Below are 57671 nucleotides of genomic sequence, written 5' to 3'. Positions count from 1 at the left end.
TGCCAATCTTTTGCACGACCACTCCATCCGAATGAAAGAATAGAATAAATTCTTTTCTGAAAAGGCTTTACAGCTCTATCACGTATCATTGCAAAATCTGGTAATAAACCTGTCCACCAGAAAACAAGTGATACAGATAAATAAGTAGAGATTGCAAATACATCCCAAAGTAAAGGTGAGTTAAAGTTTACCCATAATGAACCAAATTGGTTTGGAATAGGTAATACCCAGTATGCTAACCATGGTCTACCCATGTGTATAATTGGAAACAAACCTGCTTGTACAACAGAGAAAATTGTCATTGCCTCTGCAGAACGGTTAATGGCCATACGCCATTTTTGACGGAATAATAATAATACTGCAGAAATTAGAGTTCCTGCGTGACCAATACCAACCCACCAAACAAAGTTTGTGATATCCCAAGCCCAACCTACGGTCTTGTTTAATCCCCATGTTCCGATACCAGTTGACACCGTGTAAATTATACAGCCAATTCCCCAAAGAAATGCTACAAGCGCGATAGAGAAAACAATCCACCAAGATTTATTGGCTTTGCCTTCAACTGGCGCCGCTACATCCACAGTCACATCGTGATAGGACTTATCGCCAGTAACAAGAGGTTGTCGTATAGGTGCTTCGTAATGCATAATACTTATCTAAGTTAATTTTGTAATTGGTTTAAGCTTCTTTGGTATTTCTTACCAAGGTTTGATACATCACATTAGGTTTTGTACCAACACTTTCTAATAAATGATACATACGATCATCTTCTTTCAACTCGTTAATCTCACTATCCTTGTCATTAATATCGCCAAAGACTAATGCGCCACTTTCACAAGCTGCAGAACAAGCTGTTTTAAATTCGCCATCCTTAATAGCTCTTCCATCACGTTTAGCATCTAAAATAGTTTTTTGTGTCATTTGAATACACATAGAACATTTTTCCATAACACCACGAGAACGTACAACTACATCAGGATTTAATACCATACGACCTAAGTCATTATTCATATGATAATCAAACTCATCATTTTTATTATACAAGAACCAGTTAAAGCGTCTTACTTTATAAGGACAGTTGTTAGCACAGTATCTCGTACCTACACAACGGTTATAAGCCATATGGTTTTGACCTTGACGACCGTGTGATGTAGCCGCNACAGGNCAAACAGTTTCACAAGGTGCGTGATTACAATGTTGACACATTACAGGCTGAAAAACTACCTGAGGACTTACTGCAGATGGATCTTCCATTTCAGTAAACATATCTGTAACACCGTCACCAAATAATCCAACACCACTATATCCTTCTTCTTCAGCTTTTTCCTCAGTCATGTCAGAAGAATANTAACGATCTATACGCAACCAGTGCATATCACGACTCTTACGAACCTCTTCTTTACCTACTACAGGAACGTTGTTTTCTGAATGACAAGCTATTACACAAGCCCCACAACCAGTACAAGAGTTAAGATCTATAGAAAGATTGAAGTGATGTCCTACTGAACGATCAAATTCATCCCAAAGATCAACTTCTGGAGAAGTTACATCATACTCAATATGATCTTTAGACACTTCTGGCATTTTATTCCAAACGTGCTTATCTTTTGTGTTAAATATCTCTAACGTGGTTTCTTTTAAAATATCACCACGACCCATTAAGGTATTTTGAAGCTGCACACAAGCAAACTCGTGCATACCGCTTTCTTTAGATATACTTATATTTTGTACGGTATTAAAATCCTTATATAAAGGATATGCATTAATACCTGTTTGCATTTCTTTCTGAATACTTTCCTTCTTACCATAACCTAAAGCTAATGCCGCAGAACCTATTGCTTGTCCAGGCTGGATAATTACAGGTACATTATTTAGCTCTACACCATCTGCCTTTATGGTTACATAACTTCCGTTAAGCGCTCCATTTGCAACGTGAGTATTTTTAAGCTCTAATCTATCTGCATCTGCTTTTGAAACTAACAAATANTTATCCCAAGATGCTCTAGTTATTGGATCTGGAAATTCTTGCAACCAAGGATTGTTTGCCTGTTGACCATCTCCTAATGCAGTTGAAGTATAAAGTGTTAACTCTAATCCACTTCCTGAATTAGTAGCAGACTGCGCTAAACGTCTTGCTGCTGTTGAAGCCGAAGTTGACTGAACTGATTCTGTTTCTTCTTGAGAAGCTANAGCTGAATCATCTGCCGATATTNCTGTCGAAGAAACAAAAACACCATCGTGTAATGCGTCGCTCCAAGATGTNGTACCTAGAACAGAACTCCAAGTATCTTTAATGTATTTATAGTATTTAGTAGTATTGCCAGACCACTGCATTAACGTCTCTTGAAATTGACGTGTATCATACAAAGGTTTAATAGTAGGTTGCATTAAACTAAAATGAGTTTTAGTCATTTGCACATCTCCCCAACTCTCTAAATAGTGAGGTGTAGCAGCAACATAGTTACAAAGTTTTGCTGTTTCATCTTCTTTTGAAGAGAACGACACTGCTACATCAACCTTTTNTAATCCTTCTATAAATTCTTTTGCATTTGGTAAGCTATATGCAGGATTTACACCAGCAATAAGCAAGCCGCCAACAGCACCAGAATTCATATCCACTACAAGCTGTTTTACAGCTTTTGCATTACCTTGACGTATCATTTTAGGATTCTTAACATCCATAACAATACTACCAAGNTTTTCATTTATTGCCATTGCAAGAGTATGCGCATCTTCATCTTGAAGACCCGTTAACACAACAGCATTACTACCTGAATTTCTTAATTGAGAGACAGCTTTAACAACTGCATCATCAAATTTCGCATCTAGACCACTAGTTGAACCCCCAACAATATAACCATACATGGCAGCAAGAATTGCTTTTTGTTGAGATGGCGTTGCAGGAATACGCTTATCTGCATTAGCACCAGACAATGACATATTAGCCTCTACCTGAATATGACGAGACATTTTCCCATTCTTAGGAACACGACCTTTAGCATAGCCTTTGTCATTTCCTCCACCTTGCCAATCACCTAAGAAATCTGCTCCAACAGAAACAATAGTTTCAGCTTTAGAGAANTCATAATTAGGNAATGCTCTAGAACCATATTTCCCTTCAAAAGCATTTAAAGCAGCTTCATCTGAAACNGTNTCNTANACAACATGCTTTACATTAGCGTATTTTGAAGAAAATTCTTTTATAATTCTATCTGTAGATGGACTCGCAAATGTTTGTGTTAACAACACAATTTGCTTTCCTCCTAAAGAATTTAATTTATCACCAACTTGCTTATCAAACGCTTCCCAAGAAACCGCTTCACCATTAGCCATTGGTCTTTTTAAACGATTATTATCATAAAGCGATAATACTGATGCGTTAACCCTAGCATTTACAGATCCAACAGCTCCATCTTCTAGGTTTCTGTCTATTTTAATAGGACGCCCTTCGCGAGTCTTAACCAAAACACTAGCAAAATCGAAACCATCTGCTATTGTAGAGGCATAGTAGTTTGCAACACCAGGAACAATACTCTCAGGTTGNACTACATAAGGAATAGAACGAATAACAGGACCCTCACAAGCTGCAAGAGAGGCTGCCGCCGTACTAAAACCAACATATTTTAAGAAATCACGACGTGATGTAGACGAATTCTCCATCGTTTCATCATTCCCTAAGAAATCATCCGTAGGAATCTCTGATGGAAACTCATTTTGACGAAGCGTCTCAACCACTGGATTGGAATCTTCCAACTCCTCAACACTTTTCCAGTATTTCTTGTTTGATGACATATGCATTATTGTTTTTTGGTGATTTGTTTAAAGTACAAATCAGGACTTTATATTATATTAATAGTGGCACTTACCACACTCTAAACCACCCATTTCTGCAGCAGTTACTTGCTCTACACCGTACTTCTTAGCNAGCTCTTCATGAATTTTTTCATAATAAGCATTACCTTCCATCTTAACATTTGTCTCTCTATGACAGTTAATACACCATCCCATAGTTAATGGNGAGTGCTGACTCATAATTTCCATTTCCTCAACAGGACCGTGACATTTCTGACACTCTATTCCAGCAACAGATACGTGCTGTGAGTGATTAAAGTAAGCAAAATCTGGTAAGTTATGGATACGCACCCATTTTACCGGTTTCGTTTCACCAGTATATTTTTGACCATCCCATCCTACAGCATCGTAAAGCTTNTGGATCTCATTGTCATAAAACTCTTTAGAATATTCATCTGTAACCGAAGTAAACTCACTAGAAGCATCAGCTACCTCAGAGATAGACTTATGACAGTTCATACAAACATTTAATGATGGAATACCAGAATGCTTAGAAACTCTAGCAGACGAGTGACAATACTTACACTCTATCTCATTAAGACCTGCGTGAATTCTATGCGAATAATGAATTGGCTGAATTGGCTCGTAACCCTGATCTACACCAACTTGCATAAAATAACCATACACAAAATACCCACTAGCTAACAGTAAGAATACCGCCGTAACTAATACTAGGAATTGATTTTCTATAAATGATTTCCAAATAGGAGTTCTTTTTTCCTTAACCGGCAAGGCAACACCTTGNTCCGNTGCAAATCTTCTTAATGTCTTATTAACTAAGAATAATACAGAGATCAACATTAACAACACAAATGCAAGAATACCCAGCACAAGATTATTCGAAACACCATTACCACCTTCAGAAGATCCACCTCCAGTTGAACCAGGATTAACTGGCGGCTCTGCTTTAGGCTCCTCAACATAAGCAAGGATATTATCGATATCGTTGTTAGAAAGTTGAGGGAAGTTGTTCATTACAGAACCACCCCATTCTTCAAAAATTGCAATAGCCTCTGCATCTCCAGAAGCTCTTAAGTCTGCATTGTTTTTTACCCACTCGTAAATCCAACCACGTTCGTGACGATCTGTCACACCGTTTAGTGCTGGACCTGTTGCGTTTTTATAACGCTTATGACAAGCTGCACACAAAGAGTTGAATAATTCTTTTCCTTTTGCCGGATCTCCAGCGCCTTCTGTAGCGCCAGCATCTTGCACCTGCTCTTCACCAGTTTGAACTGGATCGGCCTGCGCTTGCGCAAATGAATTTGTGGATAATGATACAAAAAACACCAAAGTGAGTAACAGCGTTTTAAGTAGTTGATGGCGGGTTGACACCTGTTTCATATCGTCGTTCAATTATCTTCGAGATTGGTATGATTTTAGCTTTAAGCTATTTAAAATATATAGTTAACGCCCTTTTAAAATCAGGCACAAAAGTAATACTTAAAGACCTTTTAGGAAATGTAACAGCTACGATAATTAATAATTTATAATAAATCTAAATAATAAATTACTCTNAAAATTCGTTCTACCTAGGTTACTTTTGCATCAAATACTTTTCAAAATGAGCAGATTAAATATACAGATTTTATACAAAACATTGTTTTTCATATTGGTTAGTAGCCAAATTAGCNTTGCACAACAAGGNAATATTAANNTTGAACAGGACGCNAAACTTCCTCAANTANTAGAAAAACGTATCGATATGAGTAAAAATAATGAGCTTGGAGANCGNTTCAAGATTCAACTTTACTATGGAAACAATCAAAAAGCNAGTAACACAATTACAAGTTTTAGATCTAAGTTTGGCGAGTGGCCATCAGAAGTTGTTTACGAAACCCCTAACTATAAAGTTTGGGTAGGGAATTTTAGAAATAAACTTGAAGCAGATAGAGCTTTACTTAAAATAAAAGAGCAATTTCCTAGTGCTTTTATCTTTAAACCAGAAAGAGGNTANACTCANATNCNATATCATATTTNAAAGCGGTCTGTATACATATATAGACCGCTTTTTTATNATCCTANTTCATACTNATTTTACTGAACACGCATTATACTTTAAGACTAAAAACTTATATNATAGANAACTGACAATCTGTNAGTTAATTAATAACTAAAGCNTANNANNCAGNCNTAGNNTTATATATATTTCTCTTTTATAAACAANTTAAAATATGAGAAATTTATACTTAAAACTTATGGTAATTGCTCTTATTATTGGAGTAACAAAACAGACCTATTCACAAGATTCAGAAGTTATTTACGAGGCTATAGATAATGGTAGTGGTGTTGCATTAGGAGTAGCAATATCGAGTGCAGATAATGGCATCGGAACATTTTCTGGAGATGGCGTACAGCTAGCAGGTACAGCGCGAATTATTAATCAAATAACTATATCGTGTTTTGTAACTACAGATACTGCATTTATACCTGGCGAGTTTACCGTAAGATTATATACAGATTGTCCTGTAACCGGCTCAAGTGGTTCTGAAGGCATGTGTGGCGCAGATGGCGCTGGTAGCTTAATAGAAGGCTCTGAAGTGACCATAAACCTAACATCTGCTCCAACTGCAGCAAACCCTATTGTTATAGACATGCCTAATGTTGACATTTCATCTGAAACTGATGATACAATATGGGTTATGTTTAACTCTCAACGCGACAACATAAATGGCGTATTAAATGGTATAGCTATGACAGGTTCTGATGCGTTAACAGAAATTAATGCATTTTCTTCCTGCAGTACAGCAAGTACAAGTTCTTGCGCGAGACGCATTATAGGCGCAGCTTCAAACAATTTTGTTGTATCTATAAGCGCAACTGAAATACTTAATACAGGAACAGAAAAATTAAGTAATGCTGTTACACTATTTCCTAACCCAATATATAATGAAGCTACAGTTTCTTTTGAAGATACTATTTCACCAAAAATGGTGAATGTATATGACGTAACTGGTAAACAAGTATTNCANAANTANACNTANAACCTTNAAAANAATTTNAANNTAGANNTNACANNTTTAANAANTGGTATTTATTTTATGANTTTNGAAGCTGANGAAGGNACNATNACNAAACGNATNNTAAAGCNCTAACCATAACCNATATCTTAAATGCAAAAACGCCTCAAATTACTTTGAGGCGTTTTTNTTATATNNNTANATNANNNTATATTATTTAAGCTTCTTCTTNACTGCTACTTCTTGATAAGCTTCTACAATATCACCTTCTTTAATATCATTGTAGTTTTTAACCTGAAGACCACAGTCATATCCTTTAGATACTTCCTTAACATCATCCTTGAAACGTTTTAGAGAATCTAATTCTCCAGTAAAGACAACAACACCATCTCTAATTAATCTAATACCAGAGTTTCTGTAAATCTTACCAGTAGTTACCATACAACCTGCAATAGTACCAACTTTAGATATCTTGAATGTTTCACGGATTTCTGCNGTACCTGTAATCTCTTCTTTCATTACTGGAGACAACATTCCTTCCATCGCATCTTTAAGATCATTTATAGCGTCATAAATAATTGANTACGTACGGATGTCTATTTCTTCCTGATCTGCTACTTGTCTTGCATTTCCTGCAGGACGAACATTAAATCCTATTATAATAGCATCTGAAGCACTTGCTAATAACACATCACTTTCTGTGATGGCTCCAACACCTTTATGCAAAATGTTAACTTGAATTTCTTCTGTAGAAAGCTTCTGGAAAGAATCAGTTAATGCTTCAACAGAACCATCAACATCACCTTTAAGAATTATATTAAGTTCTTTAAAGTCTCCTAAAGCAATACGACGACCTATTTCATCTAAGGTAATATGTCTTTGTGTTCTAACACTTTGCTCTCTTTGTAATTGTGTTCTCTTAGAAGCAATATCCTTAGCTTCACGCTCATCTTCCATCACAACAAACTTATCACCTGCCTGAGGTGCTCCATCTAAACCAAGTATGGAAACTGGCGTAGAAGGTCCTGCCTCTTTAACAATATGACCACGTTCATCTTGCATTGCTTTTACTTTACCAGAATTNGTTCCGGCTAGTACATAGTCTCCAATCTTAAGTGTTCCTGTTTGAACAAGTATGGTAGACACATATCCTCTACCTTTATCTAAGAATGCNTCAACAACAGTACCTTGTGCTAATCTCGTTGGATTTGCTTGAAGTTCTAATATCTCTGCTTCTAGTAATACTTTTTCTAATAGCTCTTTTACACCTGTACCTTTTTTAGCTGAAATATCATGAGATTGTATTTTTCCACCCCAATCTTCAACTAATAAATTCATACTTGCTAACTTCTCTTTAATCTTTTCTGGATTAGAAGTTGGTAAATCTACCTTGTTTATAGCAAATATAATTGGCACACCTGCCGCTTGTGCGTGTGAAATAGCTTCTTTTGTTTGAGGCATCACATCATCATCTGCAGCAATTACAATAATTGCAATATCTGTAACTTGCGCTCCACGTGCACGCATTGCCGTAAAGGCCTCGTGACCTGGCGTATCTAAGAAAGAAATTTTCTGACCNCTTTCTAACTCAACCGCATAGGCTCCAATGTGCTGTGTAATACCACCACTTTCACCTGCAATTACGTTCTCTTCACGAATGTAATCCAGCAACGATGTTTTACCGTGATCTACGTGCCCCATTACCGTTACAATTGGTGCTCTGTGAACTAAATCTTCTGGTGCATCTACAAATTCTTCTATAGATTCTTCTTCCTCTGCACTTACAAAATCAACTTCATAACCAAACTCGTCTGCAACAATACTTAATGTTTCAGCATCTAGNCTCTGGTTCATTGTAACCATCATTCCTAACGTCATACACGCAGAAATAACTTTTGTTACAGGAACATCCATCATTATCGCAACTTCNCTAACTGTAACAAANTCTGTTACCTTTAATGTTTTGTTTTCTATTTCTTGCTGTGCTAAATCTTCTTCAGATTTAGTACGGTGTTGGTCTCTTTTATCTCTTCTGTACTTAGCACCTTTACCTTTGTTTGACTTACCTTGAAGTTTTTCAAGAGTCTCACGTACTTGCTTTTGTACTTCTGCCTCTGTAGGTTCTTCTTTAACGATTTGACGTTTACCGCCACCTCTTCTGTTATTACCACCTTTATTGGCACCACCTCTAGAAGATGGNCTTGTATCTTTACTTATACGACGACGACGCTTTTTAGGCGAGTTATCTGAGGTTTTCTTATCGTCCTTCTTTTTAGCAGGTTTTTTAAATTGAGAAAGATCTATCTTCTCACCTGTAAAATTAGGACCATCTAACTTTTTATAGTTAGTAGTTACTCTATTATCGTCTTTAGANGCCTCTGGAGCATCTTTAGTTTCTTCTTTTGCNGNTTCCTGCTTAGGAGCTTCTTCCTTTTTTGGAGCTTCTTTAGCTACTACTTTAGGAGTTTCCTTTNTAGGTTCTTCTTTTTTCGGNTCAACTTTTTTNGGCGCTTCCTTTTTAGCCACTGGCTTTTTAGGAGNGTCTAAATCTATCTTACCTACTTGCTTAGTTCCAGAAAGTTTAGCGCCAGCTCTTACAACCTCAACTTCTTTCTTTGGTTCAGGCTTAGCTTCTTCTTTAGGCGTTTCTTTAACAGGTTCTTTAACAGGCTCTGGAGTTTCCTCTTTTGCCTCTGGCTTTTTGTTTAAGTCTATCTTACCTACTTGNTTAGGACCATCTAAACTTGCTTTACCACGAACAACTTCTGCCTTTCTCTCCTTTTCCTCTTGCTCTTTCTCTCTNTCTAACCTAAGGCGTTCTTTCTCCTTACGTTTTTCCTCGCCTACTTCTTTTGATTCGCGCTTTTTGCTCTTGTCTGTTTGGAACTCGTCAAAAAGGACATCGTAGACTTCTCCAGAAATCTTGGTTGTTGGGCGCGCGTCTATCTCGTGACCGTGTTCTTTTAAAAATTCCACAGCACGGTCTAGAGAAATATTAAATTCTCGCAACACCTTGTTTAATCGCATTGTTCTTGCTTCAGCCATAAATTGCCTCTAAGTTATCCCTTTTATTTGTTTTTTTGAAAAGTATGGATTAATTACTGATCAAATTCTTCTCTTAATATTTGGACGACTTCACGAATGGTTTCTTCTTCCAAATCTGTACGTCGTACCAAGTCATCTAAATCCTGCTCTAAAATTGCTTTTGCTGTATCTAAACCAATTTTCGAAAATTCGGCTATGATCCAAGCATCAATTTCATCTGAGAATTCTTTTAACTCTACATCTTCTTCTACACCTTCTCTAAACACATCTATTTCATAACCAGTTAATTGACTNGCNAATCTAATGTTGTGNCCTCCACGACCAATGGCTTTTGAAACCTCTTCTGGCTTCAACATAACCTCGGCACGCATGGTTTCTGAATTAAGCTTTACAGATGTAACTCTTGCAGGGCTTAGCGCTCTGTTTATAAGTAATTGGTCGTTACTTGTGTAGTTTATTACATCTATATTTTCATTTCCTAATTCACGAACTATGCCATGAATACGTGATCCTTTTACACCAACGCAAGCTCCAACAGGATCTATACGATCGTCATAAGAATCTACAGCTACTTTTGCTTTTTCTCCAGGAATACGCACAACTTTCTTAACTTGAATTAAGCCATCAAAAACTTCTGGTATTTCCTGTTCGAACAATTTCTCCAAAAATAAAGGAGATGTTCTAGAAAAAATAATTGCAGGTTTATTTCCTTTTAATTCTACGCTTTCTATTACACCGCGTACACTTTCTCCTTTTCTGAAAAAATCTGAAGGTATTTGGCGGTCTTTAGGCATGATAAGCTCATTGCCTTCATCATCTAATAAAATTACTACACGATGACGTATGTGATGTACTTCTGCCGAGTACATCTCTCCAATTAATTCTTTAAATTGGTTGTAAATATTTGTGTTATCGTGCTCGTGAATTTTAGCAATCAAGTTTTGACGTAATGCCAAAATAGCACGTCTTCCTAAATCGATAAGCTTAACTTCTTCAGACACATCTTCTCCTACTTCAAAATCAGGTTCTATCTTTCTAGCCTGAGTTAATGAAATTTCAGAGTTATCATCTTCCACCATACCGTCTTCAACCACTACACGGTTTCTCCATATCTCTAAATCGCCTTTATCTGGGTTAATGATAATATCAAAATTATCATCTTCACCAAACTTACGCTTTAAAGCACTTCTAAAGACTTCTTCAAGTATAGCCATGAGTGTTACTCTGTCTATAAGCTTGTCGTCCTTAAACTCAGAAAACGATTCTATTAATGCAATATTCTCCATTTGTTTGCTTAGAATTTAATCATAACTTTTGCTTCTACAATTTTTTCATAAGGAATTACCGCTTCTTTCTCTACAGTATGTTTTCCTTTTCCTACCGGCTTAGGCTCCCTAGCCTTCCACTTTAAGGCTATCTCATTATCATCCGCAGATACAAGTTCTGCTTCAATTTTTTCTGTTTCAGTTTTCACACTTAGGACTCTGCCAATATTTTTAACATATTGCCTAGGCAATGTTAACGGAGCGGTTGCTCCTATTGATCCTACCTCTAGTGAAAAATCTTCTTCTTCTCTATCTAAATTATGCTCAATTGCACGACTTACAGTAATACAATCTTCTACAGTTACGCCATTATCTCCATCTATTAAGATGCCAATACTATTATCATTAGTAATGTTGTAATCTATTAAAAACAGTGACGGATTGTCGTCTAAAACTGCCTGCAATAACTTATCTACCTTTTCCTTCAACATTTTTGGTTATAAAAAGAGGGGACTTTTCGTCCCCTCATTGATTTAGTTACCTTTTTCAATGGCGCAAATATAAGAATTCTTTTTGGTTTTCAAAACCCTTAATAATCACGTAATTATTTTGTAACTTTAATATCCAACTTAATCCAATTTTTTATGAAAAATATACTTGTCCCTACCGATTTTTCTGAACAAGCTGAAAACGCCTTAAAGGTTGCTGCACAATTTGCCAAAACTTACAATGCAGATATTTATTTGTTGCATATGCTAGAGCTACCTATGCAATTAATAGACCCTACAAGCAATAACAATTCTCAAAACTTACCAGAGTCTTTGTTTTTCATGAAATTAGCCCATAAGCGCTTTGAAGAGGTTTTGGCAAGTGATTATCTAGAAGGTGTTACAGTACATGAAACCGTTCACTTTCACGAAGCTTTTGATGGTATCATGGAAGTAAGTAAAGAACATGATTGCGACCTTATTATTATGGGATCTCACGGCGCAACAGGATTTAAAGAAATGTTTATTGGTAGTAATACTGAAAAGGTTGTAAGATATTCTGAGATTCCTGTACTAGTGATTAAGCAAGAGATTCCAAATTTTAGAGTTGATAATTTTATTTTTGCAACAGACTTTTCTGAAGAAACCAAAAGACCCTTTAATGAGGCTGTAAAGTTTGCAAATAAAATAGATGCCAACATTCACTTAGTGTATATAAACACCGCCAACAAATTTAAAACTACCGAAGAAGCAGAAAAGAAAATGAGCAACTTCTTAGAAGGCATGGAATCTAAGACGTTTAATTTACACATATACAATGATCGTACTATAGAGGAAGGAATCTTAAATTACGCCCAAAGTATAGATGCTGGTTTAATAGGCATATCTACACACGGCAGAAAAGGTCTTGCCCACTTTTTTAATGGAAGCTTAAGCGAAGATATTGTTAACCATGCCAAACGTCCTGTAATTACATTTAAGATTTAGTAAGTGATTGCAATGCTCCATTGCGTATGCAAAGCCAAAAATAATTCCAGAAAGATTTAGTTTTATCCCTAGTAACAGAAACATCTTGTTTTGTTACTCTACCATCTTTTTCGTTATTGTCTAAAAATAAATTTACAATACCGCTTAGTAATCTATTTTTACTAGAGCCATCTTTCCTGAGAACCTCTACCTTAAAGGTGCTATAATCTATACGCATATCACCAAGGGCGTCATTTTTGTCTCCAGAATAGTTAAAATACAACTCATTTAATGTTCCTATTGCTTTAACGTTGACTGCTGGCACAAAAAACATATTCATTGCATCTGCTGAGACTTGTTTTGCTTCACCTTTAATATTAAATGTGTCATTTAGATTATTAATATCGAACTGCCAATTAACGTTTAATTGAGATGTTCCCATAAAATTTGTAGAGATGTTTGCTGTAGTAAGTTTACCTCCATCATTTTTTGAAGTATTATTTATATCCTTAATTGTAGCGTTTAAATTCTCAAGCAACACTTTGCCTATTTTTTTAGTGCCTTCTGCTCGCTCTTCATAAACCAACTTACTCGATTGTATTTGTAAAGCACTAATATCAAGGCCAAAGTTTAAATTTCTGAGCATTTCACTATACATAGGTTTTATCCTTACATCATCTGTATGTGTTTTATCTCTATAAATATTACAGTCTGCATTTACAACAACGATGCTTGGAGTCTTTAAAGACAACTTATCATTTAATGTTTCTATTTTTAAATTGTTAAGATTTAATTCTGGCACATTAAGAGTAATTAGATCTTTTTCATAGGGAATCACATTTTGAAATTCTGCCCGCTCATATTTGGGTGTAATCGACAGGTTATTTACATTAAAATTATTATCCTCAATCTTAATTGATTGCACTTTTAAATCTTGATAAAAATTCATCTTTACATAAACACTATCTAAAGATCCTGAAAGGCTTTCGTAATGGAATGGCAAGCCATTTTTTAATATTTCCTGAGAAGTTTTAAAAGACTTAAGATTAATGTTAGATAGTTTAATCGAAATGTTTTTTTCGTCACCTTCATTAATGACGTCTAAATATCCATTTGATGTTTTTATATTACCTATTGAAACATCACCTTTAAAAGACTGATTCTTAGTTGAAGTGACAGTGTCTTTTTCTGCTCCTTTTATCACTTTTAACTTAGGCGCATCTATTTGAAGTGTGCTTACACTAATATCTTTACTCGTTATATAAGACCAATAGCCAAAACCTTTTATCTTTATAGAAGGAGATTCAAGCTCGAAACTTTTAGATTTAAAGTTCACATTATCTATAGAAACCTTACCTAATAATACATTAACATCTAAAGTTTCATAAGAAAAGTCGTTTTTAGCAGAGACCTCACTTAACGCTTTTTTTAGTTGTAGTTTTGCATAATAATTTGCTCCAATTACCAGGACTAATAAAACTCCTAAGGTTACCAGAATGGCTTTTATGTATTTTTTCAAAATATTTTTAGCTAAAGGTAATATTTTAAGTAACAAGACTACAAAAGCAATCCTATGAAAATTGTTTGCATAGCAGACACACACAACAGGCAAGATGATCTCATAATTCCAGATGGCGATATTATTATACACGCCGGAGATTTAACCGAAGGTGGCACTAAACGCGAAGTTTCACAGTTTATAAGCTGGTTTTCAAGTTTGCCACACACCCATAAAGTATTTATTGCAGGTAATCATGACTATTATCTTGAGGATATAGATCTAAAAAAGTTTACAGAAAGCCTACCTAAAGGTGTTCATTATTTGCACAACTCAGCTCTTACACTTGGGAATATTAATTTTTGGGGTACACCACAAGTCCCTAGCTTAACACGATGGGCATTTAAAGAGCCATTTTACTGGAATGACATCCCAAAAGAAACAGATATTCTTATTTCTCATGTACCACCATATGAAATTTTAGACTTACACGATCGTAACTTTCACTTAGGCGACAAGGTTTTAGCTAAACGTGTAGACAAGCTATCTTTAAAGTATCACATCTTTGGTCATGTGCACGATGCCTATGGTCTCACAAGAATTAAAAACACCATCTTTGTTAATGCTAGCTCTGTAGATAGCACTGGCAGATATTTTAATCCTCCTATAATTCTAGACGTTTCATCTAAAGATTTGCTGGAGTAACTGTAAGGCTTCTTAAAACCAAGCTACTACTAAATTCAATAAAAAATAACTTATGCGTTGGCTCATATTTATTGTCATCTATATATTAATAGATATTTATGCTTTTCAGGCATTAAAGACAATTACTCCAAATAAAATTTGGCACTACAGTTACCTTATACTTTCATTATTGGTTGTAGGTAACTTAATTTTTCAAAATATTGTACCACAGGAAGGTAGTGTGGTAAGTGGCAACAGAAGCTATGCCTTTGGTTTAATGCTTGCAATGCTAGCACCAAAACTTATTTTAGTCATCTTTATGTTTGGCGAAGATATTATTCGCTTTTTTGTAGCAACGTACTACCGATTCTTTTCTACCGAAACTTCATTTACGATACCCTCAAGAAGAAAATTTATAAGTCAGGTTGCCTTGGGAATTGCAGCAATACCATTTGCATCATTATTATACGGAATGATACAAGGTAAATACAATTTTAGGGTTTTAAAGTACGAACTAAGTTTTGACGATTTGCCTGAAGCTTTCAATGGGTACCAAATTACTCAAATAAGCGATATTCATTCTGGAAGCTTTGATAATTTTGAAAAGATAAAATACGCTGTAAACCTTATTAACGAACAACAAAGTGATGCTATTTTCTTTACTGGAGACATGGTTAATAATAAAGCTTCTGAAATGGATCCTTGGAAAGCACTTTTTGGGAGTCTTAAAGCCAAAGATGGTGTGTTCTCGATACTAGGAAACCACGACTATGGTGATTATGTTGATTGGGCTAATGGAAAAGAAAAAGCCGAAAACCTTTTAAATCTTAAAAACATTCAAAAGGAAATGGGTTATGATTTATTGTTAAACGAACACAGAAGCATACAACGCGGAAAAGACAGTATTAAAATTGTTGGTGTTGAAAATTGGGGCGCTGGCGGTTTTGTAAAACATGGTGATATCGAAAAAGCATCTGAAGGACTTTCTGAAAGAGATTTTAAAATTTTATTGAGTCACGACCCAAGCTATTGGCAACAAAACATTAAATCTAATCCCAAAAATTTTCAGTTAACTTTAAGTGGCCACACACACGGTATGCAATTTGGTATTGAAATTCCTGGCGTTATAAAATGGAGTCCTGTACAATATCGTTATAAGAATTGGGCAGGTATTTATGAAGAGCTAGGAAGACGTATTAATGTAAACAGAGGCTTTGGGTATTTAGGATATCCAGGTCGTGTTGGTATTTGGCCAGAAATTACTGTAATTACGCTTAAAGCCAAAGATGCTTAATATTTGTACGAATTTTGTACATTTACCTACTATAACCAATCATTTTGAATTGCTATGTCAAAATTTGGAGAACTTATTGACCTCGATATTCCTGTTCTATTAGATTTTTATACTGAATGGAACGAACAATCTACCGCAATGCATCCCGTACTTCGAGATGTTGCTGCTGCTTTAGGCGACAGTGCCAAAGTTATAAAGATAGATGTAGATAAAAACTCAGAACTTGCTGAAGCTTTACGTGTTAAAGGACTACCTACTCTTATGATATATAAGAATGGTGAGATGAAATGGAGACAAAGCGGAGAACAAGATGCCAACACTCTAATTGGTTTGGTAAAAGAGTACGTTTAGATTTTCTTAATCTTTAATTGGTTTAAAAGTATATCCTTTTTTAGAATAGTGCGCTAAAACCTTTGGTAAAGCGTATCTCAAGTTATTTTCTGCCTTTAAGCTATCGTGAAATACAATTACACTTCCATTTTTTGCGTGACTTAAAACGTTTTCAAGACATTTTTCTTTAGACAATGTAGCATTATAATCTACACTTAGCACATCCCACATTACAATCTTATATCCTAGTTTCCTAAGCGTTTTTGAAGCTCTTAGAGACAACCTACCATATGGTGGCCTAAATAACTTTTTTGTGGTTACAATAGCCTCCTTTTCCTTATCCAAAGCAGTGTGAATTTCATCTTCACATAAACTAACGTCATTTATGTATTTGAGATGTTCTGTTGATTTACAATTATAATGATGTTGAGTGTGATTACCTATTGCGTGACCTTTTGAAATTATCTCACTAAAAAGTTTAGGATGTTTTTTAATGTTTTCTCCAATACAGAAAAATGTAGCTTTTGCATTGTAAGAACTTAATTGTTGCAATACCCAAGGCGTAACTTTGGGTATAGGGCCATCATCAAAAGTGAGGTAGATACTTTTTTCTTTTCTGGAAAAATGCCAAATTCTTTTAGGGAAACACCATTGTACAAGTTTAGGAATGTATGGTAATGTCATATCCTATTAATTTTGCATTAAGGATTAAACGGCATGTTTAAACTCTTTTTAAAACATCTTCTTGTTTTAAAAAAGTGAGTAGTGAAAGCCTGACCCCAAACCAGAGTTTGGGGAATGCCCTAGTTTATAGAGTCTAAATTGTTTACAGAATCAATTTTAGGAGTTGTTTCTGTACCAAATTCTTTCTCAAATCCTTCAATATACTGCTGCTCTTCTGGAGTAAGTTCTTCTTCTGGATTCATTTCTTCATCTTCACCATAAAAGTGACGGAACAGCCTAAGGTAATTATTAAATTTCTCTGCTTCTGGTTTCACTAATTCTTCATCTTGATATATAATTAATATATCTACCAAGCTTCTGTAACGCTCAATATCTGTTATGATATCTTCTGCATACCTAAATTGTCTCGACTCTTTAAATCCTGAGTAATAGGTTAAATTCTCTTGATATTTAGTGGCAACTTGCCTCCAAATATCTCTAGCTTTTTTCGGCTTACCAATTTCATAATAACCACTTATGAATGGCTCTAATAATGTGTAAAAGCCATAATAGTCTACCGGCATTTGTTCCATACCCAAGTCTAACATTTCTTCTGCACGCTCAAAGTCTTTCTCCTTAATTAGCTCTTCTATAAGTTTAGCAAGGTTACTACGGTAAACTAAACCATTTTTACGTGTTTCTGGATCATGATAAATATCTGGATCATTACCATTACCCCAATCCCATTCCTTAACGATATTATACATTTTATCTGTATCTATTCGTCCCATATCGTAAGGGTTCCTTTTGTCTATTGGCGTTCGTATTGGCACAAGTTTATAACACATACCATCTAACTGAAGGTAATCTTTCATCCATAGATAATCATCATCTCCATAACTACCACCTGTAAAGTAAATTGGTCGTTTCCACTCATTATTAGCTATTACATCTAGCATAATAAGTCTGTTCTTATAAATTATATCACCTTTTAATGTAATGTCTATATAAGGTGCTATTTTCTCTCTGTCTTTTTCTTTTACAATACCATGTTCAATAGCATTTGATCCGCTTACTGGCAGTCTTAAGTTTTTAGTTGGAAATGTATTAACTATTTGGCCACTTCTTAATTCTGCCTTTGTGGTTTCATTGTCACTCTTTATGTACTTTATCCAATCTTTAATTAGCAATGTATCTCTTACTCTTGGATCTTTTTGATACCAAACGGCATCGTTTACACCATACACATAGTTCTTATGCTCTAAAGTTGTAGGTATGCGGTCGCTCTCATAGGCTTTACGACGCATTTGATCTATATACCAATCTGTAGCAAACAAAGCTGTATTTACCACACGTACATCTCTGCGATAGCCTTCTATTTCTTGAGCATACCAAAGTGCAAATGTATCGTTATCTCCGATGGTGAATAAAATGGCATTTTCATCACAAGAGTCAAGATACATTTTAGCCATACTTTGAGCTGTATATCTGTCTGACCTGTCGTGATCATCCCAGTTTTGAGAGGCTAATACTACAGGAACAGCTAATAAACATACTACTGTAACTGCAGGCGCTAACATTTTAGTAGTGATTTTGTCCTTTAGCATATCATATAATGCATATACTCCAAAACCAATCCACATTGCAAACACGTAAAATGATCCTACCAATGCATAATCTCTTTCACGCACTTCGAAAGGACGTTCATTTAAATACACTTTTAACGCTAGTCCTGTAAATAGGAAAAATACCAAGAGTACCCAGAAATTCTTTTTGTCTTTAGTAAACTGAAATACTAACCCTAGTAACCCTAAAAGGAATGGCAAGAAAAAATATGTGTTTCGGGCTTTGTTATTCTTAACGTCTGACGGAAGATTATCCTGTGAACCTAAACGTAACTCATCTATAAACTTAATACCGCTTAGCCAATTACCATGAAGGTCATCCATCTTACCTTGAACATCATCTTGACGACCAGTGAAATTCCACATGAAATAACGCCAATACATATATCCAAATTGATACTCGATCATATAACCAATATTGGCTGCAAAGCTTGGTTTTTCTATATCTAAATATTGCCCAAATTGGGTTAGGAATTGATCATAATCTTCTGCATCTATTTGTCCTAAAGCATATTTAGTCTTTACATCTGCAACTGCATTTAAAAGTTCTTGTTGATCTCTGTATTCAGGCTTTACGGTAAACTCAAGTTCTCCTATAAAGCCAAGATAATTAGCTTTATGCTCGGGACTCCACATTCTAGGCAGAAACCCTTTATGATTATCATCTAAATTTTGATTAGCATTCTCCCAATCATTAACGATAACATACTTGCCAGTTTTCTCATCTTGCTCGTATTTTGGTTTAGCGTCAGAATACGGATTGTTTTCATCTAATCCACTATACATTTCTGTAAACTGCGGCCCATAAAATAAGTGAGATTCGCCATACTGCTCTCTGTTATAGTAGGCTAAAAGCTCTCTTGCATTGGCTGGATTATTTTCATTTATAACCGTTCCTGCATTGGCACGTATAGGCAACATTGTCCAACTAGAGAATCCTATTAAAATAAAGAGAACACAAAGCAGCAAGGTGTTTACATGAACAAAACCCTTTTTACGTGTATACGTAATACCGAAATAAAATCCTGCAATTACAACCAATAACGCAATTATAGTTCCTGAATTAAATGGTAAACCAATAGTGTTAACGAAGAACACCTCAGAAATAGCAAAAAAGCTTAAGCTATAAGGCAGAAGTAATTTAAATATAAACATTAGTATAGCCACAATGATAACCGTTGCTATAATGAAGTTTTTTGCAGTAACCTCTTTGTAATTTTTAAAGAAGTAAAGGTATCCTATTGCTGGAATTGCTAAAAGACCCATAAAGTGAACACCAAACAACAATCCTACTATAAAGCAAATAAGAATTAACCAACGGTTACCTCTTGGCTTTAACATATCGCGCTCCCAAAGCAAGCCTACATAAAATATAACTGAAAGGATAAAGGTTGCCATTGCATATACCTCTGCCTCTACTGCATTAAACCAAAAGCTATCTGTAAATGTAAGTGCTAATGAACCTACTAACGCACTTCCTAAAACTGCTGTTTTTTGACCTGCTGAAAGTGTTTCTGCTTTTCCTGAAATTTTTCTTATTAAGATAGAAATAGACCAGAACATAAAAAGAATAGTAAATGCACTTGCCAAAACAGACATCATATTTACCATTAGTGCAATTTGAGAAGCCTCTAGAGCAAATACAGAAAACACAGCACCTAACATTTGGTATAATGGCGCTCCTGGCGGATGCCCTATTTCTAACTTAGAGGCTGTTGCTATATACTCACCTGCATCCCAAAAACTAGCTGTAGGCTCGACCGTAAGGGTGAAAGTAATTAATGCGACTGCAAATGCAAACCAGCCAAGTATAGTGTTCCACTTCGAAAAGTTGAAATCTTTCATAGTATAATTAAATAGGTAATTGGCGAATTTACTAAATTCAACCTGATTAGGTAGACAACGTAACCAAATTCATATTATTTTAGAAAAATATTTTTTTGAAAGTATGTTTGGAATATTCAAGAAATGTTTTAAATTTGCACTCTCAATTACAAAAAAGCACAACGCTTAGTAATTTTGGCCTATGGTGTAATTGGCAACACGTCTGTTTTTGGTACAGAAGAGTCTAGGTTCGAGACCTAGTGGGCCAACAAAAAACTCCGAGTTTATACTCGGAGTTTTTTTATGCCTTATTTTTAGTTGTGTTGCTTTAGGTAATCCATTAAGTTAACATCATTACCCAATAAAATATCGTTTGAATTTATACGGCCATTCATAGAGTCGTTTTCCAATTTCAATACACCTCTAGGGCATACGGCAGAACAAATACCGCAACCAACACAAGAAGACCTTACAATATTCTCCCCTTTTTGAGCATATGCTCTAACATCTATCCCCATTTCACAATATGTAGAGCAGTTTCCGCAAGAAATACACTGTCCACCGTTTGTTGTAATTCTAAACTTGGAAAGTAAGCGCTGCTGAAAGCCTAATATAGCTGCCATAGGACACCCAAAACGACACCAAACACGTGAACCGAATATAGGGTAAAACCCTACACCTATAACACCGCTAAAAATGGCTCCAATTAAAAATCCGTAAGCTTTTCTTAATTGATAAGCATCAAACAAAAATAACTTACCTGGTGAACTAAAATAGGTAATTAGCAATAATGATATTACCACTACAAAATAACCTATTGCTCCATATTGGGCATCTTTAGCTAATTCCTCTCTTTTAAAAAGCATAGCCCAACCAAAAACAAGGGTAAGTAGAATTACAATAAACCAAATAAAGAATTCTTTACTTATTAAGAAATCATCATACACTTTTACATCTTGATTGGCAGCTACTTCAAAATCTGGAGATTGTGCTAATGCATTTTGCAACACTACATTCTCACCATTTTTAGCCTTTTTTAAAGCCTCTTCCTGCTCTGCTTCATTTACAACAATATAATCTATTGTTAAAGGCACGCTACTTTGAATAGTTGGTGTGCTGCTTGATTTATTTATAAACACAACACCTTTTGCATTTGCTTGTTGAGCAGCCAAAATTTTATCCCCAATAGGCTTGTCGCCTTCTTCACTCATAAAGACGACTTTGTTATCCAGATTACTCCATTCTGATATCGAGCTAGACTCATTTCCTTGCAAATAAGAAAACACCACCGCTACCGTCATTACGGTTACAAAAACCACAACACTATGTATGACCCAACGTTCAATTTTCCAAGCACTTTGACTTTTATCACTCAAGTGCCTAAAAGGATCTCCAGCTGTTTCTGCCAGACCACCACAACCACATACCCAAGAGCAATACCAACGTTTTCCATATTTATAGGTAAGTATTGGAGTGATAACAAATATTGAAAGAAGCCCAAAGATGAGCATTATAAGCCCTACATTTCCAGCGCTTAAAAATTCATCTATCTTATACCCAGCAAACAGCTCATAATTTAATGGCCAAATGTTTTTAAAATCATAATAAGGCTGGTTTAATCTTACTAGTATTTCCGGTATTATAAATGCGAAAGCAGTTTGAAAAAACATTACAGAAATGGTTCTTACCACTTCATAGGTGTTATTTCTATATTTCCAAATAAATTTTATTCCGAATGCAAAAATGGCTAATGTATAGAGTGTACCGTACAAAAACCATTGGCTTGCTGGATTACCGCTTAACAATTTACTTAATGGGTCAAATAAAGCTATTACTCCTGTGTTATCACCATCACTTACCAAGCCTAAATATTGCGGATAAAAATATAGTACAACATAAAACCCAGTCATAGCAATGCCTAATATCCAACCCCATAAACCGCGACTGGTAATTGATTTAAACATGACACCATCATTTTTAATACCTTCATGTTTATTAGAATAAGCTCCATAGGAAAAAGCTACGATACCTGCCAGCATCATTAGAAGCGATAGTGACAATGCTATAGTTTTGTTTGGAAAATTAACGTTTAGGAGTGCTAAAAGTAAAATCCCCAAACCAACAACACCTACAGCAGTACTAATTTTTTGAATGGTATTTAATGCTTTTGGTGGTTGTCCTCCCGTAAGAGACATGTTATGTTCTATTCTACTCATAGCTGTGTTGTGTTAGTTGTTTTTGAAGACAAATGATTCTTGAAAGATATTTGAATATTACCTTCTAATTTTTTATAAAACTCAGGGTCAAAATTGGCTTTACGCAAGTTGTCCACCACATGAGTAACATTTTGATTTTCATTTAACCAAGAATCAAACGTTTCGTGTTTCATTCTTATGCCAAACGTATTTATACCTAAAAACTTAAGAGTTTTTTCGTGATATGCAATTGTTAACCACTGGTCTCCTTTTGGATTTTTCCAATGAAAATGGGTTTCACCTTCTTTTTTATTTTTATCATTAAATACCCAACCATAAGTTTGATACTCTACATCAAAAAATTTTGCACTGTTAAACCAATTTCCAGGATTATATGGCATGGTTTTTCCACAAATTGTTTGCGCTACAGTTTCACCCATCATTCTTCCTGTATACCAAACAGCCTCAACAGGTTTTCTATATCCTATAGCTTCATGTTGCTGTGCACAATCTCCAATTGCATAAATATCTTTAACGTTGGTCTCTAATTTTCTGTTTACTAAAATCCCTTTATCTGTTGCAATACCTGAACCTTCTAAAAAATTAATATTAGGCTTAACTCCAGTGCAAATCCCTACAACATCGCAGGAAATTTCTTCACCAGAATCTGTAAGAACAGCTCTAACATTCCCATTGTTATCACCAAGTATTTTGTCAAGATTAGTTTCAGGCTTTAAAGAAATGCCGTGTGAGAGAATGTGCTCAGAAATATGTTTTGCATCATTTTCAGGTAAAACACTATTCCAGAAATAAGACTCCCTAATTAAAAAGGTAACTGGAATTTTTCTAGTTGAAAGCATTTCTGCCAACTCCACTCCTATTAAGCCACCGCCAATAATTACAGCGTGTTTACAGTTTTCTGTATTATTTTCTAAAGCTTGAACATCTTGAATATTAACTAGACCTTGCACACCATTTAAACTTAAACCTTCCCAACCATATGTAGCCGTTTGAGAGCCTGTTGCTAATATTAACTTATCATAGCCTAAAAGATCATTATTTTTAAATTGAAGCTGTTTATTTTCAGTATCAACTGAAACTACATAGCCTTGTTTTAATTCTATTCTATTTTTTTCCCAAAACCAATCCTCGTATGGTTTAGTATGCTCATACTTCATGTGTCCCATATAAATATACATTAATGCCGTACGTGAATAAAAGTGCTCAGTTTCTGAAGAAATAACAGTAATACGATAATCTGATAGTTTTCTGATGTGTCTTGCTGCAGTAATACCAGATATACCATTACCAATTATAACAATGTGTTTCATACAAGGTGAGTTTTGCAGTATTTGGCACTGCTTTTGAAATATATATTAATGTAGGTCGTCATTAAAGATAAAAACTTAAGACCACATTTAGTATTTAGAATGGTTATAAAAGGTAGAACACTGTTAAGTTATAGTTTTTACAAACTAAAGTACTTCTAGTTCAAAACATTACTGTAAGCTTGTGTAATTATTGTTTATAATACACGACTTAAATTTTAATAAACACATTTAATTTTATGAAAAAGTTGCTTTTAATAGCTTTATGTATACTTACAGGCGTTAGTCACGCACAATCTACTGCATCTTTTTTCAAAAAAGCTGATCTAGTTTTTAATACATACGTAAAGCAAAATAAGGTAGATTATAAAGCAATTTCAGAAGATTCAGATTTACTTGACGATGCGTTAAATGATGCAAAAAACATAAGCGTATCTTTACTTAACAGCAAAACTTATCAAGCCTTTTGGATTAACACGTATAATCTTTTAGTTATTAAAGGGATTAGTGATTCTTATCCTATTAAGTCTCCATTAGATATAGATGGATTCTTTGATGCCACCACATATTCTGTAGGCGGAAAAAAAGTTACTTTAAATGATATCGAAAATAAATTATTAAGAGAGAAATTTCCAAATGAACCTCGTTTTCATTTTGTGCTAGTTTGTGGTGCACTAAGTTGTCCTCCTATTATAGATCACGCCTATTCTCCTAATTTTTTAGATAAACAATTACAAGAGCAAACTGTAAAAGCCATTAACAATCCTAATTTTTTAAGAGTGAATGACACTTCAGTGGCTTTTTCTCAAATCATGGAATGGTACAATGAGGACTTCACTAAGAATGGACAATCTTTAATTCAATTTTCAAACGCTTTTAGAAGCACCAAGATTCCAGAAGATGCTAAGGTTACTTTTTATCCCTATGATTGGACATTAAATGATATAACTAAATAATTTATTAAAGCACATATTTCGCCACTATCGTTTCAACCTCGAAGCTTAACAATTTTGCGGTTGATTCGTAGTCGGCATTTTAAATTTAGGGTGCTTAATAACCGTTTATGCTATCCATTTTCCATTATTAGCTACGGTTGAATCCCATACACTTATACCGAACTTATCTGCTAATAACATCCCTTGATTAATTGCAGCTTTTTTATCTTCATAAGAGACTATTTTCCAATGCTGATTGCGGTCATACCACAAACTAACTTGGTATTCATAGGCTTTATATTTGAAAACAGATATATAATCTAAGCTCTTAAAATCTTTCCACCTTCCAAAGGTTATTCTAGATATCGCATATTGTTTCTTATATCTATTATTATCTATATCAAAAACAATATTTGTTTGCATTGAAAAACGTACAGCCACTCCTGTTAATACTATAGCCGATTGCAGCATACCAGAAATAGATTTCATTTTGCTTAAGGATTCACCAAACCTAAAATTTGCAAAAAAGGTGTATAGTAAAACTACCACACAGGTATAACAAGCTGCCGCAATTAAAAGATGCCAAACTGGTCTTCGACTGTCTGAAATTATGATATTATTTGGCTTCTGAATCATTTATTTAAATGTATAAAAAAACCTGTAAAGAAAACTTTACAGGTTTTAAATATATACTAAAGCTTGTAATTTAGTCTGCTAGAACAATAACTTTATTGTCTTTCATTTCAATTACGCCACCTTTTACAGCAAATGTCCATTTACCGTTTTCATCTTTCTTGAAAAGCTTGCGTACATTTTCTGAAATAGAAACATCTCCATTAAAACGCACTTTACCTTTTTCTAAGATAGACACAATAGGCGCGTGATTATCTAACATTTGAAACTCACCGTTAATACCTGGTACGGTAACGCTTTCAACTTCGCTAGTTAATATCACAGCTTCTGGTGTTACAATTTCTAAAAACATAATTGTTCGTTTTTAGTAGTTAGTAATTAATAATTAGCAGATTAAAATAGAGCTAACTACTTTTACGTCGTACTTAATTATTAAGACTCTGCTAACATTTTCTCACCAGCTTCAATTGCTTCCTCTATAGTTCCTTTAAGGTTGAAAGCTGCTTCTGGCAGGTGATCTAACTCACCGTCCATAATCATGTTGAAGCCTTTAATAGTTTCCTTAATATCTACTAAGACACCAGGAATACCTGTAAACTGCTCTGCTACGTGGAACGGCTGAGAAAGGAAACGCTGTACACGACGAGCGCGCCCTACAGCCATTTTATCTTCTTCAGATAATTCTTCCATACCAAGAATAGCAATAATATCTTGTAGTTCTTTATATCTCTGCAAAAGCTCTTTTACACGTTGTGCACAATCATAATGCTCATTACCTAAAATATCTGCAGTAAGGATACGAGATGTAGAATCTAACGGATCTACCGCTGGATAAATACCAAGCTCTGCAATCTTACGAGACAATACAGTAGTTGCATCTAAGTGAGCAAACGTTGTTGCTGGTGCTGGATCGGTAAGGTCATCTGCAGGTACGTATACCGCTTGTACAGATGTAATAGATCCTTTTTTAGTTGATGTAATACGCTCTTGCATAGCTCCCATTTCGGTTGCTAAGGTAGGTTGGTAACCTACCGCAGAAGGCATACGACCAAGAAGTGCTGACACCTCTGATCCTGCTTGTGTAAAACGGAATATATTATCTACGAAAAATAATACATCTTTTCCTTGACCATCTCCTGCTCCATCACGGAAGTATTCTGCAATAGTTAATCCTGAAAGCGCTACACGAGCACGTGCTCCTGGTGGCTCATTCATTTGTCCGAATACGAATGTTGCTTTAGAGTCTTTCATAGCAGTTTTATCTACTTTAGAAAGATCCCATCCACCTTCTTCCATAGAGTGCATAAAGTCATCTCCGTATTTAATAATACCAGACTCTAACATCTCACGAAGTAAATCGTTACCCTCACGAGTACGCTCTCCAACACCTGCAAATACAGACAAACCACCGTGTCCTTTTGCAATGTTGTTAATTAATTCTTGAATAAGTACAGTTTTACCTACACCTGCACCACCAAATAAACCAATCTTACCACCTTTAGCATAAGGCTCAATAAGGTCAATTACTTTAATACCAGTAAAAAGAACTTCTGTAGATACAGATAGATCTTCAAACTTAGGTGCATTACGGTGAATTGGCAGACCGTTGTCTCCAGTCTTAGGCATGTCTTCCATACCATCAATAGGATCTCCTACAACATTAAATAGTCTCCCGTAAACATCACCAATAGGCATTTGTATTGGAGCGTTTGTCGCTTCAACAGCAGTACCTCTTGACAATCCATCTGTAGAGTCCATAGAAATAGTACGCACGGTGTTTTCACCAATGTGTGATTGTACTTCTAGAACTAAGATAGATCCGTCTTCTCTTTTTATTTCAAGAGAATCGTAAATTTTTGGAAGTTCGCCTTCTGTGTCAAACGCAACGTCAACAACAGGGCCAATAATTTGAGCAACTTTTCCTGTGACTTTAGACATTATCTAAATGGTTTTTAGTGTATTTAGCTTATATAAAATAGGATACAAGTACCCTTCATTTTCAAGGTGCAAAGATAGTTTTTTAATTTAAATTGCAATACGGAAATTTTGAAGTTTTTTGAATACATATATTTATATTTAATACAACCACTACTAAAGCACTGTACTTTATATAAACTATTATACACTAGCCAAAAACAAAAGAGCTCTAATTAAATTAGAGCTCTTTTAAATTTATAGTATTCCATTTTCAAGACAATTACTCTACAGTAACACTCTTTGCAAGGTTTCTTGGCTGGTCTACGTTTTTATCTAGCATTACCGCTATATGGTAAGACAAGAGCTGTAACGGAATAGTAGTTAGTAAAGGCGTTAAGCTTTCTAAAGTTTCAGGAACTTCTATAACATAGTCTGCTCTTTTTCTTACTTCAACATCACCCTCAGTAACTATACCAATAATTTTTCCCTCACGAGATTTTATCTCTTCAATATTACTAACAACCTTGTCATAATGCCCTTTTCTTGTAGCTATAACCACAACAGGCATTTGTGAATCTATTAAAGCAATTGGCCCATGCTTCATCTCTGCAGCAGGATACCCTTCTGCATGTATGTAAGATATCTCCTTAAGTTTTAAAGCACCTTCTAAAGCAACCGGAAAGTTAAATCCTCTACCTAAATAAAGGAAGTTTTTAGCATCTTTATATTTACTTGCAACAACCTCTATATGTTCATTAGACTCTAATGCCTTCTTTACCTTTTCTGGAATTTGTTCTAATTCTCTTAAGTGTTCATTAAACTGCGAATTAGACAACACTCCTTTTTGCTTAGCTAATCTTAGTGCAATTAGAATTAACACTGTAATTTGAGTTGTAAAAGCCTTTGTTGAGGCTACCCCAATTTCTGGTCCTGCGTGAGTATATGCACCTGCATGTGTTTCTCTAGAGATAGAAGAGCCTACAACATTACAAACACCAAAAACAAATGCACCGTTTTCTTTTGCAAGATTAATTGCCGCCATAGTATCTGCAGTTTCTCCACTTTGGGAAATTGCAATTACTACATCATCCTTGTTTATTATTGGATTACGGTATCTAAATTCTGAAGCATACTCAACCTCTACAGGTATTCTTGCAATGTCTTCAAAAATATACTCTGCAACTAAACCAGCGTGCCAAGAAGTTCCACAAGCTACAATGATAATGCGCTTAGCGTTAAGAAATTTCTCGATGTTATCATCTATTCCGGCCATTCTGATGAGGTTTTCATTCACCAACATTCTACCTCTGTAGGTATCACTGATTGCGTTTGGCTGCTCATAAATTTCCTTAAGCATAAAGTGATCATAACCACCTTTCTCAATTTGCTCAAGGTTTAGCTGTAGCTCTTGTATATATGGTGCAACCAAAGAATCATCTTTAATCTTCCATATTTTTAAATCTTTATGATTTCTTACTACTGCCATTTGGCCATCTTCTAAGTAGATAGCATTTTTTGTAAACTCAATAAACGGTGAAGCGTCACTCGCTATAAAAAACTCATCTTCTCCAACACCTAAGGCCAAAGGGCTCCCTAATCTTGCTACAACTATTTCATTAGGTTTTTTTCTGTCAAAAACTGCAATTGCATAAGCTCCTACCGTTTGGTTTAAAGCAATTTGAACTGCTTTACCTAACTTAACTTTTTCATTTTTCTTTACATCTTCAATAAGGTTAACTAACACCTCTGTATCTGTATCAGATTTAAATTTGTAACCTCTTTTAGTGAGCTCTTGTTTTAATGGGTCATAATTTTCAATAATTCCATTGTGAATAATTACAAGATCTCCAGAGTTTGAATAATGAGGATGAGAGTTTACATCATTAGGCACACCGTGAGTTGCCCAACGTGTGTGACCAATACCAATATTACCTTTAATGGTAGCACTTGACTCACATTTTTGTTTTAGCTCCTCTACCTTACCTTTTGTCTTACAAAGTTGAATTTCACTTCCATCCCATAAAGCTATTCCAGCACTGTCATAACCTCTATATTCTAATCTCTGTAATCCTTTTAATATAATTGGATACGCATCACGATGTCCAATATAGCCTACAATTCCACACATAAGTTTTGGTTGTTAGTTTGGTTCTGTGTAATAGATTCTTAATTTTAGTCGCTTGTCTTCATTAGGCGACAAATTACTGTGAAGTACTGTACCTTCTGGTGATAACGGAGCTGTAAAAGGCACTGTAACATCTTCTGAGCTGTTACTTGTTTTAGCGTTAAGATCCCCTAAAATTTCAACGTTAGGAGAAACAGCTACTCCTAATCGAGTATTAGTAGAGTCGTTTTGAATTATGTTTTTCACATATTCTGTCATCTTAATCTTATAGAAAATACCAGTTTCTTCTTCGTCTGTTGTACTACCAGATTCATTCTGTGTTCTTGTTAATCTTCCCAAGTGCAATATTCTAGAATTAACTGGATCTGTTGCATTTTGAGTAAAATCTATAGTATAGTCAAACAAGATAGTATTATTATTTAAATCATACACAAATATACGTTCTGGCTCCTTCTCTCCATTGTCTGCTAATTGCTGATTTACATAGAATGTTAAGTTTGCTTCATTCACCAACCAGTCAAGTTGCTTTAAAGAGTCTAGCTGATCTTCATCGCTAAACAGTTCAATTTCAGCAATATTAGGCGTAGCGCCTTTTATATATAAGTTTTGATTGTTTTGAGATGGCGTAAATGGAGTCTTATAGGTGTTTACAATTATATCACCGAAATTTAACACAAAGGTCTTAGTTGTATTATCTGTAGTTGTCTCTCCTTCTGTACCACCATTAGACTCTTCTAAGTCTGATCTGTAATACAATGTTATATTTGCATTTGTAGATCCAAAATTAAGTAATGCCATTGAGCCATTAGGGTTTACAGCTTCTGCATTAAAATACAAACCTCTAAAGAAATTCTTAAAATTGTTATTATTCAACAACTCCTCTGAACCTTCTTTATCTATAATATTATTCTTAAAATAAGTGCTATCTAACTTCACGCGAAGTCTCGGCGTAACTCTCTCAACAATTGTATCATTTGTCTCATCTTCATCATCGTCCTCTTCATTTAATCTCTTTAATACAAGTTCTTCGTTAGAAAACTCAAAATTATCATCTTCAAAAAACACAAAATCTCTTAAGTTATTTTCAAATTCTTGTTGTTGGTTAGAGTAGTACAGTTGAGCATTACTAAAACCATCTCCCGAGTTTGGGTCTACATTTCTTAAAAAATATCCAGACTCCTGAACACTTAGTTTAATTGGACCACTGCCGTAAATAGAATCTAAACTATAAAAAGTAGTATCTCCTTCTGCTGCTGTAGGTGTGCTAAAGTAAGGAATAGACATAACCACACTATCTAACTCTACATTATCTCCGAAAGTTGGGTTTGCAGAAGCCATTACTAATTGTGTTAAGACGCTTGCAGATGTTTGTCCATAAATTTCATCATTATAAACACCCAACAAGTATGTTGGCAAACCATTTGTTTGCACACCAACAATATCTTGTTGTGATGTAACCATTTGAGTTCCATCAAACAATAATGCATCAAAATTTTCTGAAGGAATTAAATCTGAGCCCACAGTATTAAACTCTTCTTCTTCACATGAACCTAAATAAAAAATAGCAACTAGAAGAGCTGCTACTTTTATAAAATTTTTAGTTATAGTCATTAAATTTATTCTTTATCATTTAGCACTTTTGTGCTATAAAATTCTCGTAACGGCTGAGAAAAACTCTCAAGCCCTTTGTATTCTAATACTGGTTTTTTGCTTGCTTCTGCATACGCTACCAATTCATCAGAAAGATCTTCGCTACCTAATACTATGGCGTCAGAAAAATCCATAGATGTTTTCATTAAACCATTAAAAGTAGGCTCAACAATGTGAGCAACGCTTGTATCTTCTATACCATCAAACATAATTTTCTGAGCCATGTCTTCATCTAAAGAACCCTCAAAACCTGAGTTATAAACCGATGTCACAATTTTTGCATCTTTAAACAAAGGCTCATTACCGTAGTAGTTTTTAAGATATAATGGCAATAAAGATGCCAACCAACCGTGAACATGAATAATATCTGGAGACCAGTTTAATTTCTTAACGGTTTCAATTACACCTTTAGCAAAGAATATTGCACGCTCATCATTATCAGGAAATAAATTTCCATCCTCATCTGTTAGTGTAGCTTTACGTTTAAAATAATCTTCATTATCTATAAAGTAAACCTGCATACGCTCTTTAGGAATAGATGCAACTTTAATTATTAGCGGCATATCTAAATCATTAATGACCAAATTCATACCAGACAATCTAATAACCTCATGTAATTGGTGACGACGCTCATTTATATTACCAAACCTTGGCATAAAAATTCGAATCTGTCCACCAATACTGTTTATCATTCGAGGCATCTCAAAAGACATCGACGATATTTCTGTTTCTGGCAGATACGGTATTACTTCAGATGATATGTATAATATCCTCTTATCTTTCATAGGTCTTTACTTTAAGCGTTACTTGGTTCAAAAAACACGCAAAATTACAAAAATTTAAGCCAATAACCATTTTTAATCTTACTTTTGCACGCCATTAACACAATATAAATGCCTACGTTTAAGGACGCCACATCTCTACAAGCATTTCTAAACTCTCAAAGAACGGGTAATAACACTGTTGGTTTTGTTCCTACAATGGGTGCTTTGCACAAAGGCCATCTTGCTTTGGTGACATCTGCTTTATCACAAAACGAAATTGTTGTGGTAAGCATTTTTGTAAATCCTACGCAATTTGGCAATGCGGGAGATTTAAAAAACTATCCTCGCACATTATCAAAAGACGAGGCACTTTTAAAAACGTTGCATAACGATATTATTGTGTTTGCTCCAAATGCAGAAGATTTATATAATGGCAATATCACTTCTAACTCTTATAATTTTGGAGCTATTGCTAATGAAATGGAAGGCAAATACAGGCAAGGTCATTTTAACGGTGTAGGCACAGTTTTAGAGCTTCTTTTTGATATTGTAAAGCCAGATTATGCATATTTTGGAGAAAAAGATTTTCAGCAATTACAGATTGTTAGGAAATTGATTTCTTTAACCAAACAGCCTGTTACTATAGTAGGTTGTCCTATTTATAGAGAAAATAGCGGACTAGCTATGAGTTCAAGAAATGAACGTCTGTCTAAAGAACGCAGAGATGCATCTGCATTTATTTACAAAACCCTACAAAAAGTTAAAGAAGATTTCAAATATAAGTCGGCAAGGCAACTTAATGAATGGGTTAAGAGTGAATTTGACAAACAAGAAGCACTAGAGCTAGAGTATTTTGAAATTGCCAACATAGACACACTTAAAACCATTAAGAGAAAACATAAGAACAACAAATACAGGGCTTTTATTGCTGTATTTGTAGAAGACGTAAGATTGATTGATAATGTCTCTTTAAATTACTAATTTTGAATATGCTTGTAACAGTAGTAAAATCTAAAATTCACCGTGTGAAAGTCACAGGTGCAGACCTTAATTATATTGGTAGCATTACCATAGATGAAGATTTAATGGATGCTGCAAATTTAGTTGAAGGCGAAAAAGTTCAAATTGTGAACAACAACAATGGCGAACGTCTTGAAACTTATGCAATTCCTGGCCCTAGAGGAAGTGGTGAAATTACTTTAAATGGAGCAGCTGCTCGTAAAGTTGCAAAAGGAGATATTCTTATTCTTATTACTTATGGTATGATGACCATGGATGAGGCTAAGAACTTTAAACCGTCTTTAGTGTTTCCTAATGAAGAGAATAACCTTCTGAAATAAACCACTTTGAATAAACACCTTTCTAAAATTTTAAAAACACTACTCCCACTTTTACTGGGAGTTTTTTTAATTTGGTATATGGTGTCTAGCGCAACTCCGGAAGAACGCGAAAAGCTTTGGGTTAATATAGTAGAAGCTGATAAGTTTTGGATAGCCGTTTCCCTTATATTAGGATTACTAAGCCATGCATCTAGGGCTTACAGATGGAAGTTTCTTCTAGAACCTTTAGGATACAAACCTAAGTTTTATAATAGTTTTATGGCAGTTATGGTAGCATATTTGGCCAACCTTGGCATACCGCGTTCTGGAGAAGTCTTAAGAGGTGCAACTATTTCCACCTATGAGAAAGTTCCTTTTGAAAAAGCATTTGGGACTATTGTATCAGAACGTATTGCAGACCTTATTATGTTACTTTTAGTAGTTGCTACTGCTATACTGTTACAGACAGACACTTTGTTGAACTATTTTAATGACCAAGATATTAATCCTTTAATGGCTGTTGGTATTATTGTTTTATTAGTGGTTGGCGTGCTAGTAGGTGTTCGAATATTAAAGAGCTCTACCCACAAATTCTTTGTGAAACTAAGAACATTTGCAGAAGGACTTTTAGACGGTATGAAAAGCATATTGCATATGAAGAATAAGTGGGCGTTTATCTTTCATACAGTATTTATCTGGCTCTCTTATGTGCTTATGTTTGGTGTTATTAAATATTGTATTCCCGGAACAGAGAACTTAAGTATTGCTGGTATTCTTGCAGCTTTTGCAATAGGATCTTTTGCTATTTCTGCAACTAATGGCGGCATAGGAGTATATCCATTTGCTATAGGCGCAATTTTAATATATTTTAATATAGACAAACAAGATGGTGAAGCCTTTGGTTGGATTCTTTGGGGATCACAAACTTTACTAAATATTGTGCTTGGAGGACTTTCATTTTTACTGCTACCTATTCTTAACAGAAAGAAAACATAAAATTTTATATCTTGGGGAACCCAAAAAAAGCTTCCCATGAAATATTATTCTCTACTCTTCACTTTATTATTTTCATTTTCAGCTATTTCTCAAGTAAAATATGAAACTATTTATTCAGAAAAACTTGGAGAGGATCGCGAAATAAAAATTCAATTGCCTAGGAATTATGAGAGCAATTCAGAAAAGAGGTATCCTATATTTATAGTTTTAGATGGTGATTATCTTTTTGAGCCTGTTGCTGGAAATGTAGACTTTTATAGCTACTGGGAAGATATGCCAGAGGCCATAGTTGTAGGAATAAATCAATTAAACACAAGGATAGATGATGGTTATTTTGATGACACAAATTATTTTCCATCAAATTCCGGCGCTAATTTCTTTGAATTTATTGGGCTGGAGCTGCTTCCTTACTTAGACACAAATTACAGGACAGCAAAGTTTGTAATTGCCGTTGGTCACGATTATACCTCTAATTTCATAAACTACTACCTATTTAAAGATCCAGCTTTATTTCAAGGTTATATAAATTTAAGCCCAGATTTTGCACCTATGATGGCAGAACGTTTAACAGAAAAACTGTCTACTATTAAACAAAAAACTTGGTTTTATATGGCTACTGGAACAGATGATATAAAATCGATTAGAGAAGATGTAATTTACACAGACAAACAATTGTCTTTGGTTGACAATGCAGCTGTAAACTACTATTTTGATGATTTTGAAGGTGCAACTCACTATTCTCTTGTTGGAAGAGCTATTCCCAAAGCTATTGAAGATATATTTTCTATTTACAGACCAATTAGCAATAAGCAGTACAAAGAAGAACTTTTAAATATTGAGGGTTCACTTTACGGTTACCTAATTGAAAAATATAATGTTATTGAAGAACTATTTGGTTTAGACAACACTATTAGAATTAATGATTTTCAAGCTATATCTGCTGCTATTGAAAAATTAGAAAAATGGAATGATTATGAAGAACTAGGAAAACTTGCAAGAAAAGAGCATCCAGATACAATGCTTGGAAATTATTACCTAGGTAGATTTTACGAGGAAACCGGAGAACCTAAAAAAGCCATGAGAACATACCAAAGTGCTTTTCTTTTGCAAGAGGTAGGAAATTTAACTAAAGACTTAATGTTGGAAAAATCTGATGCTATTAAAGCTGATTTTGGCTATTAAATTATAACTACTTATAAAAAAAGAGCCCGCTAATAATTAGCGGGCTCTTTTTATTGAATTTTTGCTTACTGCTATATTCCTAAACTGTACTTTAGTTTCACACCATAAGCGTTTAATTTAACCTCACTAGCATTACTTGTACCTAAAACAGTATTATAAGTAAACTCAGATGGAATATCATTACTGTAATTAACCAGATCTTCAAACTCTTCACCGTCGTAAAGGTTATTTATACCATAATCAAAAAACAACCCTATATATATTGAATTATTAGATGAAAGCATTTGTTTTATACCAAGTTCTAAAGTTGCACTAAAAGCTGTTTTTAATTCTAAATCTTGGTCATTTACATTAATATTTCTATAAGTTCCAAATCCGGCAAACTCTGGATCAAAAAGTTCAACATTGTATTGCCTATAAAAACCACTTGTATTTAATGTTTTTATATCTGTTTCGTAATAAGTATCAATTGGCAATGCCACCTTACCACCAACAGCAATATAAAACCTAGAGACTCCAGAAGTTTCATATTGAACAACTAAAGGAATTGAAACAAATTGAGCTTTTTGTTGCTCTTGAAAATTTGTACCTCTATACCTAAATTCAAAATCTTCACCTTCACTATCTGTTACATTATATGAACCTCTTATAACTTCATACCTTGAAGATGAAGAAACAGATTGGAACTCTAATCCTAATTGCAAGCTATAATTTTCAGATAAATGATAGCCATAGTGAACACCTACTTGCCCACCTTTTCCGTTTCTTAGGCTTGCACCATTAAGACTGTAATCTAACGTTGAAAAAACGCCACTTACCGAACCTATTATTTCTCCTTTAATTTCTTGGCTATAAGCCGAATAGCAAAAGTTAAGACTTATTACCAAAACTAAAATACCTCTCATTTTATTGGAAATTAAATGGTTCATTTTGTTATATTTTTTAATATTCATCTTGTCGTTTATATGGGTATGATCTAGTTATTCTACAATTAGTTTTATGACCTTGTTTACATTAGGCGAGCTAAAGTTGATCATGTAAATACCAGACTGTATAGTTTCTGGTAATCTTACTGTATGGCTAATTGCATCATACCTACCTTGTTTTAAAACTTTACCAGACATATTAAATACAGTATAAATCATATTATCCAACTCTGTTGCCGGAATATCTGCACTAACATTTAATGTTCTATTAAGTTGAGTTGTCGGGTTTGGTGTTACTGAGATTGAATAGCTGTGTTGTAATTCTATATTAATAGCACAGGTTTGTAAAACATCTCCACTCACAGTAGTCATTTTAACAAAGTAAGTAGCATTAGGATCTAACAAGTCTGATGTTGTTGCACCTGCAGAATAGTATTGTTCTGTACCTACAAGCACATTATCTTTATACCATTCATAAGCCACAAAACTATAACCTCCATTTGTATTAGGGTTGTTATTTACAAGGAGTACATTATCAAACTTCTGTTCAGCGATATCATTAAATAAGAATTGTTTTTCAACTCTAATAGTATACGTTCTAACCATCGAACCATTTTGAGAAGTTACTACAACATCCTGCAAGTAAATACCAGGCACAGGAGTTTCAATCTCAAACACAGTTGCAGGAGTTACTATTGCACTAGGTTCTGCATCAATCACTACTTGAACACTATTTACTGTGGATCCACAATCAATAATATAGTTTACTAAATTGTCTGGGTCGTTATAAACTTGCCCATCAATTGTAATAGTATTAATATTTGCGTTACTACTTTCTATAATTAACTCTTGAGACACTGGTGTTGCAGGCAGGTAATTGCTATCGCCTTCTTGGTTTGCTGTAATAGTTACCTGTCCAGTTGCCAATAACGTTACAAAGCCTTCTGCACTAACATCTGCAGGCTGATTTGTTCCTGTATAGGTATATGTATATGTAATTGGTAGTCCTGAACTTGCTTCTGCCATTAACTGAAAATCTGGGTCTACACCTATTTCTTTTACAGGTATAGGGTTAAATACAATTTCCTGAGTAGACCTATCAATTGTTAGTGTTGCTGTAAGTGTTATCTCATCACAATTTGGAGAAGTACCAGGAGGCGTGATTACTGCAGAAACTGTATATATACCTGCGTTTATTGCACCGTTCGGAATTCCTGTACTTGGTGTAGTACTGTAAACAACACTAGCTCCATTTGGCAAGTTCAGGACTTCAATATCTTGTATATCTCCATCATAAATAAAGGTTTCATCATTAAACACTACTTGATCTAATGGTGAATTATTTACCGTTACATTTTGAGTTTGGGTTGATACATTTCCAACATCATCTGTATAGCTCCAAACCACAACTGTAGTTCCTGGAGTAGTTATAGGTAACACGGTAGTTGTTACTCCAGAAATTGAACCAGAACAATTATCTAAAGCTTTAGGAATTGGCAGAGATAGCACTGCACAATCTTCACTAATATCTGGAAGTACAGCTACAATAGGAACTGGTGCTGTAACATCCTCGATAATCACATTTTGAGTTTGTGTAGTAATATTACCATTATCGTCTTCATAAGTCCAAGTTATTTCTGTTGTCCCTTGAACCTCTATTGGAAAGACTGTATCTGTTGTTCCTTGTACTGGTCCTGTACAATTATCGGTTGCAGATGGAATTGTAATACTCTCTACTATACATTCTGCAGTGATATCCTCAAGTGTTCCTGCATCAGCAACCGGACCTGAAACATCCTCAATAACTACATTTTGAGTTTGAGTACTTATGTTTCCATTTACATCTTCATATGTCCAAGTAATCACTGTTGTTCCTTGAGCCGTAATAGGTAAATCTGCATCATTTGATACTATTACATCACCAGCACAATTATCTGTTGCAGTTGGTGCTACTAATGCATCAACTTGGCACTCTGCCTCGACATCAGAAAGTGTCATCATATCTGGTATTGGAGATGTAACATCTTCAATTACCACATTTTGAGTTTGAGAACTTGAATTTCCATTCACATCTTCATACGTCCAAGTAATTACTGTTGTTCCTTGAGTGGTTATAGGTAAATCTGCGTCATTTGATACTATTACATCACCAGAACAATTGTCTGTTGCAGTTGGTGCTACTAATGCATCAACTTGGCATTCTGCTTCGATATCAGAAAGTGCAATAACATCTGGCATAGGAGATGTAACATCCTCAATTACCACATTTTGAGTTTGAGTACTTGTGTTTCCATTTTCATCTTCATACGTCCAAGTAATTACTGTTGTTCCTTGAGTGGATATTGGTAAATTAGCATCATTGGTAACTGTAACATCGCCAACACAGTTATCTGTTGCTGTTGGTGCTACTAATGTATCAACTTGGCATTCTGCCTCGACATCGGAAAGCGTCATCACATCTGGAGTTGGAGAAGTTATATCCTCAATTATCACATTTTGAGTTTGAGTACTCGTATTTCCAGATTCATCCTCATAGGTCCAAGTTACAATAGTTGTTCCTTGTTCTGTTATTGGGAAAATTGTGACGGTAGTTCCTATTACAGATCCAACGCAATTATCTGTAGCAGTTGGAGCTGAAATATTGTCTACTTGACATTGAGCCATAACATCTTCAAGCACTAATAAATCGGCTGCCGGCGCAAGATTGTCTTGAACGGTGACCATTGCAGTATCTGTTGATGAATTACCATTATTATCTGTTACCATTAATGTAACCTCAACAGGTGTGTCTAAATTACTACAATCAAATGTACTTGGAGAAACAGATAATGTTTCTATGCCACATATATCTGAAGAACCATCATTAATATCTTGTACTGTAATTGTAGCCACTCCATTTTCATCTAACTGAACTGTTGCATTCATGGCGTTAGCTATTGGTAAAATAGTGTCCTCAATAGTTACCATAGCAGTATCTGTTGCTATATTTCCTCCTATATCTGTAACTGTCATTGTAACTTCTACTGGAGTTTCAGTATTTGAACAATTAAAGGAGTTTGGAGTTACAGTAATAGATTCTATACAATTATCTGTTGACCCGTTATTAATATCATCTCCTGTAATAGTTACCGTACCATTCTCATCCAACTGAACAGTAATATCCATTGCAGTGGCTACTGGCACAGAGTTGTCTTCAATAGTTACAACAGCATCGCACGTCCCAACATTTCCAGCTTCATCAGTTACAGTTATTGTTACTGTATTTTCTCCAATATCATCACAAGTAAAAGTGTCTTGACTAAGTGCTATATCATATACTAAGCCACAATTATCGGCAACACTTTGATCTCCTTCAGGTACAAAGGCTACAAAGTCGTTTTGAGTGTTCCAGTTTGCGCTATTTCTTCCGGCAACAGTTAAACCAATAGTACCATCTATATTTTCTATGCCTTGTGTCATTGGGCTTCCTGTTACTGAAGTGCTATGAATTTCTATAACATTCGTACTTTCAAAAAGTTTTACCTGAGTAGTAACTTGTGGAGTTGAATTACAGCAAAATGGAATATCTGTAAATTGCAACACTGCTATTCTATTAGGCGCAACACCTGTTGTGGCATATGTTATACTACCACTTCCTTGCGGAAATAAATCATCCCAAGCGAAGGCTATCAAATTATTTGGTGTTGACGTATTTGGCAATAATTGACCGCCACAGCAACCGTCATCCAGACCGCTACCAAACTTTAAAAAGCCGTTCGATGATATATAATATTCTGAGTAATCATTATTAAAGAAGCTAAAGTCAAACCCAAGAGGAATGGCTCCAGAAACTGAGTCATCACTTAAAACAACTTGTGTAGAGTTTGCAGAAATATCAATTGGAGCGAAGGTTCCTGACTGATCAATACTGTAACTGACTGAACTTGAAATTAAATTTGCGATAACATCATCTTGTGTGATAGTCGCTACGCCATTATTATCTAACTCTACAGTTACATCTTGACACTCTACAACCGGTGCTTCTGTATCGTTAACAGTGACATCAAAAGAACATGTAGCTTGATTGCCAGAATTGTCCGTAACTTCATAGGTTATTGTAGTTGTACCTATTGGAAACTCACTTCCAGATGGCAATCCTGCGGTTTGTTGTATTCCTGATTCATTAAGTATAAAGTTATCTAAAGAGACATCATTTGTTGATGTATTTTCCCAAATAAGGCCTGTTATATTTCTCCAGTCTTCATTTGAAGGAAATACATTAAGCCCCGTTTCTTCTGGTATAAATGTAGCCATAGATGGTAATGCTGTAAACCTCATACCTGTTTGGCAGGCTATAAAAGAAGATGGAGTGAAAGTTTCTCCTCCATTATACTCCCAAGTATTTCCTGTATTAGAATGAATAAGCATTCCCTGCCCATCACCACAACCAACAGGCCAAGGTGCATCTATATGCTCACTAGCAAAAGCGGTAATTACCATACCTGACTCTGTATACGGTGAACCAAAAGTTGAAGAACCTGTAAAGTTTAAAGTCACTTGAACATCGTTATCAATTACACAATTATCTGAAAACTCCGGTATATCAAAATTCACTACAGCACCACACAGTCCAGGATCATTGCTTACAACAATATTTTCTGGACAAGCTACTGTTGGTGCTTCCGTATCTTCTATAATTATTTCTTGAGTTTGTGTAGATATGTTTCCAGCTTCATCCTCATAGGTCCAAGTAATAGTTGTACTCTCTGAGATTGGAAAAGCAGTATTTGAAGTTCCATTAATTTGGCCAGAACAATTATCTGTTGCTGTTGGTGCTACTAGGCTATCTACTTGACACTGTTCATTTATGTCTTCCAACGTCATCATATTTGCAACTGGTGGTGTAGTATCTGTAATAAACACATTTTGAGTTTGGGTTAACATATTACCAGAGGAATCTTGATATGTCCAAGTTATGGTTGTATTCTCTGTAATTGGGAATATGGCATCAGTAATTCCAACAACTTGACCTTCACAAGCATCTGTAGCTGTAGGCGCTCCTATACTATTTACCTGACATTCACCAATTACATCGTCTAATATTAAAACATCTGCAATAGGACCTTCAGAATCTTCAACCGTTATCGTAAAGCTACAAGTACTTGTGTTTCCAGAAGCGTCTGTAGCTATAAATGTATTTGTAGTAATACCAACAGGGAAAGCACTTCCGCTAGGTAATCCTTCAGTTTGGGAGATTTCTACACAACCTTCATAACTTAAAATAATCTCACCATTCCCAGATCTAATACCTGGTGTCGTAACACTATTAGTTAATGTTCCAAGGTAAGACGAACCTCCTGCACCACCTCCAGCTGCAGCACCAGAACCATTGGTTGGTATAGCACCACTGCCGCCACCATAATAGCCACCGCCGCCACCGCCACTTGCAACACCATAATTAGCAGGCAAACCATTTCCTCCTAAACCAAAAGCTCCTGGATTACCGTTAGTGCCTTGTGTTCCCATACCACCAGAGCCACCAGCAGTTGCAGTTGCTCCAGAACCACCAGATCCTGGATTAAAATAAGAATTATAATTAGGGTCTGCAGGGTCTTCTCCATTTACTCCTGTTATACCGCCACCATCGCCGCCGTCTCCTCCAACACCACATGGTACACAAGTACCATTAACGTATGAGCGACCGCCACCGCCACCGCCACCAGCTACAATTACGCGATTTATCAAGTCACTTCCGCCTTGACGCACATCAGAAGATCCACCACCACTGCCTCCAAATCCATTAGAACCACCGTCACCTGCAAGAGCAGCACCTCCAGTACCACCACCATTAAATCCACCAACACCATTAGTACCTGTTCCACCTACGTAAATTTCTAAGGTTTCACCAGGCGTTACAGATAATATGCCTTCTGAATAGCCTCCTAAACCGCCAACTGAATTTTGATAGTCATCTACAGTTATAGCCTGACCTTGAGCTCCCCAAGATTGAATGAAAATTTCTGTTACACCAGCAGGCACAACAAAAGACTCTGGTGTTCCAGTAAATGAGAACGTAATATTATCTGAAGTCGAATTAACGCTACAGTTATCTGTTGTAGTAGGAAAGTTATAATTTACAATAGCTTCACAACTTCCAGGATCAGAATTAACTATTATATCATCTGGACAGGTAATAGTTGGCGCTTCAGTGTCATTAACTATTACATTGAATGTACAAGTAGCAGAATTTGAACTAATTGAATCAAACCTATATAATGTTTCTGCAGGATTCGCACCATCACCAGAAACACCATATAATATTCCATCTGCACTAAAAGAAATTCCTGCGATTTTTGTTCCTGTACTACCAATACTCTCTCCGATACCAGTTGAGAGATCTATTGAGGCTAAGCCACGCAGTCCTCCACTTAATTTATATACGATATAGGTAATACCTGTTATAGGGCTAGTAGACAAACCATTTGATCCAGAAGTGATTTCAACACCATCTATAACTACTGGAACTGTTGATAAGGTTACACCTGTAGTTGGGTCAAACTCTACCAATGCAGAAGAAAATGGATCTACTCCAAAAACACTATTCCCGTTTACAGCGTAACCTCTAATATAATCTCTATCTAAAGTTGATAATAAAGAGAACGTTCCATTGTCAGTATTAATTAAAGCTATATTCTCATCTCTATCCATAGCAACAAAACCATTAAGAGGCGGATAATATACCATACCAACTACTTCTTGTTCTATTCCTGCCGGATATGTATTGCCTGGAGCAATATTAGCTCCAACTGTAAGAGTATTTAAATTGATTGGTTCAAAATATTGGTTTCCATCAGAAATTCCTGATGCATGATACAATTCTCCGTTGGTTGGATTAAACGCTATTGCTTCACCATCATTGCCATTTCCAAGTGTTAATATTTGCGTATTTGTTGCTTCTGGACTATTACCCTCATTAACTGTTACTGTAACTTGTGTTGACCCCACAGGAAAAAAAGTTCCAGATTCCTGTGAATACGATACAAAAAGTTCACTACTGCAGTTGTCAGCTGTAATAGCAGACGGATATGTAACTATTGCACCATAGTTTCCAGGGTCATTGCTAACAACAAAATCTTCTGGACAAATAACTGTTGGTGCTTCAGTATCTTCTGCCATAACAGTAACAGAACCACATCCTGCTGATATTGCACAACCACCTTCACCTCTAACTAAATATTGTGTGTTACTATTGGGAGTAACTTCAAATGTAGTTGTTGTCGTCGTTCCTACTAAGGTACCACCACAAGAACCTGAGTAAATAGCCCATTGTGCTGCATCATTTAAATTCCCAGTTATTGTTAAAACAACAGATTCTCCAGGACAAACATTCTCTGAAGATGCAGAAATTGCTGGTGTATCTGGATTCGTACATGGGTTACCTACAAGCACTCCATTTGTATTACCAATATTTGAGAGTGTAAGATTTGCATTGTTACCAAGAGTATCTGCTATACTTCCTCCATTTATCATTAATGTACCTACCTCAACACCATCTGTATCTAAATCACCATCTAACACAGTATACCTAAAAAGCAACCCATTACTTCCACTACCACTAACATAAGCAGCTTGCTTGGTAACTGTTCCTATTACAATAGACAATTGCGGAGTACCTCCAAATGTGTTTACTATTGCGTTTTCATTAAAGTTAATTATGAAATCTAAGTTTTGACCTGTTGTATATGTTGCACTTACAGGTACCGTCACACTAGTAACAACTGGACCTAAATTATCCATCAGATAATCTTCGTTTACTCCAATTGGCGTTGTGTTTACTAAAGAGTTTCCTGCTAAATCTGTAATGCTATAACCAGAGCTTAACCCTAATGAAACTATTCCATTTACATTTGAAAGATTTCCATTTTCATAAGCTAATCTATAACGCATAGTTGCTTGTTGTGAAAAATCAGAAATGAGAGATGAAGATCCAATAAGTTCAAAATCATTTAGACTAATATTTGAGACAGGTTCATTAAATGTTATATCAAAAGAGATTCTATCCTCATTAGTTTCCCGATTTATAGGATCTACTCTTACGATACTATCTATACGAGGCGCAGTAGTATCACCAGATTCGATTGTTATTGAAAAAGTACGACCAGATATTGCTGCAGCACCATCTTCTCCACCATCGGAAAGATTAAATACAAAGCTATCTGTACTAGCGGATCCATTTGTATTTTCATAAGTTAGACGATTGTTATTAATGTCTGATTGCGTAAATGTTCCATTTATACTCAATATAGTACCATTAAGCCTCAAATTTCCATTAGAAGGAACATTACTTACTGTAAATACAAGTCCTGTTTCTCGATCATCTGGATCTAGACCCAAAAGATGAGTAGAGTTAATTACTGTAGAGTCTAAATTATTTGCGGTTAGCGTATTATTAATTACAGAGGTTGGAGCATCATTTATAATTAAGGCGAAACCAAGTGAATAATATTCTGAAGAATCTATATTAGTTGTTAAACCCAAGGCATTAGTAACACTAAGGTTATAGCCTCGACCATTATTAGTGCCAAAAATAGTAGGATTTTGTCCTGTGTTTTGATACATCACAGAGCGTAATGCAGCAGTTGCCTGAGCTGCATTACCATTTCCAGTTATTGTCCATTGTGATTTATCTGCAGAACTAGAAATAGAATAACCGTTTGAATTACTCAAGGTTAATATATCGTTTTCATCTGATCCAGCAGCACCTGAACGCTCTGTAATAACCATTTGTGTGATATTAGAAGAATCACTTATAGACACTTGATTGTTTAATGCTATTGCCGGTCCGTTTTCAGAAAAACCTACTCCAATAATGTTTGAAGTTACCGTTGGCGGTCCAGCTACAGGAGCTTGTGTAACATTTATGGTCACACTCCAACTCGCACTTTCGGCTATGTTTGCAACCACAGCAGCTGCATATGTACCAGGAGACGTAAAAAAAGGTGAGGAGCTTATGCTCCCACTAAAGCTTGGAGGATATGTGACAAACGCTTCTTGATTAGGACCAAATGCAAAAAAACCATTACTAATTCCAAAATTATTTTGAATAGTGTATGTGATACTTGTAATGGTTTGTCCTGTTCCTATAACAATTTGCCAGTTATCTTGGCTATCTGTAGGTGTATCTAAAGAACCTGAAAAAGTATTTGCTCCTGCTACTAAATTAAAAGTAAAGTTTGAATCTGTTGTTGGTCCCGATGGAAAATCTGTGCCTTCTGTTTGAGAAGTTGCAGTAAATGAACCAATAATAATAAAAAGTGCTGAGCACCATAAAGTAATTTTATTCATAAGATGTCGAGTTACGATAAGCAGCTCGAAATTAGGGATAAAACTTAAACCTAATTAACATTTTTTTAAGTTTTGTGACAAACTCTTAAAATTAGGGATGAAATTTACATTCACCCTAAACACCTACTTACAAGCCAATTTAATTCTAATAAAAATTAATATAACTGTTCAAATGTTAACTATTAGTTAATTGTATATGTAGATTAACCTATCTATTTTAGTCTTTATTTAACATAAAAATACCTCTATATTTTTCCGAATATAGAGGCATAATTAAGTTTGAGAAACATCTATTCTTTAAGAAGTGTATTTACTACTTGTCCTGTGTTTGAGTTAATTTTTAATAAGTACATACCTTTAGCTAGGTTTGATGTTTCAATCCGTATTTCTGAATTAAAACTATTTACAGATAGCGTTTTTACCTGTTTCCCAGAAAGATCAAATACTTGAATATTTTGAATCTGTACATTATCTGGGTTAGTTACCATTAAGTAAGTTTTTGTAGGGTTTGGATATAAACTAAAATTAGTAGAATTAACTTCAGCTATACCTAATACGTGATCTTCAACAGTTAACTCAAATGTATAAAGGTCTTCATTTCCGCCCATATCAATTACAGTTAATGTAATATCATAAGTACCTGGCGTAAACGTTGTTCCTATTTCTGGAGATTGAGAAATTGTAGCAATACAGTTTTCTTCAAATGTTATACCAGCAGTAAAATCTTCAAGATTATATTCATTATTTAAGTCTGCACCTCTTGTAGTATCTTCAGGTAGCGTATCTTGATTAAAGACTGGTGCAGTAAAATCTTCAACAGTTACCACTGCCATACCTGATGATATATTGCCTACAGCATCTGTTGCTGTTAACATTACTGTATTTTCTCCTAGATTATCACAACTAAAGCTTGTAACATCAAGCGTTAAATCTTGCAATGAACAGTTATCTGAAGAGCCTGCATCTATTTGAGTAGCTGTAATGTTTACAGAACCCATTTCATCTAACACAACAGAAATATTTTGAGTTAACACTTCTGGTTCTAAAGTGTCTAATATCATTACATTTTGCGTCTGTTCAACAGTATTGCCAACTTCATCTGTATATGTCCAAGTTACAATATAATCTCCTTGCTCTGTATATTCCATAGCGTCTTCTGTAGTTGCCGTAATAGTTCCAGAACAGCTGTCTGTTGCCGTTGGCGCTGTTAAATTTACACTACACTCTGCAACAATATCCTCTAATGTTTCAAGACTTGGTGTTGGCTCTTCATCATCTACTTCTAAAACAGCAATTATAAGTTGCTTCTGCACAATGCCTCCATTACCATCATTTACTTCAAACACCACTTGATTTTGTCCTAATTGTTCTACTGTTGGTCGCCAAGAAATAGTGTTTTCGCTAAGCGTCATTCCTTCTGGCGCAATGGCTAAACTAAGTGTTAATATATCTTCTGAATCGACATCACTAGACGTAATGGTTTCAGAATACTCTGAACAGGCATCTGTATAATCTGGTAAAGATTCTGTTATAATTCGCGGTAAATTATTCTCATCTTGAGAAATGAAGTTAAACGTGACTACATTAGACAACGGACTTTCAACAAAAATCTCATCATCGCCTTCTTTTACAGCCGTCACCGCAAAATTATACTGGCGACCTGCTTCAATCTCAGTAAAATCGAATGATGATGTGTTACCTACATTCTCATTGTCTGAAAATAGAGTAACTGTTTCATTATCTTCTGTGATATACACATTATAAAACTCTGCATCTTCAATTGGGCTCCACGATAACTCAAAGATATTGTTGTTCAATTCTCCAAATAAGGTTGTTGCATCAACATCTGTTTCGCGATTTATTGTAAAACTTTCTGTACCGTAGGACATTGCTGGTGCTCTACTCGTTTCTGAATCTTCAATATCATCGTTAATTGTTCCATATATGAAATAGGTTCCGTTTTTTAGGTCGCTGGTATCAAATGTAAAACTATCAGTAGTGTCATTTTCTGAAATGCCTTCAACAATAAGGTTACCGTTGGCATCCTTGTCGTCTGTATCATAATAGAAGGACACGTTAGCATCACTATCAAAGTCTTCATCTTCCCAAGTAAACATAACTTCATCATTAGGCGCATCTTGGGTTACTGAAGTCACTGTTAACTCAGGTGCAAACTCTGCACCATAGATGTCAATCTCATAAGTATCACCATTGTCGATTCTAATCTTATATTCTCCAACAGGTGTATTCTGTAAAATATAGAAGGCTTTATTATCTTCTTCATAGGTTGTTGCTAAATAGCCTAAACTTTCGGCATTGGTTGGTGTTACTTCTGTTCCATCAGGTAAAATCAAGATATAATCTGGTGTTCCTGATGTTCCTTGTACTCTCACAATAATATTTCGCGCACTTTCATTTAATGTGAATGGTATATCCATTGGCGCAAAACTGCTTTGTGACGATGCTGGAATAACAAGACTTTCGCCTTCTTTTCCATCAGAAATTAGCTGAAGCTCCTCATCATTTTCAAAATAGAATTGATTGTTGAAACTTGATGGCGACTGACCATTAAAAAACGATAGGTTAAATATTCCTAAGTTGGCTTCAAAATTGGTGCGATATGTTCCGTTTGATCGACGTTGTAATGCTACTGCAAGTTCTAAAACTTGTGCAACTGTTAATTTTCCTCTCATTGTGGTATTGTTAAAAGTAGCTTCTACTGAAGCAACAGTTAAAGGCAGAAAAGCATTTACAGCCTCACAAGCAACACAGCCAAAAGTGACTTCTACAGATGGAATTGTAATCGACAAGTTCGCCGTAGACTTAAAGAACAACTCATCATTACGATGCTCTACCAACATAGATGCGTTTCCTTTAAACACGCCGTATAAATTTACAAATGCTCCAACTGAAACACCGTTTACTTTAATGGTTACATTACCACCACCAATATCTTGTCTGTATAATTGTATAGTTCCTGATGCCGTTAATGAGGTTCCTAAAGTGTAAGCTACCTGCATATTGTCCAAGCGTAAATCTATAGGCGAGACTGTAGGCTCAATATCTACGCCCAAACCAAGCGATAAAGGTGGTACTTGTAATCCCTCAATAAATCCATTTCCGCCTGCAAGTGAAAATCCTGTGTTTGCAATTGGAATGCCTGGTGAGACCTCAATTTCTAGACTAACAGAATCTAAACCGCCGTTTATAATTTGTATTGAAGCCGCAATTGTAACACCCTTATTTAAAAGATTTAAACGCACCTCTGCACTACCACCAAAGGAATTTGTAAACGTATCAAAATTGATGGAGGCATTTCTTAGGTCAAAAGTATTTAGGATTTTAAGGTTTGGGGCAATCATAGCGCTTCCCATAACGTTCACACCATCTACATCATCAATACGAATACGATCCATAGTGATGTTAGCATTGGCTCCAAAAATTTCTTCTGGAAGGCTTATGACACCACCAATTTCAATCCCTTGCTTTCTAACACCACCAACAGTCTCATCAATCAATTTGAATTGGGAAATTTCAACAGGAATACCTACTAAAGTAAACAAGGTAGATACGCTAGCAGCTGCAGCGCCAACGCCTACATTTAATACTGGGTCAACATTATCCACAGTTTGTTCAATCATTCCAGATTGTAACAAAACACGGTCGCCGCCAAAGTCGCCAATCTCTGGTATGTCATTGACAAATACATCAATTTCCTCGAGGCTGGTTACTGTCATTGCAGTTGTATTCACCAATACATCGCCGCCATACTCTAACTTTCCCGCGTGTACGTTGCCACTCATTAACCAAGTAACACCATCAGGCTGTAGGGTTCTACTATCAGATTTAAAGACCAATCCGCCAACAGCAACCTCTTCAGGTTCTACACGTGTCCCGTTTACTTGAATAACGTGATTTGTAAATCCGTTATCTCCATTCGAAATGTCTGATATTATTATGACATTTCCTGAGGTGTCACCAAGTTCTCCTTCTGGTGCAAAGGTTATTTTAAATTGTGCAGTTTCATTAGGTTGCAGTGTGACAGCAAAAGATTCGCCCTCTTCTATCCCAACACGTTCTAAGGTAAACTCACCATCATTTGCAAAAGCAAAAATTTCAAGTGGTAGGTTTCCTGTGTTTCTGGCCGTTAAAATTTGCTCACTAACTCGACCAATACTGGTGTCTGGAAATGAAATAATAGTAGTCTCATCCATTCCATCGATATCTTCATCAAAATTAAGTTTGGCACGGTTTGCGCCTCCTGTTGTGTAAAATTTATGGACATAACCTGATGGAATGCAAGTACCGCATAGAAAATCGAAGTTCGTCGTTGGCCCTTCATCTTGAGCGGTTACGATTGCGGCCGTTGTAGCATATGAGTCTTGGTTACCATCTGGTGAAAACTGAAATCGAATATCTTTTGTCTCGTCAGGTGCAATTTCCAAAGGATATATATCTGTGCCATCCTCATAAGTGGTCACCCTAAAAATACTGGAATTGTCTGAAGCAAATGTATAGGCTCCAACAAGTGTCATTGGTTTAGAGCCAGTATTTGTAACCGGTATAAGGGAGAATGTGGTCTCTCCTGTGTCTGTTTGTGGAAATGTAAATGGGTTAGTTACAAAACTTATCGTTGCTCTGTTTGTAATATTTGCTGAAAGATTTACAGACTGATTTACCGTAGCAGCATCATTTGTAGATACTTGCAAAATAGCTTCTCGAACTCCTGAATCTGAAGGGTTTACTGTTACATTAACCTCTTGCGATTCTGAAGGCGCCAAAGTAATTGGAAAGCTGAGACCTTCTAAGTTAAAATCTGAAGCATTTGCACCGTTAACGCTAATGCCATCAATTATTAAATCAGACTCACCAGAGTTTGTCAAGCTTGTGACAGCTGTTCGTGTATCAGTTAAATTCAGCGTGCCAAAATCGAGTGTGCCAGCTGTACTCAATTTTGGTCCCGTAGTTTCTCCCATCAAGCCGACATCTGCATTTCCTGCTGATGTTTCAATAGTCATCGTTGCGGTTTTCAACGTACGTGTTTGTGGTGCAAAAACAACTTGGATTGGCGTGCTTCCTTCTTCAGAAATAATAATAGGAAAGCTCACATCTGCAACTGAAAAATCATCTGCATCTTCACCTGAAAATGTGATGCCTGTTATGTTTAATGAAGTGTTACCCGTATTGCCTAAGGTTACAATTTCAGTTCTTGTATTGGTCAAGATTTGAGTGTCCTGAAAATTAATCAAAGCGCGATTAACAGTAAGCAATGCTTGAATGGCGTTTCCTGTAAGTGAGACTGTATTTGGCGAACTGTCGTCATCGCTAACCACATCAAGTGTCGCTGTTTTCTCACCTAAATCAGTTGGGTCGAATTGAATAGGGACTGTAAGATCTTCGCCTGGTGCAATATTTACTGGTAAAGAAATCGAACCAATGCTGAATTGGTCTGTATTTCCAGAAAGATTTAATTCTGACACAACCAAATCAACCGAAGCTTCTTCAGTATTTGAAATGATCAAATTTTGTGTGGCTGGTTCACCCACGTTGGTATCGCCAAAATCAATGCTGTTTGTTGAAAGTTCGATAAATGTTTCTGCACCATTACCAAGCAATGGAATCACGTGAGGACTGCTTGGTGCATTGCTTGTGTAAGTTAAGGTTGCCGTCCTGTTACCTACCCCAGAAGGTGTAAATAAAACTTGTAAAATCACAGTATTTCCAGTACCAATAGTTAAAGGCTCATTGCTTGTGGTAATTTCAAAGTCTGATGCGTGTGCTCCTGATATACTTCCAGAAGACAACTCTAAATCTGCAGTTCCTGTGTTTTCTATACTAAAGTTTTCTGCACGAAAACTACCAAAATCAACATCTGCAAAATCTATAGGGTTTGGAGTGATGGAAATACCGCTTTCTTGACCGAAGCCTCTTGTAAAAATTAAAGATAAAGCATCACTGTTTACCGTTTCAATTCTAAAAAACGTAGAGCGCTCGCCTGTAGCAGAAGGCGTGAATTGAACCTCAACAGGATACGTACTATTACCAAGAATATTAAACGGTAAACTTGATGGGTCTGTAACTATAAAATCATCATTTGCTCCTGTAGAAGGTGAACCTGCAGAAAAATATAGGTTACTCAAAACTAAAGTACCGTCACCAGTATTATTAACATCTACCGTTCTGGTTGTTGGTACTCCAACTTCTTGACCATCAAATTCAAAAGGACTCATTTGTACTTCTATTTGCGGTAATAGGATTTCGGCTTGCAAATTTGAAAAGATGGTTGGGTTATTTGGGTCGTTAGTTTCAATTTGAATATCTATTCCTCTAACTGCTGTATCAGGAGAACTTGTTTGCTCACGTGCTATAGCATTAAAAGTAACTTCAAAATTTCGTGATTCTCCTTCAATTAAAGTAAAAGGAAATGTAATTCCAGGTTCTAGGCTAAAGTCTTCAATAAAATTTGCATCTGTTGTAAAATCTAAACTAGAAACCACTAAATCTGCATTACCTGTATTAGATAGTGTTATCTCATCTGTAACATTCACAAAAATATCGTGTGTGCCAAAATTTACATTTGTCACCTCTGCAATGGGCTCAAAAATATCGCCTGCACTTCCGCTCAGAGGAATATCTACAGTTCCTACAGGTGTACTAAAATCTGTTCCATAAGTAACTATGAGGGTTGCATTTTTATTACCAGGCGTAGTAGGATTAAAATTTGCCTCCACAATAACTTCTTCTTCCGGCCCAAAAGGAGCGCCTGGATTGTTGGATTGACCAAATTGATTAGCATCTGGACCAGTTATATCAAACTCAATAATTGTCCAATTGTTTGAGGTGTTATTGGTTAAAAATGTAACCTCGGTAGATTGTTGACCTACGTCTAAGTTTCCAAATTCTATAGAAGATGGATTAGCAGTAGCATCTTGAGCATTAGATTGTTGTATACTTAAAAAGACAATACATACAACAAGTAAATATTTAAACATTAAGTAAGTGTGCTTCATAATAATAGGTTTTCAGAGATATAACAATACATACATAAACTTTATGCAATGTATAGTCTACCTTAACCTCTTACAATACGTATAAGTACGAATAAACTACGTGTTACTACGTAGCTGACTAATTTGAGAGCTGTTAGTCTCCAAAACATTATTTACACACTTAGAGATTGACTCAAAAGTATCTGTAGGAAACACATAACCCTTAATATGATCAAACTTTAATATAGACAAATCATTATTTAAAAAACCATCTTCTATAATAATCATATTTAATGAAGCTTTAGACTGCTTTAAATATTTTTGAGAGTTTTGATATAGTTTTCTTTCAAGCAATACAATATCTACGTTAGGTAAGTTTGTAAAAGCAATAACATCTGTAGATTTTAAGCAAAAACCAGTAGCTATATAACCTTTATTATTAAGATATTGCGTTACAGAATAGGCGTATAATTCTGAAGAGTGGTAAACAGCTACGGTATGTAAATTCATAGTATTTTTTATACTTGAAAGGTATAACTAGTATACAAAGCTGTATATACGTAGTACCACTAATAAATTACGTATAATCACGTAACTATAATGCTAAGATTATAACCTTATTTGTCATTGCCCAATTAGATAGTTTAGTGTTAATCTGCTTAAGCCCTAACTTTTCTATAATATTACTTCTATGCTTTTCTATAGTTCTTGAAGAGACAGACAGTTGCTCTGCAATAGCATTAGTTGAATTTTGGTTTGCTATTTTTTTTAATATTAGAGTTTCAGAAGGTGTAAGTAGCTTTAGTTTTCCTAATTCGTCTTCTGCATCAATTATGGCTTTTGTATCAAACGACTTGCTAAAGCACGTTTTTCCACTTAAAACGGTTTGAATACATCGTTCTATTTCAAAAAACGAATCTTCTTTTAGTAAATAACCTTCAATCTGTAAGGATTTTGCCTGTGCTACATATTCACTTTCCTTATGAAATGACAACACAATAAATTTAGTTAACACACCTTTCTCCTTTGCCATCTTTACAACATCGAACCCAGTAAGCAAAGGCATATCTATATCTAACAAGGCTACATCTGGACGTTCAGACAATACAGCTTCCAGTGCTTGCATACCTTGTAATGCCTGAGACACAATGTTGTAGTTATGTTTAGTTAACTCATCATATAAACCTTTTAGTAACATAGGATGATCATCTGCAATGACAATTGATATTTCTGAAGGTTTTAATGGCATTATTTTACAGGTATTGTTAGTGAGATGGTTGTTCCTTTTTGAGGTTCGCTATTAATTGTAAGGATGCCCTTTATAATCTTAGCTCTTTCAAAAAGGGTTTTCATCCCTAAACTATTCGAAGTTAATAATTTATTGGCAGTACTAAATCCTATTCCATTATCTTTTATAAGCACGACTATGGTTTTATCTTTATTGAAAACCTTTACCGATGCAGATGGCGATTTAGAATGCTTCACTATATTCCCTAGGGCTTCTTGTATAATCCTATATATATGTAATGCTTGGTCTTCACTTATTTTATGATCTATATTTTCAATATCATTAGTAAAAAAAATATCTGTATTTGCATCGGTTTCATTTACCAAGGATGTTATTGCAGATGTAAGTCCTAAACGATTTAAAATTGATGGATGCAATCCTCTAGAAATACTTCTTAACTCTTCTAAAGTTGTATTTGCGAGAGTAAGCATTGGCGTATCTCCAAACGTTTTAGTCTGTCTTGTAAGAAGCATTAATTTTTGCCCAACACTATCATGCAGTTCTCTTGCTACACGTGTTCGCTCAGCTTCTCCAGCCTCGATTAACTCTTGAGAATATTGCTCTTGTTGTTGTTTTTCTTTTTTAGCAAAATTTCTTGAACGTATAATAACCACTAAACAAAATGCACCTAAGAGGCCTAAACCTCCAAAAATTATCCACTGAGATTTTACTTTATTTTCTGAGTCTAATAGCTCAATATTTTGCTTTTGGGTTTCAATCTCTAAATCTTTCTTAGCTGTTTCAAACTGTGTTTGTACATAGGCAAATCGGTTACGTGTAGATGCTGTTTTTATTGAGTCGTTTACTTTAGAGTATACTTTATAGTATTCTAAAGCTTTTGCATTGTTCCCTTTACGTTCATAAATTATAGACAACAAACTGTTTATTTTAAGAGAAAGACCAGCATCCTTACTGTTTTGTATATGTTTTACCAGCTCTAAACCTATACGTTCTGCATCTTGCAATCTATTTTCTGAAAGCGCTATATAAGCTTTGGCAAAATCGTAATTGGTTTTTAATTGGGAATTAAAGGATTTCCCTTCCATAATTTTATTTAGCCTACTTAAATATACTTTTGCCGTATCTATTTTATTTGCTCTAGCATATGCCTCAGAAGCATAGCTTAAAACGAGAACACTCACAATTTCCTGAATGTCTGACTTTTCATTTTTAAATTTAAGTGCCTCTCTGTAATGGTATAACTCTTCGTGATCATCTAAAAAAACAGCCTCGACACCAGCTTGTAAATGAGCCATGGCAACCACTTGCTCTTCGCCTATTTTAGGTCCTTGTTCGTAAATGACTTGTCTTGCTTTTTTAGCCTGATCATTTAGTCCATTTCTCCCAAACAAAGTAGCCAATCCATTTTGGGACCATAAATAAAATAAAGTATCCTTTTGGTGTATAAATAGTGCAGATGCTTTCTCGAAATGCTCAGCGCTTTCAGATATTTTATTAAGCTTAGATAGATTTTCAGCAGATTTTAGGTACAAGTATCCATACTCATAAAGTGACGAATCTTTAACTTTTTCCAAATATGTAATACCTTGTTTAGATAACAATACAGCGTTTTGAAGTTGCTCTAAATATCCTGCCGCCTCTGAGTATGCTACGTAATATTTACCAATCTCAGAAGGTATTGTTACGTTGGCTAGGTGCTTTTCAAAATTATTTAATGTTTTAAAAGCTTCTTTATGCTGAAGCGTTTTATAGATATAGAAATTACTTAATACATTGGTATAAACTAAGGCCTCATCATATCTCTCAAGGTTTATATATACTCTCGAGTATTTCTTAATTGAATCTAAGTGAAACACTCCAAATTTTTCTTCAGACATTACAAAATGCTCATCTACATTTCTTGTTTCTGATAATTTTAAAGCAAAGCTGTCATTTAAATTAGCTTGCTGTGCAGAACTATTTAAAAAAGATAACAAGACAAGTATGTACCAAAGAAAATTCTTCATTAGTTTCGTAAATATATTTTTTTTTAGCTGACTTTCTATTATGGCCAAAACTAAAACTACCTTTTTCTGCCAAAACTGTGGCACACAATATTCAAAATGGCAAGGCCAATGTTCTGCTTGTAAAGAGTGGAATACTATTGCCGAAGAGGTCATCCAAAAAGCTGAAAAAAGTGATTGGAAAACTGCTGCTACACCTAAGAAAAGAGTGGCTAAGCCACAAAAGGTTGCAGATATCTCTTACACTCAAGAACAACGCTACAATACTAAAAACAATGAGCTAAATCGTGTTTTAGGTGGTGGCTTAGTGCCAGGAAGCTTAACACTTCTTGGTGGTGAACCTGGTATAGGTAAAAGTACCTTAATGCTTCAAATAGCGTTACAGCTTCCGTTTAAAACTCTTTATGTTTCTGGAGAAGAAAGTGCTCAACAAATAAAAATGAGGGCAGAACGTATAGATAATTCAGAAAGTAATTGCTTTATCTTAACTGAAACTAAGACACAAAACATTTTTAAGCAAGTAGAAGCTATTGAGCCAGATATTGTGGTTATAGACTCTATACAAACACTTCATTCAGATTATATAGAAAGTAGCGCAGGTAGTATTTCTCAAATTAGAGAGTGTACTACAGAGCTTATAAAGTTTGCTAAAGAAACAGCTACACCAGTTATTTTAATTGGTCATATTACCAAAGACGGAAACATTGCCGGACCAAAAGTCTTAGAGCATATGGTAGATACTGTTTTGCAATTTGAAGGCGACAGAAATCATATTTATAGAATTCTTAGAGCTCAAAAAAACCGTTTTGGTAGTACTCATGAACTTGGTATTTATGAAATGCAAGGCTCTGGTTTGAGAGAAGTTGCCAATCCTAGTGAAATATTACTATCTAAAAATGAAGATGACCTAAGTGGTACTGCTATTGCAGCAACTCTTGAGGGTATGCGCCCATTAATGATAGAGATACAAGCCCTAGTAAGCTCTGCTGTTTACGGTACTCCACAACGAAGCGCTACAGGATATAATGCCAAACGACTTAATATGCTTTTAGCTGTTCTAGAAAAAAGAGCTGGATTTAAATTAGGTGCAAAAGATGTCTTTTTAAATGTAACCGGTGGAATTTCTGTAGATGATCCTGCAATTGATCTCGCTGTGGTTGCAGCTGTTTTATCCAGCAATGAAGATATTCATGTTCCTAAAGATATTTGTTTTGCCGCAGAAGTGGGTTTAGCAGGAGAAATAAGACCTGTACCAAAGATAGAGCAACGAATACTAGAAGCTGAAAAACTAGGCTTTGCATCAATTATGATTTCACGCTATTGTAAACTTCCGAAGGAAACCTATGGCATCAACGTGGTAAAAGCAGCGAAGATTACAGATGTTGTGCATTATCTTTTTGGATAGCACCAAAATGAAGTTGAAATTGAATTTGAAATCGAAATTGATATAATTTTTAGCACAGCTATCTCAATTAAGGCACTAATAGCCCATAACTCACCACTCATAGATTAAATTACTAATACCTTACACCTATTACCTAATGCCTATTTTTGGCATAATTTCTGTTTAATTTATAGCTGCTATGAATAAACAGATTTTTATTATCTTAAGTGTATGTTTAGTAATTGTTTCTTGCAAGCA

General features: G+C 35.3%; 34 protein-coding genes, 1 tRNA gene and 1 pseudogene (1 of these 36 running past the window's edge). 13 read left to right on the top strand and 23 right to left on the bottom strand.

Annotated elements, in window-relative coordinates:
- The 3 genes from CL818_RS00180 to CL818_RS00170 all read right to left on the bottom strand — a co-directional run.
- Positions 1–647 carry the beginning of a helix-hairpin-helix domain-containing protein gene (locus CL818_RS00180; RefSeq protein WP_219359927.1) on the bottom strand. The gene continues 1135 nt to the left of window position 1, outside the view, so the window shows 647 of its 1782 coding nt (coding positions 1–647); it begins with the start codon at positions 645–647; the stop codon falls past the left edge of the window.
- Between the two features lie 31 nt (positions 648–678).
- The gene (locus CL818_RS00175) at positions 679–3792 is read right to left on the bottom strand and encodes a TAT-variant-translocated molybdopterin oxidoreductase (protein ID WP_286971054.1); all 3114 of its coding nucleotides are present in this window, start codon (positions 3790–3792) and stop codon (positions 679–681) included.
- Positions 3793–3849: 57 nt separating this feature from the next.
- The gene (locus CL818_RS00170) at positions 3850–5196 is read right to left on the bottom strand and encodes a c-type cytochrome (RefSeq protein ID WP_286971052.1); all 1347 of its coding nucleotides are present in this window, start codon (positions 5194–5196) and stop codon (positions 3850–3852) included.
- Between the two features lie 220 nt (positions 5197–5416).
- Here CL818_RS00170 and CL818_RS00165 point away from each other — a divergent pair, with 220 nt between their 5' ends.
- Both CL818_RS00165 and CL818_RS00160 read left to right on the top strand, forming a co-directional pair.
- Complete coding sequence (locus tag CL818_RS00165; RefSeq protein WP_353743969.1) at positions 5417–5896, top strand: SPOR domain-containing protein; 480 nt, start codon at positions 5417–5419, stop codon at positions 5894–5896.
- A gap of 130 nt (positions 5897–6026) precedes the next feature.
- Positions 6027–6947: pseudogene (locus CL818_RS00160) on the top strand (T9SS type A sorting domain-containing protein).
- Between the two features lie 78 nt (positions 6948–7025).
- Here the strand turns inward: CL818_RS00160 and infB are convergent.
- From infB to rimP, 3 genes are all read right to left on the bottom strand, one after another.
- On the bottom strand, positions 7026–9857 hold the full coding sequence (infB, locus tag CL818_RS00155; protein WP_286971048.1) for a translation initiation factor IF-2: 2832 nt from the start codon (positions 9855–9857) through the stop codon (positions 7026–7028).
- A 53-nt stretch (positions 9858–9910) separates the two neighbouring features.
- Positions 9911–11143 carry a transcription termination factor NusA gene (nusA, locus tag CL818_RS00150; RefSeq protein ID WP_286971046.1) on the bottom strand — a complete coding sequence of 411 codons (1233 nt, stop codon included), beginning with the start codon at positions 11141–11143 and terminating at the stop codon, positions 9911–9913.
- A gap of 8 nt (positions 11144–11151) precedes the next feature.
- On the bottom strand, positions 11152–11613 hold the full coding sequence (rimP, locus tag CL818_RS00145; protein ID WP_272973229.1) for a ribosome assembly cofactor RimP: 462 nt from the start codon (positions 11611–11613) through the stop codon (positions 11152–11154).
- Between the two features lie 153 nt (positions 11614–11766).
- On the opposite strand from rimP, the gene CL818_RS00140 reads away from it, so the two are divergent.
- A complete protein-coding gene (locus tag CL818_RS00140; RefSeq protein ID WP_013186037.1) occupies positions 11767–12597 on the top strand; it encodes a universal stress protein in 831 nt (276 codons plus the stop codon).
- Here the strand turns inward: CL818_RS00140 and CL818_RS00135 are convergent.
- The gene (locus tag CL818_RS00135; protein WP_272973228.1) at positions 12587–14095 is read right to left on the bottom strand and encodes a hypothetical protein; all 1509 of its coding nucleotides are present in this window, start codon (positions 14093–14095) and stop codon (positions 12587–12589) included. The two genes, CL818_RS00140 and CL818_RS00135, sit on opposite strands and share 11 nt — an antisense overlap.
- A gap of 54 nt (positions 14096–14149) precedes the next feature.
- Here CL818_RS00135 and CL818_RS00130 point away from each other — a divergent pair, with 54 nt between their 5' ends.
- Genes CL818_RS00130 through CL818_RS00120 form a run of 3 tightly spaced genes read left to right on the top strand, consistent with a single transcriptional unit; the run spans position 14150 to position 16403 of the window.
- Positions 14150–14779 (top strand): metallophosphatase domain-containing protein, encoded by a 630-nt coding sequence (locus tag CL818_RS00130; protein ID WP_272973227.1) that lies wholly within the window; start codon positions 14150–14152, stop codon positions 14777–14779.
- Between the two features lie 52 nt (positions 14780–14831).
- On the top strand, positions 14832–16052 hold the full coding sequence (locus CL818_RS00125; protein WP_272973226.1) for a metallophosphoesterase: 1221 nt from the start codon (positions 14832–14834) through the stop codon (positions 16050–16052).
- A gap of 54 nt (positions 16053–16106) precedes the next feature.
- Positions 16107–16403, top strand: a complete 297-nt coding sequence (locus CL818_RS00120) for a thioredoxin family protein (protein WP_013186041.1) — start codon at positions 16107–16109, stop codon at positions 16401–16403.
- Positions 16404–16409: 6 nt separating this feature from the next.
- On the opposite strand, the gene CL818_RS00115 is transcribed toward CL818_RS00120, so the two are convergent.
- Entirely contained in the window at positions 16410–17066 is a 657-nt protein-coding gene (locus CL818_RS00115) for a polysaccharide deacetylase family protein (RefSeq protein WP_272973225.1), read from the bottom strand.
- 119 nt (positions 17067–17185) lie between these two features.
- The gene (locus CL818_RS00110; protein ID WP_272973224.1) at positions 17186–20515 is read right to left on the bottom strand and encodes a glycosyltransferase family 117 protein; all 3330 of its coding nucleotides are present in this window, start codon (positions 20513–20515) and stop codon (positions 17186–17188) included.
- A 175-nt stretch (positions 20516–20690) separates the two neighbouring features.
- On the opposite strand from CL818_RS00110, the gene CL818_RS00105 reads away from it, so the two are divergent.
- Positions 20691–20763, top strand: a tRNA-Gln gene (locus CL818_RS00105).
- A gap of 45 nt (positions 20764–20808) precedes the next feature.
- On the opposite strand, the gene CL818_RS00100 is transcribed toward CL818_RS00105, so the two are convergent.
- Both CL818_RS00100 and CL818_RS00095 read right to left on the bottom strand, forming a co-directional pair.
- Positions 20809–22710: a 4Fe-4S dicluster domain-containing protein gene (locus tag CL818_RS00100; RefSeq protein ID WP_272973223.1), complete on the bottom strand. Its 1902-nt coding sequence runs from the start codon at positions 22708–22710 to the stop codon at positions 20809–20811.
- On the bottom strand, positions 22707–24020 hold the full coding sequence (locus CL818_RS00095; protein WP_272973222.1) for an NAD(P)/FAD-dependent oxidoreductase: 1314 nt from the start codon (positions 24018–24020) through the stop codon (positions 22707–22709). Before CL818_RS00095 ends, CL818_RS00100 begins: the two co-directional genes overlap by 4 nt.
- Positions 24021–24256: 236 nt before the next feature.
- On the opposite strand from CL818_RS00095, the gene CL818_RS00090 reads away from it, so the two are divergent.
- Positions 24257–24973: a DUF547 domain-containing protein gene (locus tag CL818_RS00090; protein ID WP_272973221.1), complete on the top strand. Its 717-nt coding sequence runs from the start codon at positions 24257–24259 to the stop codon at positions 24971–24973.
- 105 nt (positions 24974–25078) lie between these two features.
- On the opposite strand, the gene CL818_RS00085 is transcribed toward CL818_RS00090, so the two are convergent.
- The 6 genes from CL818_RS00085 to CL818_RS00060 all read right to left on the bottom strand — a co-directional run bounded on the left by CL818_RS00085 (position 25079) and on the right by CL818_RS00060 (position 32062).
- Positions 25079–25588 carry a hypothetical protein gene (locus CL818_RS00085; RefSeq protein WP_272973220.1) on the bottom strand — a complete coding sequence of 170 codons (510 nt, stop codon included), beginning with the start codon at positions 25586–25588 and terminating at the stop codon, positions 25079–25081.
- Positions 25589–25658: 70 nt separating this feature from the next.
- Positions 25659–25937: a F0F1 ATP synthase subunit delta/epsilon gene (locus tag CL818_RS00080; protein ID WP_013186048.1), complete on the bottom strand. Its 279-nt coding sequence runs from the start codon at positions 25935–25937 to the stop codon at positions 25659–25661.
- A gap of 80 nt (positions 25938–26017) precedes the next feature.
- A complete protein-coding gene (gene atpD / locus CL818_RS00075) occupies positions 26018–27523 on the bottom strand; it encodes a F0F1 ATP synthase subunit beta (protein ID WP_013186049.1) in 1506 nt (501 codons plus the stop codon).
- 259 nt (positions 27524–27782) lie between these two features.
- A complete protein-coding gene (gene glmS, locus CL818_RS00070; RefSeq protein ID WP_272973219.1) occupies positions 27783–29630 on the bottom strand; it encodes a glutamine--fructose-6-phosphate transaminase (isomerizing) in 1848 nt (615 codons plus the stop codon).
- 12 nt (positions 29631–29642) lie between these two features.
- Positions 29643–31238, bottom strand: coding sequence for a BamH family beta-barrel-assembly machinery protein (bamH, locus tag CL818_RS00065; RefSeq protein ID WP_272973218.1), 1596 nt, complete (start codon positions 31236–31238; stop codon positions 29643–29645).
- A 5-nt stretch (positions 31239–31243) separates the two neighbouring features.
- Complete coding sequence (locus tag CL818_RS00060; protein WP_286971036.1) at positions 31244–32062, bottom strand: glycogen/starch synthase; 819 nt, start codon at positions 32060–32062, stop codon at positions 31244–31246.
- Between the two features lie 108 nt (positions 32063–32170).
- On the opposite strand from CL818_RS00060, the gene panC reads away from it, so the two are divergent.
- From panC to CL818_RS00040, 4 genes are read left to right on the top strand one after another with little or no spacing between them, the layout of a single operon-like run.
- Complete coding sequence (gene panC / locus CL818_RS00055; protein WP_272973216.1) at positions 32171–33022, top strand: pantoate--beta-alanine ligase; 852 nt, start codon at positions 32171–32173, stop codon at positions 33020–33022.
- Positions 33023–33030: 8 nt separating this feature from the next.
- Positions 33031–33381, top strand: a complete 351-nt coding sequence (gene panD, locus CL818_RS00050; protein WP_013186054.1) for an aspartate 1-decarboxylase — start codon at positions 33031–33033, stop codon at positions 33379–33381.
- 6 nt (positions 33382–33387) lie between these two features.
- The gene (locus tag CL818_RS00045) at positions 33388–34356 is read left to right on the top strand and encodes a lysylphosphatidylglycerol synthase transmembrane domain-containing protein (RefSeq protein WP_272973215.1); all 969 of its coding nucleotides are present in this window, start codon (positions 33388–33390) and stop codon (positions 34354–34356) included.
- Between the two features lie 36 nt (positions 34357–34392).
- Positions 34393–35538: an alpha/beta hydrolase gene (locus CL818_RS00040; protein WP_272973214.1), complete on the top strand. Its 1146-nt coding sequence runs from the start codon at positions 34393–34395 to the stop codon at positions 35536–35538.
- A gap of 71 nt (positions 35539–35609) precedes the next feature.
- On the opposite strand, the gene CL818_RS00035 is transcribed toward CL818_RS00040, so the two are convergent.
- The 6 genes from CL818_RS00035 to CL818_RS00010 form a co-directional block, all read right to left on the bottom strand.
- A complete protein-coding gene (locus tag CL818_RS00035) occupies positions 35610–36467 on the bottom strand; it encodes a hypothetical protein (protein WP_272973213.1) in 858 nt (285 codons plus the stop codon).
- A 51-nt stretch (positions 36468–36518) separates the two neighbouring features.
- Positions 36519–45788 (bottom strand): NIDO-like domain-containing protein, encoded by a 9270-nt coding sequence (locus tag CL818_RS00030; protein WP_272973212.1) that lies wholly within the window; start codon positions 45786–45788, stop codon positions 36519–36521.
- A gap of 290 nt (positions 45789–46078) precedes the next feature.
- Positions 46079–52798, bottom strand: a complete 6720-nt coding sequence (locus CL818_RS00025; protein WP_272973211.1) for a choice-of-anchor D domain-containing protein — start codon at positions 52796–52798, stop codon at positions 46079–46081.
- A gap of 96 nt (positions 52799–52894) precedes the next feature.
- Positions 52895–53287 carry a hypothetical protein gene (locus tag CL818_RS00020; protein WP_272973210.1) on the bottom strand — a complete coding sequence of 131 codons (393 nt, stop codon included), beginning with the start codon at positions 53285–53287 and terminating at the stop codon, positions 52895–52897.
- A gap of 85 nt (positions 53288–53372) precedes the next feature.
- Positions 53373–54026, bottom strand: a complete 654-nt coding sequence (locus tag CL818_RS00015) for a response regulator (RefSeq protein WP_272973209.1) — start codon at positions 54024–54026, stop codon at positions 53373–53375.
- Positions 54026–56032: a tetratricopeptide repeat-containing sensor histidine kinase gene (locus CL818_RS00010; RefSeq protein WP_272973208.1), complete on the bottom strand. Its 2007-nt coding sequence runs from the start codon at positions 56030–56032 to the stop codon at positions 54026–54028. The genes CL818_RS00015 and CL818_RS00010 overlap by 1 nt, the downstream gene beginning before the upstream one ends.
- 40 nt (positions 56033–56072) lie before the next feature.
- Between CL818_RS00010 and radA the strand changes: the two genes are divergently transcribed.
- Entirely contained in the window at positions 56073–57434 is a 1362-nt protein-coding gene (gene radA, locus CL818_RS00005) for a DNA repair protein RadA (protein ID WP_272973207.1), read from the top strand.
- The last annotated feature ends 237 nt before the right edge of the window (positions 57435–57671 follow it).

The sequence above is a fragment of the Croceibacter sp. genome (assembly GCF_002716225.1).
GTDB classification, from domain to species: Bacteria; Bacteroidota; Bacteroidia; order Flavobacteriales; family Flavobacteriaceae; genus Croceibacter; species Croceibacter atlanticus.
This window is presented reverse-complemented; position numbering and strand designations above follow the sequence as displayed.

Coding starts and splice junctions, on each gene's coding strand:
- glmS (WP_272973219.1), bottom strand. CDS start 29,630: ATGTGTGGAATTGTAGGCTATATTGGACATCGTGATGCGTATCCAATT.
- CL818_RS00040 (WP_272973214.1), top strand. CDS start 34,393: ATGAAATATTATTCTCTACTCTTCACTTTATTATTTTCATTTTCAGCT.
- CL818_RS00010 (WP_272973208.1), bottom strand. CDS start 56,032: ATGAAGAATTTTCTTTGGTACATACTTGTCTTGTTATCTTTTTTAAAT.
- CL818_RS00035 (WP_272973213.1), bottom strand. CDS start 36,467: ATGAACCATTTAATTTCCAATAAAATGAGAGGTATTTTAGTTTTGGTA.
- atpD (WP_013186049.1), bottom strand. CDS start 27,523: ATGTCTAAAGTCACAGGAAAAGTTGCTCAAATTATTGGCCCTGTTGTT.
- CL818_RS00095 (WP_272973222.1), bottom strand. CDS start 24,020: ATGAAACACATTGTTATAATTGGTAATGGTATATCTGGTATTACTGCA.
- CL818_RS00115 (WP_272973225.1), bottom strand. CDS start 17,066: ATGACATTACCATACATTCCTAAACTTGTACAATGGTGTTTCCCTAAA.
- CL818_RS00060 (WP_286971036.1), bottom strand. CDS start 32,062: ATGAAAGATAAGAGGATATTATACATATCATCTGAAGTAATACCGTAT.
- CL818_RS00030 (WP_272973212.1), bottom strand. CDS start 45,788: ATGAATAAAATTACTTTATGGTGCTCAGCACTTTTTATTATTATTGGT.
- bamH (WP_272973218.1), bottom strand. CDS start 31,238: ATGACTATAACTAAAAATTTTATAAAAGTAGCAGCTCTTCTAGTTGCT.
- CL818_RS00100 (WP_272973223.1), bottom strand. CDS start 22,710: ATGAGTAGAATAGAACATAACATGTCTCTTACGGGAGGACAACCACCA.
- CL818_RS00025 (WP_272973211.1), bottom strand. CDS start 52,798: ATGAAGCACACTTACTTAATGTTTAAATATTTACTTGTTGTATGTATT.
- CL818_RS00130 (WP_272973227.1), top strand. CDS start 14,150: ATGAAAATTGTTTGCATAGCAGACACACACAACAGGCAAGATGATCTC.
- panC (WP_272973216.1), top strand. CDS start 32,171: ATGCCTACGTTTAAGGACGCCACATCTCTACAAGCATTTCTAAACTCT.
- CL818_RS00020 (WP_272973210.1), bottom strand. CDS start 53,287: ATGAATTTACATACCGTAGCTGTTTACCACTCTTCAGAATTATACGCC.
- CL818_RS00125 (WP_272973226.1), top strand. CDS start 14,832: ATGCGTTGGCTCATATTTATTGTCATCTATATATTAATAGATATTTAT.
- CL818_RS00080 (WP_013186048.1), bottom strand. CDS start 25,937: ATGTTTTTAGAAATTGTAACACCAGAAGCTGTGATATTAACTAGCGAA.
- CL818_RS00015 (WP_272973209.1), bottom strand. CDS start 54,026: ATGCCATTAAAACCTTCAGAAATATCAATTGTCATTGCAGATGATCAT.
- radA (WP_272973207.1), top strand. CDS start 56,073: ATGGCCAAAACTAAAACTACCTTTTTCTGCCAAAACTGTGGCACACAA.
- CL818_RS00085 (WP_272973220.1), bottom strand. CDS start 25,588: ATGATTCAGAAGCCAAATAATATCATAATTTCAGACAGTCGAAGACCA.
- CL818_RS00140 (WP_013186037.1), top strand. CDS start 11,767: ATGAAAAATATACTTGTCCCTACCGATTTTTCTGAACAAGCTGAAAAC.
- panD (WP_013186054.1), top strand. CDS start 33,031: ATGCTTGTAACAGTAGTAAAATCTAAAATTCACCGTGTGAAAGTCACA.
- CL818_RS00110 (WP_272973224.1), bottom strand. CDS start 20,515: ATGAAAGATTTCAACTTTTCGAAGTGGAACACTATACTTGGCTGGTTT.
- CL818_RS00090 (WP_272973221.1), top strand. CDS start 24,257: ATGAAAAAGTTGCTTTTAATAGCTTTATGTATACTTACAGGCGTTAGT.
- CL818_RS00120 (WP_013186041.1), top strand. CDS start 16,107: ATGTCAAAATTTGGAGAACTTATTGACCTCGATATTCCTGTTCTATTA.
- rimP (WP_272973229.1), bottom strand. CDS start 11,613: ATGTTGAAGGAAAAGGTAGATAAGTTATTGCAGGCAGTTTTAGACGAC.